Below are 57,671 nucleotides of genomic sequence, written 5' to 3' on the forward strand. Positions count from 1 at the left end.
GATCATTTTCTCAAGGTACATATCTTTAAGAGCTTGATCGCCATGTTTATCAATAGCCAGAGTCGCACCTTCAGTTAGACCAGAGTATATGCGCCATGACAAGTTAGCAGCCATGATCATTTCATGAATAGGTGTCGCTAATGAGTTAGGAAGATCCTGACCGCCGAATTCTGGGTTAGACGTCATTGATGCCCAACCGTTATCGCAATACTGCTGATAAGCTTCTTTAAAGCCTGTTGGCGTGGTTACTTCGCCATTTTCGAATGTAATACCTTCTTCATCGCCACTGCGATTGTATGGTGCTAGGGCTGTTTCAGCGAATTTAGCCCCTTCAGTAAGTACGGCATCGGTTAATTCTTTATTGATGTCCTGTAGATTTAGGCCTTCGTAGTGACCTTGTACATCTATTAATTCATTCAGTACAAATTCAATATCACGTAATGGGGCTTTAAAATCTGTCATTTTCTATGTGCTCGATTGATTCTAGTTAAACGGGGGCTAAAATAGCCATTTGCTACTTATTTGTGAAATTGATAGTTTGAATGGTACTATTCACACCATGAATATCAATAACTTCGATTTAAACCTGCTTCGCGCCTTTGATGCTCTCATGCTTGAACGTAATGTGAGCAAAGCAGCAGACCGCATGTCTCTTTCGCAACCTGCCATGAGTAATACACTAAATCGATTGCGCAAACTACTGGATGATCCAGTATTAGTGCGCACCAGTAAAGGTATGCAGCCGACGCCCAAGGCCACTAAGCTTGAGCACCCTATCCGTTCTGCATTAACAGCCATCGAACACAGTTTAGCGCCCATACCGGATTTTGATCCTTTAACTGATGCACGCACGTTCCACATTGCCACTACCGACTATGTTCAACTGTTATTGTTACAGCCTTTAATTGAACATGTGAATGCGGTGGCTCCTAACATCAAAATCGAAATACACGAGCTATCGCCCGATATTCCCGTTTCGCAATTAGAAGATGGCACCTATGATTTCGCCATTGGCCGATTTAATAGCCTACCCAGCCAATTACGAGGTAACCTTTGGCATACCGATGAGTTAGTGTGCGTCGTCAGCGCGCTTAGTAAGGATTACGGGGATACCATCGAGTTAGATCAGTTTTTATCATGCCGTCAGGTTTGGGTGTCCGGTGGTCAGCATTCTGGGATGGTAGATCAATGGCTAGCTCAGAATGATTTAGCCCGTAATGTGAGCCTTTCTTCCCCGAATTTTCTGATGGCCCCTATCTTAATATCACAAAGTGATTATCTATTAGTGACCCCTAAAAGCATTGCTCACATGTATGCTACCAAGTTACCCTTGAAGATATTGTCGCTACCCATGAAATTAGACACCTTCAACTTGCACATAATTTGGCATCCTTATCATGCCTCTACCCAAGCCCACGCTTGGTTAAAGCAGCAAATTGAAGATTTAGATATTGGCCACAACCGAGAACGTACTTTTGCGGTCGCCGATACCCTTTAATAAAAGAGAGCATCATGAAAGACGTGCTAAGAAAAGCCTTCGCCCCTATATTAGACGTATTCGAATCAGGGGATGACCCTGTGGTTTATAAAGCGTCCCACCGTACAATATTAATTGTCATGTCGTTTTTGTTTTCAGTGTTAGCAAGCAGCGTCTGCCTGTTATCTTGGGGCGCAGAAGATAAGGGATTTTTAATTCCTGTGGTGGTGTTTGGTCTAGTAGGGTTTGTTGGCTTTGTGGTGGGCACGTTAGGCACCGATCGTGCCGTGGCAAAAATTTGGGGCAATAAATCGTAATACCGCAGTTTAATCTAAGTAAACACGCAGCATAGGTCGGAGTCGATTTTTTATATCGACTCTACCTTAGCATCTGGTTCGCCAAATTTTTCTTTGATCTCTAAAATTTTTGGCAAACACCTTAAGAATATTTCGACTATGTGCGGATCAAAATGCTGGCCTGATGATTCTTTGATTAATGATAGTGCTTTTTCAACTGGCCAGGCTTCTTTATATGGACGTTTTGTGGTGAGCGCGTCAAACACATCGGCCACAGCAATGATTCTTCCTGATAGCGGAATATCCCCTTCTTTTAATCCATTTGGGTAACCTGAACCGTCCCATTTTTCATGGTGGGTTAAGGCTATCTCTCTTGCGGTTTGCAACAACTTGTCATCATGGTCACCGATAATATCCGCACCAATTTCAGGGTGGCTTTTCATTGTTTGCCATTCTTCATTATCCAAACCACCGGGTTTACATAATATGGCTTCAGGTATACCTATTTTCCCTACATCGTGCATGGGAGCAGCATGAAAGATTAGGTCAACCCATTCATCATCAAAGTCCATTTGTGAAGCGATGATTCTTGAGTAGTGACTCATGCGTATCACATGTAACCCTGTTTCATTATCTTTAAATTCAGCCGCGCGCCCTAAGCGCTCAATGATTTCTAAACGGGTGTGATGCAATTCTTCAGTGCGTTGGCGAACTTTATCTTCTAGTGCAAGATTTTGATTATACAGAGCCAAATGAGTTTTCACTCGCGCTAGCACAATAGCTGGGGTAATCGGTTTTGTAATGTAGTCAACGGCACCTAATTTTAAGCCTAATTCTTCATCTTTTTCTTCACTTTTCGCGGTTATAAAAATAACAGGGATATGACTAGTAAATGGATTGGCTTTTAATGCTTCGCAGACTTGGTAGCCGTCCATGTCTGGCATCATAATATCCAGTAAAATAAGATCTGGTTTAGGCTCTTGTGATGCGATTGATAAAGCTTTCATGCCATTTAAGGCCGCTTTTACTTTGTACTCTTTACGCAACACGCCGCTTAAAATATCAATATTTTCTGGCGTATCGTCTACCACGAGTAAATTGATTTTTTTTGCATTATCCATATTTTATCCTCAATTAGTTTGACTCAAACTGCTCGATCAGTTTGTTTAATTGATCCAATGCCTCATCAAAGTCATAACCTGATATAGCTTTTGATAATGCCCTAAAGGTTGCGGTGAAGGCCGCTATTTCTGGCAATGATTCTAAATCGTAAATTAAATCCGCCGCTTCTGTGTCATAGTCTTCAAGTAAAGTTTTTAATTTTTCAAGAGCCACATTTACATCAATTGCAGGACGGTGGATTTGCTCTGCGTTTTTCTCATTGATTAATGCGACAACCTTATTCAAGCTAAAAATTAATTTATCCAATTGTTTTATGGTAATTATGATAAGCTCATCAGTTGTGCCATTCAGTGTATTGTTCACACAAGCGTGTTCGAGTTTTTCAGCACTCTTCATTAATTCTAAAGCACCTAAATTACCCGCCACTCCTTTTAAAGTATGAGCCAAGCGTGTTGAGAGTTCGTTATCTTTAACTTCAATAGCCGAAGTAAACTCTTGATAAAAGTTTGATTGCCCTTCTATAAAGCGATGTATTAATTTATTGTATAACGCCTGATCGCCTTGCGTGGTTTGCAACCCCCTTTCAACATCAATTCCATCTATTACGATACTGGATAAATCAACCCCATTAATATCATCAACAGATGAAATGGGAATTTCAATCCCCTCAGCAATTGGATTTTCTGGTGTAATCCAAGTGGACATAGTTTGAAACATTTTATTAAAATTGATGGGTTTAGATATATAATCGTTCATCCCTGCTGATACGGCTTTTTCTTTATCCCCCACCATAGCATTGGCTGTCATGGCAATAATTGGTATGTTTTCAAGCCTTTTGATTTTTCTAATTTCTGCTGTAGCTGTGTAGCCATCCATAATGGGCATTTGGCAGTCCATCAACACACCATCAAAAGTTTCAACATCTAAAATTTCCAATGCTTCTTGCCCATGGTCCGCTACTACCACTGACATGCCGTATTTTTCAAGTACTTCTGTGGCTAAGTCTTGATTCATTTCGTTATCTTCAACTAATAAAATTTTAGCGCCACGTAGCATCGCAATGTACGAATCGACCATATCCATATCCAGAGAAGCCCGCGTATTTGTCACCTGCTCACCCATGGCCATCATGATGCTGTCCAATAAAGTTGAGGGGGTCACTGGCTTGGTTAAAAAACCAGTTACGTCTAAACCTTTTGCTGCATGACTCGCTTCTTCGCGACCATAAGCAGTTACCATTATGACCATTGGTACATTGGTGAGGGATGGACTGTTTTGAATTTCTCTTACAGTATCGACACCATCCATACCGGGCATTTGCCAATCCACCAAAACCAATTGATAAGGTGAGGTGTCATTAGCGGCTTCTAACAAGGCAATAGCAGACTCTCCAGAACCCGCTTGATCTACGCGAAAACCAAAAGATGCCAACATGCCCGAAAGTATCTCACGTGCGGTGGTATTATCATCTGTAATCAGAACTTTTAAGTCATTTAACTTTTCTGATACAGGTTTCACCCTTGGTGTCTGATCTTTTTGTATTTCCAATATCACGCTAAACGAAAATTCACTGCCGTGATCTTTTTCGCTGGTAACCGTAATATCCCCGCCCATTAGTTCGGATAAATTTTTACAAATCACCAAACCCAACCCCGTTCCACCGTATTTTCGGGTGGTAGAGGTATCCGCTTGACTGAACGATTTAAACAACTTTTTTTGCTGATCTTGAGTCATACCGATTCCGTTATCTTTAACGGAAAAATTAAGTTTAGTGGTATTACCTGATATCACGTTACTCCGTAATTTCACTACCACTTCCCCACCCGCTTGAGTAAACTTAACGGCATTATTACCTAAGTTCACTAATATTTGCCCTAACCTAAGCGCATCACCAATAAATGCTGCTGGGGTTTCAGGTTTTAAATCCAAATGCAGTTCAACGCCTTTCTCTTCAGCTTTCAAACCGACTAAATTAGTAAAGTTATCAAATACATCGTTCATGAAAAACGGCACTTTCTCAAGTGTCATCTTACCTGCTTCAATTTTTGAGAAATCCAAAATATCATTAATAATTCCCAACAATGAATCCGCACTGCGATGTACTTTTTCGATGTAACTTTGTTGCTTTCTATTAAGATCAGTTTGAAGTGCCAAATGGCTCATACCAATAATAGCATTCATAGGTGTGCGAATTTCATGGGACATATTGGCTAAAAAATCAGACTTTGCCTGCGTAGCTTGTTCTGCGGTTTCCTTGGCTTTTAGTAATGCTTGCTCAGCTTCTTTACGAATACTAATGTCCTCAAAAACAACAGCTACGCCACCTTCTGCGTTTACACCTAAAGGGGCGGCACTGGTACTGATCCAAACAAGATCACCTTGTGGGCGGTAAACCCCCATTACCACATTTTTAACCACTTTATTTGTTCTCAATGCAATACTTGCAGGATATTGTTCAATTGGTAGAATTTTCCCATCATCACCTATTATGCGCCATTCTTTTGAAGCGAGTTCTCTGGCCTTATGTTCATCTGCCGAAATCCCTAAAATTTCCTCACTAATGGCATTTGATTCTAAAATTGCACCTGTTGGTGATATTAATGTCACTCCAACAGGCAGGGCTTTAAAAAGTGCTTTTAATTGCTCTTTATGACGATAAGATTCAGTTAAATCTTGGATAACAGCTACATAAAATAAACCATCATTTCTTTTTAATGTGGACACCGCCAGTTCAATAGGAAACTCAGAGCCATCTGCTCGTAGTGCTTCAAATTCCACTCGACTACCCACGATCCTTGAACGACTAAAGTCAGTATCTATCGATCTGTTCAGTGCATCGTTTTGATGATTAACATGATATCGCTCAGGCATAATGCGATTAATATTGCCGCCAATCATGTCGTCTTTTTCAATACCAAAAATACTTGTAAAGGCCTGATTCACCTGAATAACTGAGCCTTTAGAATCCACCATGATCACAGCATCGACCACCGAATTTAGTATACTACTGGTTTGAGTTTGTAAATCTTTAATCCTATTTAGAGTTTGCTCACGTTCAGATAAGTCATACCAACTGGAAAGCAGTACATCTTTACCGCTTAAATTAATCTTGGATAGATGAACACTAAAAGGAACTATTTCACCCTTTATATTTATATGCTTCCAGTCAAACTCAATATCTCTTTTTTTCTCCATCTTTTTTAATATTTCTGCCGTCATCTCATCAGATCGTTTACCTTCAAATTGGAACTCTGGAGATATTTCGGCAATCGTTAACTTTAAAAACTCTTCTTTAGTTGAATACCCTAATGCTTTAGCCGTAGCTAAATTACAATCTAAAAATCTTCCCTCATCTATGATAATCATGGGTAGTGGAGAGTTATAAAATAAGACTTCAAATCGCTCTATTCCGGCTTTTAACTCTTTTGTAGACAACCTTACCTTTTCATTTATTTTTCTATTTTGACTCATTATTGCTGATACAATGAATGATATTAAGACTGAGATAACAATTCCCATTATGAAGAAAACATTTGCTAATTTTCGATTCACGCCACCATTATATTCATGAGAAAAATGCCAGCTTAGAGTTAAATCAACGCTACCACTTATGGTTCTATCAATGGTACTATACTCAGGAAAATCTTGACCTGATGCCAAAATTATTACTGGCTCTAATTCCCCTTCTGTTTCAATAAACCGCCCTGATAATTCTAAAGATACACCTTCAGGCAGGTGCATTGATTTAAGGCTTGTAAGAATATCCGAAAAGTTAAGATGGCCAACAATGGCTATATCAAACTGAGGCGCATGAACCATCAACACCGCATAGCTGATAATATCTTTTGTATCATTCATAAATGGTTGCGACACCACCACCTGACCAAAACGTTTTTTTGCATTAGTAATAGCTTTGTTAATTTTGCTATCTTCAACTCTTTGATTAAGTTGAATGTTACCAGAAGGATTAGACAGACCAATAACCGTATTAAAATTACTTTTTTCTGGATTGATTTTAGCGATCATCATTTCATCTAAAAAAAAGGCAAAAGATCTGGATTCAATAGAATCATAGGCGTGAAAAAATTCAGACTCGTTAACATTATTGGAGTTTTCATATAACACGCCCATACCAGATAACGCAGAGTAACTTTCAGAAACCCAATCTAAAGTGATACTTGAAAGCCAGGTGGCTCGATGACGAGCTTCATCTTGCCAACGAGCCTCCACTTGCTCCATTAGCGTATTTCGCAAGATAAGTGAAACAAAAAATCCAAATGAAAATAAGGCGATTGGAACTAGCCACTTATACTGAAATAATTTTGAATTTAATATAAGACCCATAATTATTTAACCCAATCCCTTAAACTAAAAACGGGTCTAAATCCTTTAGGAGGAATTGAAGTATTAGAATCAAACTCAGAAAATGAATCCTTATCTACCATTATGGCTCTTGCACCTGCATGTTTTATTTTAAGTTTTCCCTCTAAACTTCTTACCAGCATATCCACTGCTATTTTTGCTTGTGTAGCTTGCTGATCTGATCCCCCAGCAACTATATAACCTCTTGAAATGTTACGATGCACAGTAGGATCATAATAATACGACAATACTTCTATAGGTTTTTCTAGACTCATTTTTTTAATAATACCAACCGCTGCGTCACTGCTCACACTGGTACCGACTATGTAATCAATATTCTTATAGTATGATAAAGCCTGCAAAATCAACTCGCTTTGTTTCTCTTTTCCGGTATCCCCCCAAAGAGTCTCCACTACAGTTAGCGAACTGTTCATAATAGATTGTTTAAATCCATCATCCGCAGATCGAGACCAGCTTGGACCTTTTGGCCCTGGCAACCACAAAACATTTTTTTTTAGTCCTGCTACGCGCCTTTTTAAATAATTCCCCGTCAAATATGCGTTATCAAAATATTTAACTGCAGCCCTTGCTGTAATTTGCTTTGATGTCACACCATTAATTAAATCAATCACAGGGATACCCTTTTGGGTATATAGTTCGATCAAATCATTTAATCCACTAGCATCCGTTGCACTGAGTATTAAGCCATCAGCCCCAGATGCCATGCATTGCTTTACTTGCTCCCGTTGTATTTCAATATGATCGTATCCACCTGCTTCATTAATTCGCATACGTACCCCTAAACGCTTTGCCTCTTCAATTAATGCGAAATTTACAACCATCCAGTAAGCATCCTTTAAATGCGGAATGGAAACGCAAATCTTCCAAGGTTCTTTTGCTTTATTTAATGGCGTATACATTTGTATCGAGCGTTTATTAGACGTATTGAAGGGTGGATTCCAAACATCCACTTCTAGTGGAAACCAAGGTTTCGATAAAGCCAATTCCGCTACTAAAAGAAGCACTAATAAAAGACTATATTTATGAATGTGATTTACCATATATGACCTCATGAGTTGGGCCCTACAGGCTCACCAATAACCACGTCTATTTCAGTGCATTCACTTGATGATTTAAGCCTAATCTTTCCATTGTGTGCATGAGCCAAGAGCTTCGCCATATAAGTGCCTAAACCATTGCCTTCGCTTTTTCCAAAAGTTGAATACTTTTCAAAAAAATTTGATCGAATTTCTTTAGGGACTTCGGTTGGATTTTTTATAGTCCATGTATGGCTAGCAGGGTCATACCCTACATGTACAACATGACCTATATCACTAGCTTCGATGGCATTACGAATTAAATTCGATAATAGATTCTGTCCAAATAATGGGTCGATATTGATAATTTCACTTGCTAAAAAATCCACATCCCATCGGACTTTTACTTTATGGCTTTCGGCTAATAAATCCATGGGCTTTCTAAATTTTTCAATAAACGCATCCAATTTAATATCAATACGATTGATTGTTTGTTTACCGCGCTCAAGCCTCGCAATTGTTAGAGTTTGATCTACCTGATCTAATGCTTGATATGTACTTTCTCGAACACTTGATATCAGTTCTTTTGTATCTTTACTGATATTCGCTGTACTTTGATTTTCTGTAGCCAATAAAATCGCTTGCAGTGGATTACGCAAATCATGCTGCATCATTCGATCAGCGTCTTCTTTTTGTTTCACTGTTTTTTGCAATAACACATTTTGCTTACGCAAACGATCTGCTCTTAATTTTAGCTGTAAATGGGTCTTCACTCGTGCATTTAAAATAACCGGATGGACTGGTTTGGTAACATAATCGACAGCCCCCATCATCAACCCTTTTGCAATGTCATTCGGCTGATCTTTTGCTGTTAAGAATAATACAGGTATGTCTTTGAGTTTATCTTGATTTTTAATCCATTCACAAAATTGATAGCCATCTTCGTCTGGCATCATGATATCTAGAAGAATCAAATCGATTGAAAATTTTTCAAGTATTTTTCTGGCCACCGTGGCACTATTCGCAGGCTTAACCTGACACTTGCCTTTTAATGCGCCAACAATGATATCTAAATTATCTGAATTATCATCCACCACCATAATCGTGGCTTTTTCGAAGTGAACTTGCTCGTCTGCTAATCCTAAAACCTCACTATTCAATGGGGTATCTAACAATGCTTTAATTTCTTGCGCTGAAGCAAACTTGCCTTGCAATAAAAGCTCTAAGCGTTCCATTAATAATTGCATGGTAAATGGCTTCACTAAAAAGTCATTCACTTTATGTTGTATGGCTTCAGTAACCATTTCACGGTCGGTTTCCGCGGTTATCAACATAACCGGTAGATTGTAGTGTTCTTTATCGGCTCGGATGATTTTTAGCATCTCTATGCCGTTTTTCTTTGGCATATTCCAGTCAGACAAAATAGCATCGTATTTAATATCAGCTATTAGTTTAAGTGCCTCATCGCCATTCGAGGCTTCATCTACTTGCTGAGCACCTGATAAAAGCAGCTCTTTTTTGATGGTTTTACGGATAGAAACAAAGTCGTCTACCAACAGTATTTTGCGGCCTTTAAGATTCATAAATGCACTAAGCAACCCTATCAATCATGAGTAAAATCCACCTACCTTCCTTCAATTAGACTAGATCATAATTGAGCGTTATGCCTCATGAACGCACCAACTAATCAAGCCAAGCCATTCGCTTTTACACCCATTGTTGCTGATTTTTTAAAACCTTGAATTATCTAAAGCATTACTTTTATCCTTTTTAGCGATATATGGTGTTCTATCTCGCTTTGCCTCAAAAATGCAGGTATTAAAAAAGCGATGAACATTTAAGTGCATCGCTTTACTTTTTATACGAATAATCAGAGTCTTTAACGCCTAACTTCACACCATTGTTGAGTAGGCTAATTATCTCAATTTGATTTTCCCATCACTCATGGGTGGACACCAAAAAAACGCACCCGTTAATGGGCGGGTAAACGTAAACAAACTATCTACAATGCCGTCTTCTTTACCCACCATTTTTGCCATCATGCGGTTAAACGATTCAGTTGTCGCACCAAAGCCTAAAAACATGAGCCCTGCTTTTTCGCCATCCCCATACGCCATGGAACGACGCAGTAAAAAGGTTTCTGGAGCAAAGCCTTCTTGCTCGGTGCGCTTTACGTGAGCCGACTCTGGCGCATCACCTAGCTCTTTGTTATCACTTAAACGCCGCCCAAACGTATGATCTTGCTCTTGTTGAGGTTTCGACTTAAAAAACGCCAAATCGTGCTGCCATTGCTGAATGGCCAAATACGACCCGCCAGCGGGAGATTGTGAAAACGCCACGTCGAAAGCTTCCTCCCCTTGTGGGTTTTCAGTGCCGTCTTCATATCCGGTTAAGTCTCGGCCTTCTTTGTAGGTAAAGGCTTCTACATTGCTTTCTAATTCAAAGCACGCACTTAATTTGCTTAGCAGTGTCTGCGCTAAATGAAGCATGTCCCCTTGATCGTCTGCGCGCAGCCAAATCATCAATGCAGCAGGGGTTGAAGGCACTTGCACATCGCGGGTTTCGTAAGTTGGAAACTCTAACGACTCAAGCCCCTCTGCCTCAAGCTTAGCTAAACAGGCTTCGCCCAAACCCAGCACTGCGGACTGACCATCTATATCACTTGCTACATCATCCAAGCAGCGGCTTAGTGCGTCTGCCTTGGCGTAATGCTTGAGTTGAAAATACAAAAAACGCCCATGTTTTGGTACTGCTTCAAATATCCCACTTTGTACGATACCCAAATCCATCGTTAACCCTTAATCATCATTAAAATCGTAAAACCTAATATACCTACGACAATAATGTAAATTTAGCTCAATGCAACCAATAAACCCGACCTAAGAGCCCCTTCACCCTGCACATTAACCCAGATTCGAGAATGATAAAGCCCAGAATTGGCACTCACTAAATATCGCGCATTTCAGTATAATTACTATTTTTTGAGAAATTCGTGCCATGTCGCAACAATCTATCAGTACCCGCTCACTCATCGAGCGCTACCAATTTATACTAGAAGCCATGTCCGAAGGGGTTTATGGCCTAGATGCCAACGGCCTCGCCACCTTTGTTAACCCTGCTGCTGAGCGGCTCACTGGCTGGGAAGGTACAGATTTAATCGGCAAAAGCATTCATAGTTTTCACCACCATAGCCATAGCGATGGCCGTCACTACCCACAAATGGACTGCCCTATATATCAGTGCCTGCAAGATGGTATTACCCGCAGTAAAGAAAACGAGGTGTTTTGGCGCAAAGATGGCTCTAGTTTTTCAGTAGAGTACAGCGCCACTCCAATTATTTTAGAGGGCAGCATTCAAGGTGCGGTAGTGGTGTTTAAAAACATCAGTGAACGTAAACGTATGGAAGATAACCTTAAGCAGGCGCTCACTGAAAATCGGTTTTTAAAAGAAAAACTGCAAGCTGAAAACCATTATTTACAAGAAGAAATAGACGCTGGCTTTGTCGGTGAGATCATCGGCCAAAGCCCACCTATATCTCACCTTAAAGAACAAATTGCTCTGGCCGCCCCTACCCAAGCCAATATTTTAATCACAGGTGAAAGTGGCACAGGCAAGGAGTTAGTCGCCCGCGCCATTCACCAGCAAAGTGCATTTTCCCAGCAAGCAATGGTCAAACTTAATTGTGGTGCCATTCCAGAGGGGTTAGTAGATAGTGAACTTTTCGGCCATGAAAAAGGCGCATTTACTGGGGCCATACAACGACGTATAGGCCGCTTTGAATTAGCCAATAACGGCACGCTTTTCTTAGATGAGGTCAGCGAATTACCCTTGGATGCACAAGTAAAACTGCTGCGAGTATTACAAGAAGGTGAATTTGAACGGGTTGGCGGCACACAAACCATCAAGGTAAATGTACGTATTATTGCCGCCAGCAATAAAGATTTAAAACAAGCGGTCGATCAAAACACGTTCCGCATGGATTTATTTTATCGGCTTAATGTTTTTGCGATTCACGTACCCGCACTCAGAGAACGCAAATCAGACATCCCTTTATTGGTTCATGACTTTGCTCGGCGCGCCTGCAAAAATATGAATAAACCATATAAAGGTTTGCATACTCCTTCACTAAAATGGATGAGTCACCACAACTGGCCCGGCAATATCCGTGAATTACAAAACTGGGTTGAGCACAATGCCATTTTGCATCAATCCGGTTTATTTCAGTTGGTGCCAATGCACCATGGCACCACACAACAAACAGTGGTTAATCCATCTAATAAACCGGTCACTTTGGAGCAAGCGGAACGGGAGCATATACAACAAGCTCTGGCTTATTGTAATGGCAAGGTATCAGGCAAAGCCGGTGCCGCAGAATTGTTGGATTTACCCGCCAGCACCTTACGCTCACGTATGAAAAAATTACGCATATCTAACTAGTCGCGAAATATCGCCACCACATATCGTTGAATTTAATCATTTAACCACTCAAAGCCCCATGAACAGGGGCTTTTTACGTTGGAATACCCCTTGCTCTTAGAGAGTTAATTTTAAACCTTTAATCAGAGCGCAGTATGTCATCTCTCATTCCTACTACTCAGGTCGATGAACAAGACCGCCCCATTGTCGATGCGACCCGCCATAACGCCGCAGTTCGACTAGCAACAGGCAAGTTTCAAATCATTCGGCGACTCACCAGTGCCCCATTGATTTTACTGTTTTTACTGGCCCCATGGCTCACCATCAATGGGGCACCTATTTTATGGATGGACCTTGATCATCACGTCTTACACTTGTTTGGGATTGTGTTTTGGCCAGACGATTTACTCATATTGACATGGGTCGCCATGGCCAGCGCATTTGGCTTATTTGCCGCAGCCAATATTGCAGGGCGAGTTTGGTGTGGCTTTAGCTGCCCGCAAACCGTTTGGAGCATGATGTTCACGTGGGTGGAAGAAAAAACACAAGGCTCTCGTAACAAACGCCTAAAAGAAATGGGCAAACCGCTTCTAAACCGCAACTGGTTGCCACTTATTTTAAAACACAGCATTTGGCTGCTGCTTGCTTTTGTCACTGGGTTTACGTTTGTGGCCTACTTTAAAACAGGCTTTGGACTTTGGCAGCAAATTATCACTGCTAATGTTCAATCAGAGGTGATCTTTTGGCTGGGCTTTTTTTCAATACTCACCTACATCAATGCAGGCTGGCTAAGAGAACAGGTGTGTCTACACATGTGCCCTTATGCACGCTTTCAATCTGTCATGGTGGACAAGCAAACATTAAAAGTTAACTACAACAACACAAGAGGCGAACCCAGAAAACACAACAACACACATCCACTTTCAAACAAACAAGGAGACTGCATAGATTGCCAACTATGTGTGCAGGTGTGTCCCGTAGGCATAGATATTCGGCAAGGTTTGCAATATGCCTGCATTGACTGCGGTGCTTGTATTGATGCATGTGATGGCATTATGACAAGTATCAACAAACCCATTGAGTTAATTGATTTTAGTGATGGCAACACTGTGACGGCAAAACGCCCATTCAATTTACGCAACTGGCTTCCCAAGCAAAGACCCAGACTTTGGGGTTACTTGGCTGCATGTTTGGTGGCGATGGTTTTATTTACGGCACAGGTCATATTAAAAGACGGATTTGAATTTCATTTATCTCGTGATCGTGGGCCGTTATATTTTTATCATCAATTAAATATCAGTAACGCCTTTACGCTTAACATTCAAAATAGAACCACTGAGAAAAGCAGCTTCACTTTAGAGTCAACCCACCCTCATCTAGTTGTCGCCAATACAGATGCGCTAGCTGTATTGTCAGGACAAAAAAACAGTGTATCCATCCGTGTAGATTGCGATACAGACTGCCCAATTAAAGGGAAATCACCATTCCAGATCAACGTATTGCATCAAGGAAAAATCGAAGCCAAATTGGAGGGAACATTCTTCGCGCCTTAATTCAACTTCATATTTTAGGTATCCATTCGTATCTAATTATCGGCTCTGTTTCCGCCCATTTTGGGCGGCACAACACGCTCAAACCCAAGCAAACAATAGAGGTTCTCATTGCCAGCAAGCTAGGTACAACGGGACTATGGGTTAAAATTCCAGCACAGCTATGTGGCCACAAAGGGAAAAAGCACTAACTCGGTGCTATATTCCAGTGGCCCGATCAAAAAACACACTGTATAAGTTTGATGAATACCGGATATAAGTGGGATTATCTTCATTTATGGCTAATTCAGACTAGGCTTACCTTAATTTATAGGCCCATCTGACCTATAATTCGTACGCAAAATTTTAGGTTGTCCGCATTGCTTTTGGCGGGCACCTCCTGATGGCAAATGTCACAGGGAATTTAAAAGGATGGCCGGTATTAACCTGCCGTGTCTCGGCATTACATCACAGACCCTTTTGAATGAATGAACAACCCGCCAATGGGTTAAACCAACCCATTGGAAACTGCGCACCACGAGGCGCAGATGAAGTGGTTTTTAGATCGTCAAAACTATAACTTTGAGTGAGAGATTAGTATGAGCTTGTATACAGATTACCTAGAAGAAATTGAGGTTCGTAAAAAGGACCTAGGTCTGAACCCAAAACCAATCGATACTGCAGAACTAATATCTGAGATCATTGCCCAAATTAAAGATACAGGCAATGAGTACCGTAAAGACTCTCTAAACTTCTTCATCTACAACACTCTACCAGGTACAACACCAGCGGCTGTTGTTAAAGCCAAGTTCCTAAAAGAAATCGTTTTAGGACAAGAGAAAGTAGAAGAGATCTCTGCCGAGTTTGCACTTGAGCAACTGTCGCACATGAAAGGCGGCCCTTCTGTTGAAGCACTACTAGACATCGCCCTTTCTGACGACGCTAACGCAAAAGCGGCTGGCGAAGTACTTAAATCACAAGTATTCCTATACGAAGCCGATACGACTCGTATCGCCGACGCCTTTAAAGCGGGCAACGCCATCGCTAAAGAACTACTAGAAAGCTACTCAAAAGCAGAGTTCTTCACCAAGCTTCCTGACATCGCTGAGAAAATCGACGTTGTTACTTACATCGCAGCTGAAGGCGACATCTCGACTGACCTTCTTTCTCCGGGTAACCAATCTCACTCACGTGCTGACCGTGAACTTCACGGCCAATGCATGATTACCCCAGAAGCTCAGCAAGAAATCGTAGCGCTAGGTAAAAAACACCCGAACGCTAAAGTGATGCTAATCGCTGAAAAAGGCACCATGGGTGTAGGTTCTTCTCGTATGTCTGGTGTGAACAACGTAGCACTTTGGGCAGGCGAAAAGACATCTCCTTATATTCCATTCATCAACAATGCACCTGTAGTTGCTGGTACTAACGGTATTGCACCTATCTTCCTTACTACCGTTGGTGTAACAGGTGGTATTGGTCTTGACCTTAAAAACTGGGTTAAGAAAGTAGACGCAAACGGTAACCCTGTTAAAGATGCAAACGGCGACAACGTACTAGAAGAAGCTTACTCAGTTGCAACCGGTACAGTTTTAACCATCGACACTAAAGCTAAGAAGCTTTACAACGGCGACAAAGAACTAGTTGACGTTTCTGACGCGTTCACTCCACAAAAAGTTGAATTCATGAAAGCCGGCGGTTCTTACGCGGTGACTTTCGGTAAAAAACTACAAACATTTGCTGCTGAAACGTTAGGTGTATCTGCTCCTGTTGTTTACGCGGCTTCTAAAGAAATTTCTAACGAAGGCCAAGGCCTAACGGCTGTTGAAAAAATCTTCAACCGTAACGCTGTAGGTGTTGCTTCTTCTACACCTCTTCATACAGGTTCTGACGTTCGCGTTAAAGTGAACATCGTAGGTTCTCAAGATACAACTGGCCCTATGACATGTCAGGAACTAGAAGCCATGGCTGCTTCTACTATTTCTCCAAGTGTTGATGGTGCTTTCCAGTCTGGTTGTCACACCGCATCTGTATGGGACAACAAAGCTAAGGCCAACACGCCTAAGCTAATGGCATTCATGAACGCATTCGGCGTAATCACTGCACGTGACCCGAAAGGCGTTTACCATTCAATGACGGACGTAATCCACAAAGTATTGAACGACATCACTGTTGATGATCGCGCAATCATCATCGGTGGTGACTCTCATACTCGTATGTCTAAGGGTGTCGCCTTCGGTGCTGACTCTGGTACGGTTGCCATCGCACTGGCCACTGGTGAATGTGCCATGCCTATTCCTGAGTCTGTAAAAGTAACCTTTAAAGGTGCGATGAAGCCTCACATGGACTTCCGTGACATCGTACACGCCACTCAAGCGCAAATGCTTAAGCAATTTGGCGGCGAAAACGTGTTCCAAGGTCGTGTAATCGAAGTTCAAATTGGTACGCTTCTAGCTGACCAAGCGTTCACCTTCACGGACTGGACGGCAGAAATGAAGGCGAAAGCGTCTATCTGTATCTCTACTGATGAGACCCTAATCCAATCTCTAGAGCTGGCTAAGTCTCGCATCCAGATCATGATCAACAAAGGCATGGAAAACGAAGCAGGCATGCTACAAGGCCTTATCGACCTAGCTGACAAGCGTATCGCTGGAATCAAGTCTGGTGAAGAGCCAGCCCTTGCTCCGGATGACAACGCGAAATACTACGCAGAAGTCGTTGTTGACCTAGATGTGATCGACGAGCCAATGATCGCTGACCCAGACGTAAACAACGAAGACGTATCTAAGCGTTACACCCACGATGTAATCCGTACAGCCTCTTACTACGATGGTCGTAAAGTTGACCTAGGTTTTGTTGGTTCTTGTATGGTGCACAAAGGCGACATGCAAATCATCGCTGCCATGCTGCGTAACCTAGAGAAAAAAGGCCCTATCGTATTTAACGCACCTTTAGTTGTTGCGCCACCAACGTACAACATCGTTGACGAGCTAAAAGCAGAAGGCGATTGGGACGTACTATCTAAATACGCTGGTTTCACTTTTGATGACTCAAACCCTAAAGAAGCAGCCCGTACTAAGTACGAAAACATTCTTTATCTAGAGCGCCCTGGGTGTAACCTATGTATGGGTAACCAAGAAAAAGCCGAAGCCGGTGATACCGTTCTTGCTACTTCTACCCGTCTATTCCAAGGCCGTGTAGTAGAAGACAGCGCAGAGAAGAAAGGTGAATCACTACTAGGTTCAACGCCTATGGTTGTGCTTTCTACTATCCTAGGTCGTTTCCCGACTTTGGCTGAGTACAAAGAAGCAGTTGAAGGTATTAACCTAACTTCATTCGCGCCACCGTCTGAAGATCTAGCGCGTCCTGCGATTCCTTTGAAAGCGGTTTAATACAGGACGTATTTATGCCGCGTAGGACATGGATGTCCGAGAGCGGCGCAAGATTTTGAAGTCAGACGCTAAAAAGAAGCGCTCGCCCTGAGACGTTAGTCGAAGGGTGAAGCAACAAAAAGCCCAAGCAATGAAAATTGTTTGGGCTTTTTCTTTATGTAGAGAATCTTTAAATTATCTAAATTAATGGGCAACCTTGTGGCAAAGTCACGCTCAAGGTTGTCCAGCCTCAGGCGACATTGACGACCTAGTTATGCGCTGATACAATCTGTACATATTTTCGTACATGTACAGGAAGATAAACATGGAAAGCATAAGCTATACCTCAGCTCGAAGCAACCTTGCCAAAACCATGGAAAAGGTATGTGACGACCACGCCCCTATTGCCATTACCCGCAAGGGTGAAGGAGCTGTAGTGATGATTTCCATGGACGACTACCAAGCTCTGGAAGAAACAGCATATTTGTTGAGAAGCCCTAAAAATACACGACGCCTGATAGAATCTATTGCAGAACTTGAAGATGGAAAAGGGCAGGCACAGGAATTGATTGAGTGAAATTAATTTTTGCAGAGAAGGCATGGGAAGATTACCTATACTGGCAAAAAACTGATAAGCAGATACTTAAACGTATTAATACGCTTATTAACGATATTCAGAGAGAGCCATTCGACGGTATTGGTAAACCCGAGCCTTTGAAACATGCCCTTTCTGGTTATTGGTCTCGACGAATAAACGACGAACATAGAATTGTTTATAAATTTCACGAAGACTCCATTCTCATAGCACAGCTACGGTATCACTACTGAGCCAAACACATAACGTTCTATGTATGGGTAACCAAGAGAAAGCAGAAGACAGTGCAGAGAAGAAAGCTGAATCACTACTCTAGAAGAGTACAAAGAAGCGGGGGACGGTATTAACCTAACGTCTTTCGCGCCACCGGCTGAAGACCTAGCGCGTCCAGCGATTCGTTTAAAGGCGCTTAGCGCTTGACGGAAAACGTTAGACGCTAAAACGATAACACATTTACTACAATCAAAACCTAACTATTTCATTTACAATACAGCCTTTAATTTGAGAAGAATAATATGAAAGGACTTATTTTTTTATTTCTAGTTTCCCCTCTTACACTATTTGCCGAACCTTTAAAAGTAGAACTCAATATCGATTTTTCACAATATGAGTTTTTGAAACTAGAAAAAGGCATTCAAAGAAACATTGAATCACCACCTCAAGAAATTAATTTACCGATAGCCAAGATCAATGGTTATTTTTTTGAATTACCAACATACCAGACAGAGCACCATATTGAACTCACCTCTCTCATGCAAGAAGATCAATTCTTTTATCCTTTAATATTAATTCTAGACAAGGATAAAAACTTAAATCGAGCCATTTCTGATCCATTAAGAATAAAAAATATGGGTGGCTATAAAAAAGGCATGCGCCAACAGATTCTTATTTATCCCTTCGATCAATATTTAGTAATTACAACACCACCTCAGATTGTCGGTCAGAACATTCCTATGCTAAGTACATCACAAACTATGATCCCTATAGGAAACACGGGCCAATTCAGCACATACAGCAGCAATTTTGTTAGTACTGTCAATTTATCAAATGATGCCAATTTATATTTGCAAACCCCAACTGAAGGAAATATATACCCCATTCATAGGCTAAGCGGTTGGTATTGGGATCTCGGAATTTCTTTTGGCGGTGATAAAGTTGCAGACAATACTACCACAGACCCAAATGGTGGCACCGGCGATCCTTACAATGCAGGCCGGGGAGCCATCTTTGGTCTAGGATATCACCATGTAATCAGCCCTAAGTTTAACTTAGTTTCTAGAAGCTATGCAGGACTAAGGTATCAAGGTGGTGACGGTACAAATAAAGGTGTCATACTTCAGCAAGCACTTCTATATTCCAATAGTGACTGGGGCTTTGGTGTTGGAATATATATTGATACGGCCAATAGTGTTAAGCATCCTGATGGCAACCTAACTAAATTTGAAACCGCTGCAGGGCCTGCATTAATAGCAGAATATCGTGCAACCGAAAAGCTATGGTTTGGCTTGAGATTTGTTGATATTGATTATAAATCTACAGATGGCACTCAATTTAACGGCAGTCAAGGTGCTTTAAATATTGGATTGGCCTTTTAATAGTTAGACTTCAATAGCGTAAAAGATAAAGCCCAAACGATGAGAGTTGTTTGGGCTTTTTGGTTATTATCATACAAAAGATGAGAAATCTTTATTTGCTTAAAGTGGTGTTTCCTAAGCCTTACATAGAGAGTGATTAATACCCTTCTTAGAGCAAACCATCCTCACCATATCACGTTGTTCAGACCTAAAGGAATCACACCTTTCTAGATCAACATTAAAGTCCCTTTCAACAGTTTGGTCATACGCAGAGTGAAAATTCGCATAGGCATTTTCATACATCGAAACAACATCTACTCCTACTTCAGAGCTAACAGTCAAAAGACTCACAATTGATGCAAGATGTGACTCGTCTGCTCGCTCATCAATCAACCCCATGATACCAGATGGCTGAACTTTACCACCTGTTGTAACATTCGCTTTTAAAACACTATACACAACCACGCATAGCGCATGCTTATCAGAGTTAAATTTAAGGTTTGCATATAGGCCGTTATCTTTCTCGAGGATATTCTGCGTAGCCTCATCTACATCTGTACACCCCAAATACTCTTGCTTTAAAGATGGGTCAAAATTTGATAGGTCTGGTTTTATTTCATCGGTATTTAATAGTAAATTCCAAGTATTTTTCGCCTTTTCACTCTTCAACAGAAAGTCATCATAGGAATACGACATTGTTAAAGAAACTACTTTTTTCATATTCTCAGCAAAAATTATCCAGAAAAATTATCCAGAAGAAAAATTATCCAGACACCCATGATAAGAAAATATCACTAGCTGACGCAAGCCATCATTTCAAGGCTCGTGGATTCAAATATTGCGATAAGATGATGTTTAAACACTCTTAAAGAGGAAGCGCGTTTTGGGCTGTCCAAATCGAGCAAATCAATCAGCTACCAAACCCGTATCGATAACACAATGCGATTTCTGAACACCGCTACAACCAAAAGGTTTTGTTAATATACGAGGCGAGCGGTGTGAAGCATGAGCAAAGAGGGGGCTGGGGATACTTCCCCAGAAAAGAAAACCGTACTGGCTTTGATTATCCAGAATGCGAAAGCCATGATGCTCAATACCATCCAAATACCGCACTTGCGCTAAGTACCCTAACATATTTCGACAACCAATTATCCAGACACCCATAAGTTCGTATAGGCCGATATTTGATCAGTCATACAAACTTAGTATTCACAATCATCAACGGCTCCATCATATTTAAAATATCGGAGGAGTATTTATTGTGGGTGTTTGAATTATCCTTCTCTCCCTAAAAAAACAACCCCAACCTCTATTAGAGATTGGGGTTGAAGTATCATATTTTAATAAATTAAATTATGAGTAATTTTTTATTTCAACCAGCGAGCTGCGTAATCACGCATTTCATCACCTGGAGCACCACCGTCACCATAAGTGATAGTGAAGTGAGTACCAGACGTCGATTCCTCAGAATAACGAGTAGAGTTTGCACGGCAATTCAAAGAGTTAAACGGTAATGCCGGCGCTAAGGTGTCAGACCGACTAAAGATACAAACCACATCCACATTACTCGCTACTGGGCTGTAAATGCTTGTAGTGTAAACAGTATCAGGCTGAACTGCGATTACACAATCAGCACCAAGGCGATTTGCAGCATTGAAAGAGCCGCCGCCACCTTGAGAGTGACCAGAAGTACATACTTTAGGGTTAGAGCCTAAAATATTGCTGTAACGGCTTTTAGCATCGTTAACCGCATTTTCTACTTCACGGCCCGTACCTGAGTTTGCAGTATTTGCAGCTGCAACAAAGATACATTGTTCAGCGATAGACTCTAGAACGCCACTGTAAGTATACGAAGAACCACCAGTACCATTACCCCAACCTAGGATATTGTAAGTACCTGAACCACCACTAGGTACATAGAAAGTAGACGAAGCCCCAGATATACGAGTTACGCTACAACGATCGCCACCACCGGTAGAAGCGAAAGAAGGCATAGCAAAGGCTGCAGAAAGAGCCGCAACCGCAGCGCCTTTAACTAAAAGGTTGTTAAAACTTAACATAAGAGACTATCTCCAGTATTTGGATAAGTTATTATTTTTTGCATGAGTCGAGCAGTTGCTCAAGTCATGCAAAAAATAATATTCCCCTTGAGAATTAAAAGGTAGGCGTATTTTAGTCAATTAATACAACCTGTCTTAAAGTGTCCTATGTATTTTTATTACATGCATATTTAGTATTAGACGCTTTTCAAATTAATCCCTTGGGAGGAAAAACCGTACTGGCTTTGATTATCCAGAATGCAAAAGCTTTGATACTTAATACCATCCAAAAACCGCACTTGCGCTAAGCAACCTCACTCACCCTAACAACCATCTAAGCCGTAAATATCATCTTTTCGGCTCACAAAGATCCTAATTTTGAGCCGCAAATCTTAATTTAACGGCTCAAGTCCATTATTTAGCCAATTCAAGTAATGAAGGTGCTTCATAGGCTATACAAAAACTGGCTTATCGCTACGCGAAGACGGCGGCTTAGTTGTCCGGCAGGCTATCCCAGAGCAATCAGGATGACTCCATCATCGCCCTGCTGGATTTAATAGTGGATGAGGCCGTCAATACAAGCCTGATAGAAGGTGATAAGCGGGGGTTACCTATACTTAGGTAACAGAGCACCTCAGAAGCCGCACTGGGGTCTGGCGCTGAAACTAAAAAGCCTAAACAGTTCTAAATCTTCTTCTATACTGAGTAAAAGCTTAATCGACTTGGTCTAGTTTATGAACTTACTCAACAAACTCTCTCTCAAACCTAAACTACTACTGGGGTTCGGTTCTATAATTGGTTTAATGGTCATTGTGACCATTATTGTCTACACCTCAATTAAGTCTATGGTGGATTCATCAAAATGGGTCAACCATACCTACGAGGTCATCATTACCGCCAATGCTGTTGGTGCTGCCATGATTGATATGGAAACAGGCCAGAGGGGGTTCATGGTAACGGGTTTAGATGAGTACCTAGAGCCCTTTAATGCAGGTAAACAAAAATTCATTTCACTCATCAAAAAAGGCCGCACATTAACCAGTGATAACCCTAATCAGGATTCAAGGTGGCAAGCAATAGCAGACCTAAAATCTCAATGGCTCAGCCAAGCGGCTGAACCTGAGATAAAAGCCCGCCGAGAAGTGACAGCTGGGGCACAAGCCACTGCGTCTTTCAAACAAATTTCATCAAGAACGGTAGGCAAAGAAATTTTTGATAGTATTCGTGCTGCACTCGCTCAACTTGAAACGAAATTATCAAACAACCCCACCGCTTCACACCTAGTTACACAGGTAACTCTTGCGTTAGTTAACATGGAAACTGGTCAACGTGGCTTTTTACTAACAGGGAAAGAGGAATCCTTAGAGCCATATATCTCGGGTGAAGAAAATTTAACCAAGCATCTAGGTTCTTTATCTCAATTTGTTCAGCAAGGTAGTATCAGTCAGTCTGATTTAGATGTTGTGCAGCAAAGAGTTAATGCGTGGTTAGAAAAAGCTGCGAACCCAGAAATAGAAGCGCGCCGTAAGACCAACCAATTTAAAACTTCAATCGAAGATATTGCGACACTCATGAAAAATGGCCAAGGCAAATCCATAATGGACGCTTTGCGCGGAAAACTGAATGAAATAATAAAAGAAGAAAAAGCACTTATTGAATCACGTAGTGCCGCCCAAGAAGCCAGCTCTGCCATAGCAATTAACTCCAGCATACTTGGCACGGGCTTGGCTATTTTGGCAAGTTTATTCATTGCGTTTTCTATTATACGGGGAATCCTCAAACCTATTAACGCAACCAATGCTATTTTAAACGATATGGCTCAAGGTCAAGGGGATTTAACATTAAGGGTCGACATACATACCCAAGATGAAATTGGTCAAATGGCCCAAAATTTTAACGCTTTCATTGATAAGCAAAGCCAAATGATTAAATTAATTGCGAATGCCACTGATGAATTATCAGAAGAAGCCAAAAACACGGCTCTGGCGACTCAAAAAACTGAAAAAGCCATTCAAACTCAAAATGATGAAACCCATACTGTCGCATCGGCTATTACTCAAATGGCTGCCACTTCTCAAGATGTGGCTCAATCGGCTGAAAGTGCTTCAGACTCAACCAAGGGGGCTAATGCAGAAGCACAACAAGGTAGAAGTACGGTTGATCAGGCTATTCAAGGTATTCGAACCTTATCCGATGAAGTTGAAGAGTCCACCAATACAATTAATAAAGTAAAATCTGATAGTGAGAATATTGGTACTGTACTGGATGTAATAAAAGGGGTTGCTGAGCAAACCAACTTGCTTGCATTAAATGCGGCCATTGAAGCCGCCCGAGCTGGCGAACAAGGACGCGGGTTTGCAGTTGTAGCAGATGAAGTGCGTACACTTGCTCAGCGTACACAAGACTCAGCCACTGAGATAGAAAGCTTAATTGTGGCATTACAATCTGCGACGGATAAAGCCGTTACAACGATGGAAGAAAACCGTACCAGTGTGGGTAGCTCAGTTGATAATATCACCGAAGCTGGCAACTCATTAAGTAATATTGCCGAAATGATCGGCACTATTTCAGATATGAATATAAAAATAGCCGCCGCATCTGAGGAACAAACAGCCGTTGCTAATGAGATTAGCCAGAATATTGTCAATATTCAGGATACTTCTAACCAGTCAACCCAGAATATATCTGAGATTTCAGTGTCTAGCCAAAAACTTGAAAGCCTCAGTTATGAGTTAAAAAAACTCGTTAGTCAGTTTAAGGTCTCTTAGATTAAGCCCGAATAAAACGGCCGGTGTAAAATAAATAACGCTATTATTCAAACTAAATAGCAATTAAGTATTTGTGTTAATTATTTCACACCGCAGCCCCATTGAGCTATTTTCCTTCCTATCTTGTTAATCTACGCTATTTAATATCAAGGCTTGAACTGCATAAAGACACTTTGACTCACAGGCAAGATATAACCAATTACGTGATATATGTAGTATGCGTGATGGGGATATTTAAAGTGTTTTACGTTTCAATAATTTTAACTTCATTTAGTTCATTACCCACCGGCGGCTCAAAGAATTGTTCGGTATGCTCAAACATTGCTGGTGTCACTTCTAAAGAATATGTTTCACCTTGTTCTTTATTACGTTGGAAAACTCGTTTATGACGTACCTCCATTGAAGACGTAACATAATGCAATTTAAATTCAACATTTGAATCTTTAGCTTTTTGCCTAATTAAATCTCTCTGTTCTTTATTTGCGGCAGCACCATCCAGAACAATGTTAATATTATTTTCAAGAAGCTGCTGGCAAACCAACCAGATTTGGCCACGGCAACGTAGATATTTTTCTGCGGCCCATGCTCCAACTACCTGCATAGGCTGTTGTAGCAAACCTTCTGGCGCGTCAGGAACAAATAGCTTTGCAAGCCACTCATCCTCTGAAAAGCATATCGCATTTTGTTCTTTGGCAAGCTGCTTTGCATAGGTGGTTTTCCCTGCGCCCATTGGCCCACATACTAGATGAATCATTTTCTCTCCGTTGTGTGAATGATTTTTTCAACATTGAATTGTAAGCCTCTAATCAAATGACTAAAGCCAATCGCTTACACGCTACCCAAACCACCGCCATCAATCACAATATTTTGGCCGTTAATGTAATTGGCCTTTGGGCTGGCGATAAACGTGACGAGATTGGCCACGTCTTCCATGGTGGCGATGCGCTCACAGGGGTTGGGGAATTCCTGTTGCACAAACTGGCGCTGTATTTCAGCCCAATCGTCCCCCCAGTTGTGTTTTTTGGCTTTTGCGCGCAACCACGCTTCTAATTCTGGTGTATGAATTAACCCCGGTGAGATGGTATTCACGGTAATGCCTGTGCCTGTTAAGGCTTTACTGAGGCTAACCGTCATATTCACTTGCGCCCCTTTAGCGGCGTAATATTGCGGCATGATGTCATTGGGTTGTTTATTGCCCATGGTGCCCAGCTGAATAATGCGCCCCCAGCCTTTGCTTTTCATTTCGGGCAGAAACCCTTCAATTAAGCGCACACCACTGAGCACATTATGCTCGTAAGATTCTAACCATTGGGCGGAAGATAATGCCCCCCACTTGCCTTTTGCAGCGGTGCCATAGTTATTAATTAATATATCGGGGGCACCCATTAAATGCTGGCATTGCTCAATCACTTGTTGAGTGCCTTGCTCGTCACTTAAGTCCCCCCATACTGCGCCAAATGCTTGTAGTGATTCCCCTGCCTCTTGGGCGGTTTCCTGTGTGGGGCCATGCACCACCACTTGCGCCCCTTGTTCGATTAATGTTTGGGCCATGACTCGCCCTGTACCACGGTTGCTACCACTGACAAACACTGTTTTACCGCTTAGTTGTAAATCCATTAGCCATCAACTCGTTATGATTTGTTTTATTTTGAGGTACTATGGCGCAGCTTTTTAGATAAATAAAGGATTCTGATTATGAAGTTTTGTCCACAATGTGCTGAAGCGTTAATCGATGCGTTAATTGAAGATAAAATTCGTAAAGCTTGCCCTGATACTGCTTGTGGTTTTATTCATTTCAATAACCCTACCCCTGTGGTTGCCATGCTGGTTGAAACCGATGACGGCGTGATCATGGCTCATAATGTAAGCTGGCCTAAACGCTTTTATTCGATTATTACGGGCTTTCTAGAAGAAAATGAAGATCCAAAGGAATGTGCAGAACGTGAAACCATGGAAGAGCTAGGTTTGACCGCCATTGATACACAGTTTATTGGTTTATATGCTTTTCCACAGCAAAACCAGATCATCATGGCTTACTATATTAAAGCGGTAGGTACGGTTAAATTAAACCACGAATTAGATGACTATAAGTTTGTGGCACGTGAGAATCTTCGCGGTTGGAACATGGGGACAGGCCTTGCTATTACTGATTGGCTAAAATCAGTCGGCATTGAATCAGAACCTATGCATTTTGGTTAACCCTTAACATAAACAGGTGGGTGGAATCCGTAAACACAGTATTGATCTTTCAAAATAATTCTTAAAGAACTCAAGCAATGAACAGTCAAAGCCAATTATTTTCTCGTTACATTAAAAGTTTACCTGCTGGTGAACTTACTTGGGTTGGAGTACGTCCTGCTCGTAAAGAGCCGATGCAATCACTGCAACGTTGTCAGGCAATAGAAGGAAAAGGTCTGCAAGGGGATCATCGAATGGGGAAAACACCGGGGTCTGGCCGACAAGTCACTATCATTAGCGAAGAGTTTATTGCTCAGATCTCCCATTATTTAGGCGGCAAAATAGTGCCTCCTGAATTACTTAGGCGCAACATAGTGGTTAAGAATATTAATTTGAATGCACTGCGTTATCAAAATTTTCAAATTGGTGAGGCCATATTTCAAGCTGGTGCATTATGCCACCCTTGTACACGTATGGAGCAGGCATTAGGCAAAGGTGCTATCGCCGCAATGATGGGATACGGCGGCCTGTGCTGTAAAGTGATCAGAGGTGGTGACTTTACAGTCGGTGATCGTGTTGAGTTAATTTCGCCGCAGCAAGCGTTATTTTAATGGTCGCACTTGCGCATAACGTGTAGGTACAAGCGCGAAGAATACCCTTAAATATTAACGGAAGTATCCGTTGATGCCACTTGCGACATAAACGCTACAATTTTTTGAATAGTGTCTTTGTCGCGCATAATTTTTCTATGTCCTAACCCTTCTGGTGAAATAGACCTTACATTTTTAAGTTGATCTCTAATATGGGCCATTGAATGATAAGGAATTTCTAAATCATCTTTAGCGTGTATTAATAGTTTCTCTTGATTATGAAATTTAAGCATTCTTCCTACATCTAAATCTTTAGAGCGGCGGCCCACTATGCTTTCGATTTGCTCAATAAATTTTGATGTCACACCTGAAGATAACCCCATAAACCATGCAAATCCCTTTAAAACATCATGTACACACGCAGGGGATGCAACCAATGTATACCGACCAAGATTAGTTCCTCTTTCATAAGCCATAGCCAGTGCGCAGGCTCCCATTGAGTGTCCAATCGCACCATGAAAGGGTCCAAACGCTTTGTCCGCATCAATAATTGCATTGGCAAACTCCACCGGATTTGCCTTCTCACCTTTTGATTGACCATGTTTTGGGCCATCTATGGCGATCACTTCATACCCTTGTTCAACCAATGGGGCAGCCACGCTGTACATTTGTGTTGCTCGCCCCTCCCAACCATGCATGAGTAAAATACGTTTGTCCGAGCTCCCCCAACGAATAGCACTTAATTTTTTTGCAAACGACATTCGCGTACCTGATTTTTCAGCTAATTCTTCCCATTCTTTCATTAAAAATTTTCTTGGTGATAAAAATATACGAGCATTTTGTTGGGCCACAAAATTTGGTAATAATTTACCCAAGTAACGATTTTTAAGACGTAATAGTGTCATCATATTCATGTTTATCTCCTGTACAGCCATTTGATTGAATCAAAATGTCACTTGCCAACCTAGATTTACACGACTGGCCTGCTTAAATTGTCCAAACGGACCGTGCTCATCACCATAAAAATAATCTACTCCAGAAAAAACTGACCAGTTATCGCTAACTTTATAAGTAGTTTTAAACCGAGCTTGCCCATCGTTATAATCAGAGTTTAATAACATGAAAAGCTTAAGTTCTAGGGTTTCATTCCATGCATTTTTTCTGAATAGTAACGTATGCTTAGTACTATTTTTTTCACGCACCACGCTATTTTTATAATCTAAAATCGTACTATTGAAAAACTGATAGCTCACCATAAGATCAGAAAAACCGTGATAATCAAACGCAAAAACAGAAGCTAACTCATCACTTTTTTGTATACCTGAATTTGAAATATCATTTTGTAAAAAGTAATTGTCTTTAATAAAACCCATTTCAATTTTCCAGACCCAGTTCCCCATAGCTGTATTAGCAGAAAAACCTGCTAATTGACTTTTTTCATAGGTAGGGGTTACCCAAACCGTTGAACCGATTAAATCTCGGTATACAACTGGTGTATCTTGGTAATAATTGAAGTAGTTAGCCGTTACATCCCAGCCATCAATAAAAGCGGACCAGCGCAGTCCTATTTCTGCCTCATTACTAGGGCGTTGCGTATCCACCAATTGAACCGGTACGCTTGGTACAGGCTGAGGCACCATTTCTTTAGAAGTAATAGCAAACTGAGAGCCTGAATCAGCCAATTCGTTGAACGTTAAATCAGGAATAACCAGAAGCTGTAGCGTTGCATCTTCGCCAATGGCATGCTGCAAATTCAGCATCCATGTTGGAATTCTGGAGTCTTCAAAGTCTGGGAGGTTAAACTCACGATAATTTTGTGGATTAATAACATCCAATACTTTAAGTCCATCCGCTTGCCCCCACACCACTTGCTGCTTACCTAAACGAATTGAGGTATTGCCCAGCCATAAACCCCCATACGCCTCTAGCAGCTCTAGGCGATGATTTTTATCTTCGTAGGCTGGGCCATTTAAGCGAGCATAATTATCGGTTCTTTCGTAACGATTGAGTGAAGAGCCATCTAACTTAGAGTCATAATCAAATAAAAGCTGAGGTATCACTTTTATATTAATGCCATTTTCTAGGCTTTGACTCCACTCCATTTTTAGTTTTACATCTGATTTTGTCACACTTTTTTGGGGTTCACTGTAGGAAATCTCTGATTCGATATCGGTTAATAAATCACTATGAGATAAACCACTGTGTATGATCAAAACAACAGATAACAAGTTTATTTTAAAATTTGATAATTGTAACAACATGTTGTCAATTCCTGCTATTTCATATCTAACATAAAAAGATTAAAAGGTGGCCTGCCCACACGAGCCGGCCAAATTACCTTTAATTTAAATACCTTGTACTAAGGCACGCTTTGAAAATAGGCGGTCAGGAATTGTCTTTTTATAATCCACATTTGAAAATACAAACGTTGACTGGTGTCCCGTCAGATGGTTTTTTACTTGTCTTATATGTCTGGTCCAAATGCCATCTATTTTTCGAATATCAGAAGTTATGGCTGTTTTTAAGTGTTTGCCTTTTGGGTTCCAATAATCGGTTTTAACCACAACCCAGTTTTCAGGGTTCACGCGAATCAATAATTTCCCGTAACCAAGTTCTTTGGCTATATCCTTATTTTTTGGTGTGGCTTGTAATACATGGGTTTGAATAATTTGATTATCCACTTCAACAGGTTCTTTACCTTTCAGCTCAAAGTCATAATCTTGAATCTCTAAACGATCACTTTGTTTGATGTCTTCGTAAGTAAGATCCGTTCCCATAAAATAATCACCTCTGTCTGATGAAGATATACGGCGTACTTTACGTAACGCAGGTAAATACAGCCATTGATCATCGTCTACTTTTGGGTCTGGGTAATCGAACGTGAGGAAACCGGTTCCCTTCAAATTAGCTGGTAACGTATAAAAAAAGACAGTTTTCTTTTCATCACCAAAGTATTTTCGATAACTAATGGTTTCTCTATTTCGTTCTTTACCGCGTTTATCCACTAAAAGCATAGATAGATTACTTGTTACCTGTAATCCGTCATCAACGCTATTAATATGATTCACCACTTCTAATGCATCCGTTTTATCCATGGCTTGAACATCAGTTACCGTCAAACCTAAGGTTAATAACGCGCCCAGTGCCATGACTGGTAGTAACACACTAGCGGCCCTGCCACTGGTTATTTTTGGTGAAACGCCTTGCACTATTTCATGGGATTTATTTGTAAAAATAAACTTAGGTTTTAATAACATGACCAAGGCCGGTAGTAACGTCATCGCGGCGATAAAACTCATAGTGACAGATAACACCACAATGGTGCCAAAGTGTGTGAGTGGCACCACTTTAGAGGTCATCAGCACACCAAAACCAAATGCGATGGCTAGATAGTTAAACAATAAGGCTCGACCAGTTGAGCGGTATAATTCGGTGAACATTTCTTGAATATTCACCGTGCCATCTTCTACTAATGTTTTCATACGCTCTAGTGTATGAATCGCAAAATCAATCCCCAAGCCAATGGCAACACTGGCAAACATAGATGTACCAATACCCAAATCAATATTTAAAATAACCATGGCTGAATACACCACTAAAATAGAGCATACGACGGGTGCTGTTGCCATGAGGCCTGCCGACAAAGAGCGAAATAGAACGGCAGATACAAGGCATACACAAATCAATGAAATCAGTACGCCTATAAAGTGACTTGGCCCAAGGTCTTTAATCCAGTGATAATTTACATTAACTCGCCCACTCAAACTGGCTGTTGCTAGCTCAGAATCAAAAGACTGGTCAATGTACGTTTGCAGGGATTCGATAATGGGTTTGGTTTTAACAAATTCTGAGGTATCCAAATTTAAGCGAATATTTGCTAAGCGATAATCGTAGTCAACCTCTTCTTCAAAATCCGTTGGATTACCACTGGCACTGTAGAGTAAAAAATATTGAGCCACGAGCTCTTTATTTTGCGGAATAGAATAAAAAGAGGCGTTTCCTTCGTTCAAGGACTTATTCATCTGCATTAAATAATCAGCAACTGATGTGGAGCCGTTAACATACTCAAGTGATTCTGCGTATTTTTGTAAATCAGCCATTTTGGCTAACACGGCAGGCTCAAAAATACCCTCTTCTGATGGAGTGCTAATTACAATATCAATTATATTAGTTCCCTCTAGGTGTGCATTAATTGCTGTATCGGCTTTATAAATGGCTTCATCTTTATGAAATGTATTAATACGATTTTCATTTACTCTTAACTGAGTGGCAAGAATACTTCCCCCTACAAGGATGATCGCAAAAACTGACACAGTGACCTTAGGTTTCGACGTGGCCATATTACCGAATGCAGAAATAACATTAGAAAATAAATCACTCTTACTTTCACTTTCTAATTTAACCCAACGCTTGCTGACTTTTGGTTTCATTAAGGTGATTAATGCAGGCAATAAAAAAATGGAGTATACCCAAGCGACCATCACTCCAAACCCAGTGAATAGCCCAAAATATTGAAACGGAGGCATATAAGCAGAGACATACAAACCTAAAAAGCCTGCAATCGTGGTCAATGTTGTAAGAGTGACCGGACGAAACATGACGTTTACAGACTCACTAATACACTGCTTCAAAGACCAAGAGGGATGACGAGCCTGACACTCATAATAATGGCTCAAAATGTGAATAGAATCCGCCACAGCCATTCCTATTAAAATGACAGGCATGGCATTAGTAATAACAAAAAACGGTACACCGCTGTATGCCATGAATCCAACTGTCATCAATACTGAAGCCGCAATCACCACGTTTCCTAATAACGCTGGCAATAAACGACGAAACGCAACGATCAACATGATGGTGATAATAAGGCCTGCCAATGGATTTAATCTGCTGGCGTCGCGATCTATATAATGACCTAAGAAACCCAGTACGGCGCCTTCTCCTGCAACGTGAAATGTGACATCAACGGGCTTAGATACTTTTTTCGTAATATCTATGACGGCTTCATATGTGGCTTCGGCCATTGTGTCGTTATAAACTTCTAATACGATAACCGTCATGGCTCCATCTTTTGATACCAACATGCCATCATATAAAGGGAAGTCTTGAATCGCTTCACGGATATCACTGGGGCTGCCATCTTCAAGCAGTTCCATAAAGGGGGTGACTTCTAACCCACTAGAAGAGCCCACTATATTATTTTCAGTGGCCAGACTGATTGTGCGCTCTGCATTTACCCATTCTAAGTTATTAAATTGCTCAGTCAGGTTAGCAACTAAATTCAATGTAGTTGTGTTGTATACACCATCATTTGAAGCGTCTTTAATGGCAATGACCATGGGGTCACTTAACCCAAATATTTCTCGCACTTTATTTTTATACAACAAGGCGGGATTATCCGCAGATAAAAACGCATCTGAACTGGTATCTTTATAAATTTTCCCGATACCACTCATTAAAGCCGCCATCAATAGTAAGCCCATGAGTACCACAAGCCACGGCCGCCTCACACCAAGCAATTTCCAAGACTTATCTACATTGTCATTCATATTGGTATCCTCATCCAATTAATGTATATACATGTATTATTCAAAAAAAACATGCCGATTAAATTAATTACATGCCTATATTTACATGTAATTACATATAAATATCATCTAACAATATATTATGGCTGATTTCAACCATTTTATATTTAATCTAATGCTATGATCGCGTCAGCCACGGATATCAACTGTTCACTTAATTGGCTACCTAACTGATTTGAAAGGCTTTCTTGGGCTTTTTTCCATTTCTTTCGAGAGCTTTGGAACAGTGTTTTGCCCGTATCTGTTAACGATACTAGCTTAATTCGCCCATCCGCCGCTGAAGGGGTGATTTGAATATAACCATCTCTAAGTAATGGTTTTAAATTGCGTGTAAGGGTTGTTTGTTGAAGTACTAGCACTTCCTGTAAGTCTTTTTGCGAAGTACTTTTCAGGTACCACAAGGAGCGTAGTATCGAAAACTGGGTGACGGTTAGACCATCATCCCGCAAATAGGCATCATAATGGCTAGTTAAAACACGGCTTGCTTGTCGCAGCTTTAAGTTATAGCAATGGCTGATGCTCATTATTCCCCCCTAACACATGCTTTTTTAATAAGGTGTTTACTGTTGCATTACATGTACATGCATAATATTAAGTATAATAGATTAATAGAAATTTAATAGTGCATGTATTAACCATTCAAAAAAATTGATGGTACAGCCCTGATGCTACTTCGACTACTTGACCATGGCGTTGAGCTAACCGTTGATGATCCTTATCATAACCACCGCCAATTACGGTAACGACGGGGATATGTCGTGATAGGCACGCAGTTAAAACACGTTCATCCCTATTTTGCATACCTTGCAGTGTTATATCTAAGTGACCAAGCTCATCATGTTGCCAGATATCGACTCCAGCATCATATATAACAAGGTCAGGGCTAAGCTTATTTAGTAATGAATCCAGAGTGGACGATACTACCTGTAAATACAGATCATCTTCGGTGTGCTTATCTAAACCCACATCTAAATTACTTTTGTGTTTACGAAACGGAAAGTTTTTCTCACAATGAATTGAACAAGTGAATGCGCCGTCTATGTTTTTCAGCATTGCGGCTGTACCATCACCTTGGTGCACATCACAATCAAAAATTAAAACACTGCTCACTTCTTTATTATCTAGCAGTTTTACTGCTGTGTAAGCTAAATCATTAATTAAGCAAAAACCAGAACCAAAATCCTTGTGTGCATGGTGTGTTCCGCCCGCTAAATGACTGGACATACCAAATTTCAATGCTAAACGGGCCGCCAACAATGTGCCATTTGGCGCAGTAAATGTGCGTTCAATTAACCCCTCACTCCAAGGTAATCCAATACGTCGCCAAGCTCTAGGCTCCATAGTGTTATTTGCAAGTTCAGTTAAATATTGTTTGTCATGAACGAGCGATAGATCCTGAATACTGGCTTTTTCTGGCACAAATACATTTGAATTATCGTGTGAAACCAGCCCACTTGAAACCACATAATCATATAAGCGCACAAACTTGCTCATTACAAAACGGTGGTTTTCCGGAAAGTCGCAAGAGTAATTAGGGTGATAAATAAGAGGTAACATGAAATACCATTAATTAGAATAAAGCTTATCCGCTAAAAAAATGCCCACTTTATTAGCGGGCATTTTTAAACCTATATTTAAAATAGCTTTTTCAGTTTTTCTTTGGCTTTTCTCTCTAATTCTTTTTTCTCTTTGTCGGCCTTCGCTTTCGCTTTTGCTTTTTCAGCATCGGCTTTGGCTTTGGCCTTGGCTTTTTCTGCATCCGCCTTAGCTTTTGCTTTGGCTTTTTCTGCTTCTAATTTAGCTTTCGCTGCGGCTTTTTCTTTATCTGCTTTCGCTTTTGCTTCTGCTTTAAGCTGATCTTCATAGCTGGATATTTCAGACTTAGCTAAGCTTTCAAGTTTTTTACCTGCATCAGAAAGACTGCCCTCTGTGAGATCAAGCTCTTTCAGCTTGTCTTGGTAATCCCCTGCAAAACTAAGCAGTTTCTTTTCAAGCTTTCTTTTAAGTGATTCTTCCAGCTCTTTTTGTCTTTGTTTGATACGTGCATTAAAAGCATCACTTAATTGTCTATCTAAGTCACTGTTTATACTTACTTTGGGGCCGCTAAATTTACCTTTTGCTGTGGCGTTCACATCAAACGTATTTATCGTTTTTAATGCGCCAACTAATTCTTTAGCCAATACAGTACGATCTTTACTACTAAACTGAGAGCGATTAAACACAGCAGTACCTGTTATATCCATCTCACCTTTTATTAACTGCCCTTGAGCATTAACATCTAATAAACTTGAATCTAATACCAAGCCAGCTAGGCCTAGTTTGGCCTCTCGAACTTTCCAGTCATCCACCACTAACGTGAAGCTGTCTTTGCCCGGTTTTTTTCTATGATCAATCACGGCTTTAAATTCAATGGACTCAATGGTAGTTAAATTTACGCCATTAGCGTTGATTACCGTTGGACGTTTAATCACATTCTGCTGATGAGTAATATCCAATACTTCCACTGCCATTTGCCCTAAAGAGCCAGTTTGTTCATTTACCGCAGGCAGATCCATGGTGAAACGTAAGGTTTTAACCCAAAAGTCTGGTTGTGGACGGTCGGTTTCAAAGTGAATAAATCGTCCATCTAAGCGCTTTTCTTTTAGGGCTTGTTTTTCTGCTTTGGCTTCTTCATCTATTAGTAGTGGGCGTACTTTTTCATAATACTCTAATGTGGTTTCAGCATATCCTCCAGCATCTTCACCAAATAATAAGGCGGTTAAATTACTGGCTCCAGCACCATCTAATGTGTACTTCGATTTAATATTATTAAAGTCTTCACCCGGTGCACTTTTCAAACCTTTAAATTTGCTTTTTAGGTCGCTTTTGCCGTCACTTATCGCTTGTTTTGCGTCTTTTATTGCTTGTTTATCTTGTTTAAATTGGGCTTTTAAAGCATCTAACTCTTTTTTGCGCTGCTTAAAATCGTCTATGTCTTTAAACTTGCCTTTTAAAATGGCGTTTAATCGAGTCTCATAACTTTTTAAGGCTTTATCATCCGGTAGTTTTGCAACTGCATCTTCGATGGTTTTGCCATGATACTGATAAGCGTCTTCAAACGCTTTACCACGCTGTTCTGTAAGTAAAGTCTCTCTTGCAAGAATTTCATCGGCACTAGGTAAGGTATTTGAGGAAGGTGTTTCTACTGTTTTCTCTGATTGCTCATTGGGTTTACTCTCAGTGCTTGGTTGTTCTTGCTCATCATCTTTTGTCTGGGATTGCGCAATGGCTCCGGAAACATTACGTTGCGTACCGGTTGCCACACCATCCAGCGTTAGCTCAGGAATAATCGCTTTACCTAATAACAGTGGGAATGGTTCAATATTCGCAACCGCTGAATCAAAGCTCATAATGTTTTCCATCGGAGCGTCTTTATCCGTTAATTGAACACCTGTTATGGTAATAGTTAACGGATTTAGACCATACTTAACATCAGCCACGTCCACTTTTGCGCCCAGCGCATCTGTACCAAATTTTTCTATGGCAAGCTTAGTTAATGGGCCTGCTGCAAACAACCAAAAACAAGCAATCAGTGTCACAACAATTATAAAGCCAAACAGGCCTGACCAACGAATCCATTTTGTCATGTTAGGCTCCTAATCTTTCGTATGCTTGATAGAACTTACTGGCTTTTATAAATTTAACGATTTTTAGTTTTTCAAACCATGCCATAAGTTTTATGCGGTACATCCGAATCAATACGGTAAAAATAATAAATACGGGTAAAAATAAAATACTTGCAAGCACCACACTGCCTATTAATAACGTGTGATTAAATTTGAATCCGCGCCACATGTCGCTTTGATATAACTGTGTCCATGTGTCAATTAGTTCTGGGTGACTCAGTAATTGCTCGCCTATTTCAACGGACACTGGATCCAATAAATAAGCTAATAATGTAAATACTGCACTGGCTAAAAAGAACCCACCAAGGTTCACACGAATCACAAATACCAAAAATAAAATTAAAAAATTATGCAGACTGAAAAATGGGGTTAAACCGATAAACAAAGCAAAGGCAAACCCTAATGCAATTTGGGCTGGTGACGAGTCACTGTTTAAAATTTTAAACAGATTCGCAAGCATGGTGAGCATGTTGTTATCCTTAATGATGCTTTTGACTGAGTTAAAGTTTAACGGGTATTGGCTTGATAATAAACGTCATTAGATGATCCTGTTATCAGCCTAATCATTCAAATGTTGTAACCCTTGTATAAATGCTTTTACATCTTTAAATACAGGGTTGAGGAAACGACCAAATATCGATAAGCCACCCACCAAATAGCGGTGATTAGTGCCAGTATAGGTGATGTGTTCACATGGCACCTGTAATCGTTTAAGTACTTTACTGAACCGCTCTGAGTGGTATGGCCCAACGGTTTCGTCTGCTTCTCCATGAATCAAGCAAACTGGCGGCATATTGCCATGGGCAAGATTTATTGGGTTGGCTTCATGGGCATTATGTTCATGGCCAATATCAATGTGTGCTTCGCTAATGTCATGTAAATTTACGCCGTCAAACTTACCCACTACTAGCGGGTCATCTAAGGGTAAGTCATAAGGGCCTGCTAAACCGATTGTGGCTTTAATCGACACATTGGCGCCGGCTTGTTTTAAATATTGAGGGTCACTGGTTAACATAGCCGCCGTGTGCGCCCCTGCACTATGCCCCATTAAAATGATATTCAAAGGTTGATTTTGGCTAATTCCTTGTGCTGTAAAGTGTTTAGGTAAGCTGGCAATGGCAATAGCCACATCATCGATAAACTGGGGGAATCGTACTTCTGGATACAAACGATAATTAGGCACTACTGTGGTATAGCCCATTTCAGATAAAGCTAAACCTGCAAACTGGTATTCGTTTTTATGCCCTGTATCCCAAGCGCCGCCATGAATAAAAACGATGATGTCTTGGCTATTAGGCTGTTTGGGTACATAGATATCTAGATTATGCCGACTATCACGGGCGTATGGCAGGTCTTTAATACGCTTACAGTGCCCTCTTGGGGCTAAGTAGTTCATGATCCAAAGCGGTCTTAACACCACTATCACGGCCAAACTCACTAAAACTCCAAGGACTACCCATAACGTCATTAACTATTTCTCCCCTAATTGTTTTTGCTTGATCACGTTCAACATAATGCCCGCTAAAGCCGTAATTTTAATGTTACTTAATTGCCGATAATCAAAATAAGGACACACAATGACCCCCTCTTGTGTATAACACGCAAAATCACTGTGCTCATTGGATATGACATGAACAGGGTCTATTGGAAAGCCTAAAGCCTCGCCGTGGCCTTTTCCCATAATGATATGCAGAGTATGTTTGGCGCTAAGATTTGGAGGCGTAAACAACAGTGCAGTTTGCGAACCAATTTGTAGTAATGTTTCATCACGATAGGCCTGCCAACTAACTGCTTTTTGGATGGGTTTAACGGGCTCAAGATTGGTTAATTTAAGGCCAGTTGAACTCGTCGCTTGCTGAGTAAACTCATACATAAGTTTGGCATAGACATTAAAAATTTTACGCCAATGGTTCCCTGTAAAAGCGGCAATAGAGGCTATCTCTCCTGCACCCATAGGCGACATATGATCAAGAAGATCATAGGGTTCCATGGGCGGGCGATTAGCAATATACACACAAATATTAAACCCTTGTTTAGGTTCAATGTGCCCAAGCCCAATTGTTATTTCAGCATTTTGATTCATTTTGCAATTTATTCTTCAGCAAACACATACTCTTGTCGCTCATGTGTATGAAACCATCAAGCTAGACCTACTTCGCTCGGATGTCACATCATACAGGATGCCTTACCTATGAGCACCATTGCGCCTCTTTTAACCCGTTGTAGACCCACTATCTGTGTATCTGCTTAATCAAAAAAGGTATTGGGCACAACAGAGCATCGGTAATCATGATCACAAAAAGTAAATGCTCAGGGTCTGCCCTAACTTTGGTGCTCTGGTGTTATTTTTAAGGTGACGTATTGCGGATTGGTTTTGCGCTAAGAAAACTCCCTTGTTTTTGCAACATGCGCTAATATGTCATCTTTACTATCATAAAATTTGCTCATGGATAAAACGCAGTTAATCGCACAGATCATACAACAGCTAACCGAATCCTTAAGCCACGCCACGGCCGCCGCTGAAGAAGCCCATAAAGGGGCAACCCATGATCAAAGCAAAGCAGAAACACAGTATGATACTTTGGGACTTGAGCACGCTTACCTCGCTGAAGGACAAGCAAAGCGCATCGAGGAACTCCAAGATCAAATTAGCCAATTCCATCATATGAAGGTTAAAAGCTATTGTGAAGATGACCCTATCTATCTAGGGGCCGTCGTTGAGCTATTGAATACTCAGACTAATCAACCACTTTGCGTATTTTTAGCACCTTGTGGTGGTGGCAACCACATACAGCTAGGGGCACGTACGATTCAGGTTGTGTCCCCTATGAGTCCATTAACTCAAGCATTACTAGGGCTGTACGCCGAAGATAACTGTAAATTAGCGTCTGGCCTAAGTTATGAAATTCTAACAATTCACTAAAACACAATTAATGTTTACTTTTTAAGCATAAAATGGGTTGCAATTGGCCTTTAGTTAGTCAGTATTGTTGCTAAATTAAAATAACAACATTCTCATACTCGAGGTCTCTATGGGCACCCCTCAATACGACATCATTCTATTTGGTGCCACCAGCTTTGTTGGCAACATACTCACCGCTTATATGATGGAACAATACCCCGACAGCCAAGGTGTCACTTGGGCTATGGCTGGGCGCAGCGAAACCAAATTAAACGCCTTAAAAGATGCGCATCAGGCCCACAACATTCCACACATCATTGCCGATGCCGCCGACCCTCAGCAACTAGAAGCCATGGTAAAACAAACCAAGGTGATTATTTCTACCGTTGGCCCTTATGCTTTATACGGCGAACCCTTAGTAAAAGCCTGTGTCGAAAACGGTGTTGATTATTGTGACCTAACCGGTGAGGTACAATGGTACAAGCGCATGGTAGATAAATATGAAACCACCGCCAAACAAAAGGGAGCGCGTATTGTTCATTGCAGTGGCTTTGACTCCATCCCTTCTGACTTGGGTGTCTATTTTTTACAGCAACAGGCACAAGCCAAATTCGGCGAACCTTGTACTGAAGTTAAACTGGGTGTAGCTAAATTAAAAGGCGGTGCCAGTGGCGGCACCGTTGCTAGCATGGTGAATATCGTCAAAGAAGCCGCTAAAGACTCCGCCCTAAGAAAAGAACTAAAAAATCCTTATAGCGTTTGCCCTAGCGGCCATGGATTTACACGCCGCCAAGTTAACGTGAACGGTGCCATTTATGACGAAGACTTCCAGCAATGGCTAGGGCCGTTTGTAATGGCGGCCATTAATACACGGGTTGTGCACCGCTCAAACGCACTATCAGGCAATGCATACGGTGACGATTTTGCCTACAGCGAAGCCATGCTCATGGGCCGCGGCGGTAAAGGCAAAAGCCGTGCACGCAACATGGGGTGGGGGCTAGGTGTATTCATGGTGATGGCTGCAATTGGCCCTACTCGCTGGATATTAGAAAAATTCATCCTGCCAAAGCCCGGTGAAGGCCCAACCCCAGAAGAACAACTGAAAGGCGGTTTTGAATATCGCTTTGTGGGTAAAACTCAAAGCGGTAAAAAACTCAGTGTGAAAGTCACAGGGGATCGCGACCCGGGTTACGGCTGCACCGCCAAAATGTTAGGCCAAGCAGCCGTGTGTTTAGCGAATATTTCAAAACAGGATAAATCCGGCGGCTTTTGGACCCCTGCCACTATTTATCAAGATGACTTAATTCAAAGGCTAATTGATAAAAGCGGACTTACCTTCGAAATCATTAACGAATAAATACAATTAAGCCAAGACAACTTGGCTTTTTATCTTTCTCATTAAATCCAGTAAACTGAGGGATTTAAATTGCCCACAGGCCGACCATGAGCGACAACCAGTTACATCTACGTATTGAAGAAGCACTTAAAGCCATTATTCCGTTTGCTTTACAGGCCGATGAAATTCTAGAAGACCTAACCAAAACTAATATGGCTAAGTTCCAATCTATTTTCCCAGAGAATGCTCCATTTAAAGCCAAAGGTAATCGCTTTTTACCCTATGTTGAAGAACTCGACAAAGACTTTAAAACCCTTCCTGAAATGGACGATCAGACATTTGAGATTAAATTAACGGAATTAGTTAAGAAAATGGAAGCGATGCAAACGGTTTTGCAACGCTTTCATGAATTAAGAGATTACACCGAAGAAGAAAAGTAGCAAAACCTAATCTTAGGTTTCGCTAGGGGTCGGTTGAGCATATTGCTGGTGAAATTGTTCAACCGTAATCATACGACCACTGGCTTCATCCCATAAAATGTACTGAAAGGATTTAAACACATCTTTTAATCTAATCGTCGGTACGTCTTTAAATAAATCCACATACTCTTCATGACATTCCCTAAGCTTATAATTAGGAATTCGAGCTGATAAATGATGCACGTGGTGATAACCAATATCAGCGGTAAACCAATGCAAGATGCGCGGTAAATCAAAATAGCTGGTGCCTTCAATAGCGGCCGTATTGTAATCCCATACATCATCACCCACCGCATACGAATCTTCAAAGTTATGCTGAATAGTGAACAAAATAATGCCCAAACCACCAGAAACGGACAGGGCAATCAAATAAACTGTCATAAACGGAACAAAACCAAAATATACACAGCCCGCCACAATTAAACTTATTAGCACAATATTATTGGCCGCCATGTGGCGGTACTCTTTCCAATCAGCCCAATAATTGGTTTCGAATAATTCAGCGGATTGCTTCCAACTTTGTTTCGGGCTGACCAATAAATGCTTAACCGCGTAAATAACAAATTGAATGGTGCCTTTGATCCAAGTGAACCTTGGAGTAAAAATAAAATACATAAATCCAGCAAGTGGGGCCAATAGGATATTGCGACTATTTTGATAAGACTTTTGCTTTTTCTCTGATAGCTTAGAAAATTCTTCGCTTGAAAGTACCGCTAATGGGCCACGGTATTTGCTCCAATTACCGTTAGTGGCATGGTGATAAGCATGGTGCTTTGACCATACATATTCGGGTACACCACACAGTACCCCCATAATGAAACCCACGATGCTGTTTTGCCTTGGGGTGACAAACAAACAACCATGGCCTGCGTCGTGCATCATCATAAACACGCGCATGATGAACATAATCAGTAAAAAGATGCATAAACCACTTAACCAGTAAGATACCGATTGCAGCTCAATGGCCAAATAGAACAAGGCAAAATACGGAATAATGGTGGAAAGAGTTTGGTACAAAGCAAAGCCGTTATTACGATTTGCATACTTTTTAATGAGGGCTGATTTTTCAGCTTTTAAGCGTTCTGTTGCATTCATGAATACTGCCTAGGGTATTTTCTTATTTGATGGATAGAAGCATACACAAATTAAGCCTATTTGGCTGAACATGCTCAAAGAATGGCAATATTGTTCGTAATTGATCTGAAATCAAGAACAATCTATTAAAATCGCGAAGTTTATCCCACTATAAGAAGCTTAATCTTTAAGTACGGGGTAATAAATACTCCCCCAATCCTCAGATTCCGCATTCAGCATAATCTCAATCATGATGGGCACTAGACTGGATAGCAGCTGCGCACCATCTTGGACTTGTTCGCGGTTGATTTGGCTTTGGTAGGTAGCCCCTCCATGGATAAGCTGATTACGCAGGACAAATAGTCTATCTAATACAATCCCCAATAATTCAGGAACATTTTGACGGCTTAGATGATTTAACGCTTCGACACTTAACCGATTAAATCCTTCTCTCCATTTTTCGCTGTTTGGGTCTTCACGCTTAACTTGCCAAAAACCACCGTACACATAGGGGTTTTTAATCAGTGCTTTCACTGGGCCTGAGTAGGTTTCCCATAAACATGCATAAATCGCCTTAGATTCATCATGACTGACCAGTTTTTCGATAAACCCTTGAAACGCAAATCGCTCCGCTAAAGATTCACTGCCACCTTGGTCAACGGCATAACAGGCGTTAAGGGCAATCCACAAACTGATAAGCTGTAAGTCCAAGTCATCTTGCTGCTGGGCTGCACAATTTAGCCAAGAAATAGCACGGTGCAAACGGGTACTGTGAGTATCAGTGAGCTGGTCGCGTTTAGATTTTAACGCTTGTTTTAGTTGATCGTGAGTTGTTTGTAGGTCAGGCATACCGAACAAATTAATAGTAAATCGAAGCCAGTAGTAGATCAGATGATGAAATAGAAATAAAGGAATTGGTAAGGATCAGAAAGCGCCGAACTACCTACCCTCAAAATAAGTACCTAGTTCTCCCCCCCCTCGACTTCATCCTTTCTTAAATATGCCTCAAGTGCACCATGTTTCCTTAAACTAAGCCTATGAAATAACATATTCATTAGAAAATACACCATCCAAAGTATGATAAGTAAAAGTCCAAAAAGTCCAATTTTTTCACTTAATTCAAACTCACTATTGAAGTAGATCATCGGTACACCTATAGCGGTAACCAACAAAACCATATGAGAAAATGTAACTCTAGCAGCGTGCAATAATACTTTTTTCGAGTACACCATATTTTTCTTCAATCACTAGAAGTTAGTTAGAACAGTTATATTAGTCCCGTCATTAATGGGTCATTAGTAGATATACCAACGAGATACAGTTCAAAAATAATATGAAGCTAGGGGCGTTTGCGGCGACGTTATAACAAGGCAAAAAGGCCATTAAATTGAGGCGTTTATAATTTATAAATAACGATATTTAATGGCCTTTTTAACGCAGTTAGAACAAGTAAGCTAGACCCTAGTGGTGATGACCACCAACTCCGTGCACATGCACATGGGACAACTCTTCGGGCAATGCTTCACGCACTTCTTCAACATTTACATCAAATGTAATGGTTAAACCCGCTAATGGGTGGTTTGTATCTACGTCTACGTTGAATTTACCCACTTTTACAATGGTGACATCCCGCATGCCTTTATCCGTGTTCACCTTAACCGCTTGGCCTTTTTGTAGCTTGCCTTTTGTGGCCAAGTGTTTAATTGGGATGCGTTGCATGCCTTCTTCACTACGATGGCCATAGGCTTGATCTGGGGTTAAAGTTACTTGAAACTGATCCCCTTCTTTCTTGCCTTCAAATTCTGATTCTAGGGCGGGTAAAATATTACCGTGGCCAAACAAAAACGTCATAGGGTGACTATTTGTACTGGTTTCAAATGCTTTACCGTCTTCACCGGTTAATGTGTAGTGAAAATAAACCACTTTATCTTTTTCGATGTTCATTGTTTCTACCGATTGTTGTTACTTAAAAGTCTTATTGGTTTGAGTAATCAATATTTCCAAACCTTTTAAGCACCATGAGCGAAGCTAAGACAAGGAAAAGAAAAAATAATACGTAGAAGTTTATAAATTCATAAATTACTAAGTTTTATTTTTTCTTTAACGCCGTATTAGTATGCGCAATAGCTTAAAAGCTACCAAGGGAGGGATTGGCCGTTAGAATGCCAAAAACCACCGCTGTTCTCTATATTCAATTCCTCTGCACGTTTAATAATCCCAGCCGCTGATTCATCTGGTGTGAGGTCACCGTTAAAGCCTACCATGCGTGTTTGTACGAATCCTGGGTGCACCACAGCGACAGCAACACCTTTTGGTTTTAAATCCACAGCTAACGACTTGGTAAACGCATTTAATGCGGCTTTACTAGCACGGTATCCGTAATATGCACCACTGGTGTTGTCTTCAATGCTGCCCATGCGGCTGGTAATATTGATAACTTTTGAGCCTTCTTTGAATAAAGGTATTAATGCATGTGTCACTTTTAATGGCGCAAGGGTATTGACTTCAAACTGATCACGAATTTGATCGAAGCTCATACTATCAAGGCTTTCATTTTTAAATAAGCCAGCATTGTTAATCAACAGATCTAATGTAAATTCAGGTCCTTGAGCCAGCTCTAACACTTGTAACACACTGTCCATAGCGTCATCTTGTGATAGGTCGATGCCGCTGATGACCAAATCTGCAAGATCTTCTATCTCATCAGAGCTTTCACGACAAACCGCAATAACTTCCCATTCTTGTTCAACATATTGCTTAGCTAGGGATAATCCTATTCCTCGATTGGCGCCTGTAATTAATACCGTATGTGACATAATGTCCTCTCATTCGAAAAATTTGGATGGATTATAACCTTTTACCGCTTTTGATCATCCTATAAACCCGCCATAATTTAGCCCAAACTCACTTAAAACTCGAATATTAGATTCCAACTATGGTAAAACCCGAAAACCCAGCCTGCCTTAGAAACCAAGACCCTATTTTTCAGGCTATGAGTCCTTGGCTTAAACCCCAAGGCCACTTATTAGAACTGGCTTGTGGCACTGGCCAACATGGTGTTTATTTAGCAAGTAGACTGCCTCATATTCAGTGGCACTTAAGTGAGCACCCAAGTCAGATTCAGCTTTCTCAGCAATGGGTCTGTGAAGCCAAGCTCGCTAATTTGCATAAACCTATACCATTAGATGTGAGTGATTTGCTATGGAGTAAAGAGCTTACTCACTTTAATTATGGGTATTGCGCCAATTTATTGCATTTTGTCAATGAGCAAAGTGCTAAAAACGTATTTAACGGCTTTAGCCAAGTGTTAAATACAGAAGGTCTTTTATTTTGTTATGGACCTATTAATGAACACGGATTTACCAGTGAAGGCAATCAAGCATTAGATAATTGGCTCAAACAAGATATTAATCCGTTGGCAGGCATTAAAGAGTTAGATTGGTTAAAACAAATTGCAAAGGGTGCTGGCCTAATTTTTTTAGAACGTTTAAATCTTCCAGCGAATAATGTGATTTTAATTTTTAAGAAAGCTTAAAATACTGCGCCGAATCCACTTTAATAAATAAAGTGGATTCTACTTTCCCTGTGGGCGCTCTCCTGTTTTGCAGTGTCACTCAGAGTGACTACAAATATCCATTTGTAACTACGTTTAGGGAAACCCCTGAAATTTACACTTATTCCTTCAAGCTTATTAATAATAGCGGCGCGATTTAACAAAACTTTAGGCTTAATCTTGCTTCACTATTTGCATTAGAAATTTTAAATCAAGTGTATTCATCCACTGTAGACTTTCTTTGGTATTGCCTTGGCTGGGGCGATATTCAGCAGACACAAATCCATGATAATGGCTTTGTTCTATTACATTAAATATGCGCTGAAAATTTAAATTTCCGCTTAATGGCTCTGAGCGCCCGGGAACGTCCGCAAACTGTATGTGTCCGATTTTTTCGGCATGGTGTGTTAATGTCTCATCTACATTACCATCCATAATTTGCATATGATAAATATCATATTGCATCTTAATATTCGAGTGATTGAGTTCTGCCATTATGCTTAGCATTTGTTCAGTGTTGTGTATTAAAAAACTAGGCATGTCTTTTAAGTTAACCGCTTCAAATGTCACTAAAATATTATGTGGCTGCATGAAGTCAGCGGCTTTTTTCAAATTACGTTTGAACACGTCTAAATAAACAGCTTCTTGGCCTTCATATAGGCAACGCCCAGCCAGAACATTGACCCTTTTTACACCTAAAGCTTGAGCATAATGCAAAGTTTGCTGTAAGGCCTGTTCAAATTCGGCTTCTTTTCCGGGCACACACGCAAGTCCTTCCCCGCCGCTCATTAAATCTGCAGCTGGCACATTAATTAAACATACATTCACTCCCGATTGTTGTTTTGCTTCAACAAGGGCCTCCAGATTTTCTTCATAAGGAAACTGAATTTCGACGGTCTTAAAACCAGCATCTGCTGCCGCTTGAAACCTTTCAAGTAAAGGCACTTCTGTAAACAATAAGGTTAAATTGGCTCCTAAACGCATACAGGCCCCCTATTTAGGTGTGTTATTAATGGATTCATACATGGCAACAAAGGTGGCTGGGTCTTGTTCAGCGTAGCCTTTACTGGCGTGTTGGCGCATTAATTCAGCCCCTAGGCCTGCCATGGGGATGGCACTGCCCAGCTCTTTTGCCAGTAAATTAGCCATGTCTAAATCCTTAAGTAATGTTTTTACATGCCACTTAATTTCATCGAAATCCTGTACCGCCATGCGAGTACCTGTAAGCTGTAAAGGCGTACTATCTGCAAACCCTCCTTTTAGTGCTTGCGGAATTTTAGTCGCATCAACCCCTGCTCGTTTAGCCATGGCCATAACTTCTGCCAGCACCAATACATTACAACTGACAATCATTTGATTGCAGATTTTTGTGGTTTGCCCTGAACCACTTTCACCCATGTGTGTAAGTCTTTGTCCTAGATTCATTAGAACTGGCTCTAATTGCTGTATAACTTGCCCATTGCCGCCTGCCATCATGGCTAAGGTTCCCGCCTGTGCTCCGGCCACGCCACCGGATACAGGGCAATCCACCCAGTGGGCCCCTTTAGCATTGGCCTGCTGTGCAAGCTCCTGAGTGGCATCAGGGCTTATTGAGCTAAAATCCACAATAACTTGATCCGGTTTTAGTGCAGAAAAAATAGCCTGTGCCACCGCTTGCACCGCTTGAGTATCAGACACACAAAGCATAATGATATCCACAACTTGGCTTAGGGATTCTATTGAATCTGCTTGTTGGGCACCCAGTTCAACCAAAAGCTGACACTTAGCCTCATTGCGGTTATATACCCATAATGATTCACCAGCAGTAAGTAACCGCTTACACATAGGCAGACCCATTAGACCAATGCCAATAAAACCAATTTTTGCCATGGGATTTTCTCCGCTCTAACTATTTTGGACTATTCTAACAGGGTGGATAGCGATTTTTATCTAAATCTCACTCTGTATTCGCAAAGCAATCTGGGGTGACCTAAGCTTTAACATAAGACAGTAACGGATTGGACGTCATCATGAATTTAGCAGACCTTTTTGACCATGGTCAGAGCCTTCCCAATATTCCAAAGGTTGTACAAGAACTCATTGACACCTTTAATCAAGCCGATTTTGATATGGACGAAATCGCCAAAAAAATCAGCCTAGACCCAGTACTCACCGCTAAGGTATTACGACTGGCTAACTGCGCCCATTACGGTGTCAGCCGTACTATTTCAAGCACGACAGATGCCTCGGTTTTATTAGGGTTTTCTACTTTGCGCACGTTAGTGCTGGCATCAGGCATTACAGGTGCCATGCAAAGCCCTGAAGGATTTGATCGTAAAGCATTTTGGAGTGATAACTTTGCAATTGCAGCAACAGCTAAATGGCTTGCCCCTTATTGTAAAATTAACCCTGAAACCGCCTTCACTTGTGGCATGCTACACAGTATTGGCGAGCTACTAATTCGACTAGTAATTCCTGAGGAAAGTAAAAAAATCCAAGCGGCCGTTGAAGCCGGTGGCAAGCTAGTTGCAACTGAAAACGCCATGCTTGGCTACAACTATGCTGACGTAGGGGCTGAGCTAGCCAAACGCTGGAAATTTCCAGAAGAAATCGCTGATGGTATTCGTGGACACACTAAAACAGAATACTCCGACGATGATGAACCTTTAGCGGGTTTAACACATTTAGCTTTGTATATTCATACCAGCAACAAAGCTTCTCTTAGCGCTCAAGAAATCTTAGATGGCTTCCCTGTGGCCATTGCTAAAGCCATTAATATGGATATTGATAAAGTACTGTCTGACTTGGAATCCACTGACGGTATTGAATCCGGCATGGATACATTGCTGGATGATATCTAACAGATGAAAAGCGGTTTTTAAACCGCTTTTTTATTTTCTTGCTCAAATAAATACCAACGAGCTAGAGCCAAAAGTGCCAATAATAATAACGGAATCGCTAATAAGTTTAGTGCGTACCAACCAAAACTAAACACCATCCAGCCAGCACACAACGCCATAATAGCTTGTGTAGAAAATACGCATGCATCGTTCAAGGCTTGTGCGGAGAAACTTTCCTGTTGCGAGTACTGTTGTGACAACAACGTAGTTCCGCTGACGAACATAAAATTCCAACCTACGCCTAAACATACAAGTGCAGCCCAATAACCCCAATAGCTTTGATCTAAAATAGCAATACTAATCGCAGCAGTCATAACAATAATGCCTGCCAACAACATGGTTAGTAGTTTGAATAAGCGAAATAAAATCGGGGCAAATAAAGACGGTAAAAACATAGCCATAATATGGCTTTGAATCACAGTCTTGGTATCTTCTAATGGATAGCTTTGCACTTCACTCATATTAACCGGTGTTGCAGTCATAATTAAACTCATTACACCAAATGCCACAGCACTGGTTACAATGGCCGCTGTCATTCCCGGTTGTAGCAACAATGTTTGCCATGAACGACTTGCTTCAAAGCTTTGCGCTGCAGGCTTTACATCAGCAAACGGCGTGACACTTAATAAAACCAGTAATGCCACATGGCATAACGCTAATAGAACAAAACTACCACTAAAAGTATGCTGGAATAAATCCTTACCAATCATGGCTATTTCTGGGCCCAGCCAAGCGGCTAATAACCCACCTAACATCACCACACTGGCGGTCATCGCTACTTTATCAGGGCTTACCCACTCAATTGCAGCAAAACGGAACTGCTGCACAAAGGCCATATGCCCCCCTAAAATAAAAATACTGATACACAGGCCAAAAAAGTTTTCACTGCGTACGCTATATATAGCCAATATAGAACCTAATATTGCCATTAAGGTTGCGTATACAAACCCTTTACGACGCCCTATACGCTTCATAATCATGGCAGCAGGCATGGAAAAAACCGCACCACCAACCACTAACGCCGCCACTGGCAAGGTGGCTAAATCCGCAGAAGGCGCAAATGCTACACCTAAAAATCCACCAACAAAAATCACCATAGGAGCACTTAACATGCCTAAAGCTTGGGCCAACGTAATCAGCCAAACTGGAAAAGGTACTGTGAGCACAGCTTTGTCCTATAAAAATGCGAAAAAAAGAGAATATGTGCAGTATGCCTTCTTTAACAATGGCATCAAGCAACAAACCGTTTAAATATAATTTATTCATTTAGGTTGCCAGCTAAAGAAAAAGCCGTTTTAATTAGCCACAATTATTTACGGTTTGAATCATGTTTAGTTCAACTTTAAAAATCACTTCTTCAACTTCTCTCAAATGGTGGGTGTTAACCAGCTAACGCTAGGTGCCCCCGTACCTGGCTGTTAAACGCTAGGTATTATATCTCCCTTCGTATAACAGCCTTTTGATAACAGCAATAAATAGGAGCAGGCTGTGACATCACCCATTAAAATCGGACTAGGCTTGGCTTTATTAGCCAGTTTTATGTTTTCGTTAAAACCTATTCTTATTAAAGAGGCGTATGTACTTGGTGCTAATAGCGAGGGGTTAATGGTGCTAAGAATGTGGTTTGCCTTTCCATTTTATTTCGGTTTGTTGTTATGGCAATACCCTAGCTTGATGGCTAAAAAACGGTATATTGCTTCCGCCGTTGCCACTGGGTTTTTAGGTTACTTTCTTTCAAGTTATTTAGATTTATTAGCCCTTGAAAGTATTAGCGCACATGCTGAGCGGGTTATTCTTTATGCCTACCCAAGCTTAGTAGTGTTGTTTAAAGCTGGCTGGGATAGAAAGCTGCCGTCTAAAAATGTACTTTTAGCGGTTGCCGTTGTGTATGCCGGTTTACTTGTTTTGTTACCAGGTGAGTTCAACATTAATGGCTCGTTAATAGGTTTAGGATTGATGCTTAGCTGTGCAGTAACATTTGCCATTTATGTATTATTAAGCAAACCCCTTATTGAAAAATTAGGCGCTGGATTATTCACTTCAATCGCTATGGTGAGCTCCTGTTTATTTTCTCAATTAAATTTACTGCACACACCAATAGAGGTCGTATTGAATTATTCCACCGCAATTTATGGTTATGGTGTTGCGCTTGCATTTTTTAGTACGGTCATTCCTAGCTATGCAATGAGCGCAGCCATTGGCAGAATTGGCTCGGAGCGCACCGCTATAACAGGCACCACTGGTCCTTTATTTACCACCTTAATGGCGGTATGGATTTTAGGGGAAACATTAACCCTATATCACATTACAGGTTTGGTGCTGGTCATTATTGGTGTGTACTTAATCAGTAAAAAGTAACCGACATAAAAAAAGGGTTATGACTTAGTCATAACCCTTTTTCACACAAAGCAAATGTTTTATAAGCTTAACGTTTTCTCACCACGGGCAATACCAGAAACCCCTGTACGGACGGTTTCTAATACGCAGTTTGCACCAATGGCTTCAATAAACGCTTCTAGTTTATCAGTGGCTCCGGTTAATTGAATGGTGTATACGTTTGCAGTTACATCTACAATTTGACCGCGAAAAATATCTGCAGTGCGCTTAATCTCAGCACGCTGAGAGCCTGACGCTTTCACTTTGATCAACATCAGTTCACGCTCAAGGTGAGCACCTTCTGTTAAATCCACCAGCTTAACCACTTCAATTAATTTATTTAATTGCTTCGTGATTTGCTCGATTACACGATCAGGACCTGACGTGGTAATGGTCATGCGTGAAAGAGTTGGATCTTCCGTTGGCGCAACCGTTAAAGTTTCAATGTTATATGAACGCTGCGCAAACAAACCCACAACACGTGCCAAAGCACCCGGCTCGTTTTCTAACAAAATCGAAATAATGTGTCTCATTAGGTGCGCTCCGTTTTACTTAACCACATATCACGCATGGTTCCCATTGGCACCTGCATTGGGTAAACATGTTCTTCAGGGTCAACTGATACGTTAACAAATACTAAACGATCTTTGTATTTACCAAAGCAGTCATCCATAGCACCTTGCAGTTGGTCTTTGGTTTCTACGTTGATACCAACATGACCATAACTTTCAGCTAGCATAGTCCAGTCTGGTAGTGACTCCATATATGAACTTGAGTGACGACCTTCATAGTTCATATCTTGCCACTGACGAACCATACCTAAGTAGCCATTATTCAAGCAGAAAATTTTCACCGGAATGCCATACTGTAAACAGGTCGACAATTCTTGGATATTCATCTGAATAGAGCCTTCACCGGTTACACACACCACCATTTCATCTGGGAAGTTTAATTTAACCCCCATGGCAGCAGGAAAACCAAAGCCCATGGTGCCAAGACCACCAGAGTTGATCCAGCGATTTGGCTTATCAAATTTGTAGTATTGTGCTGCAAACATTTGGTGCTGACCTACGTCAGAACAAATATACGCATCGCCTTTTGTAGCCTTCCATAAACCTTCAATGGCTTCTTGAGGTTTTAGCAAACCATTATCATTCTTTTCGTATTCACCGCCGTGACGCTTACGCCATTCTTCAATTTGCTTCCACCATGACTCTATGGCTTTTGAATCAGGTTTCTTTTGATCCGGCTCACCAATAATTTCTAAGAAATCATCCAATACGCTGTCCACTGGACCTACAATCGGAATATCTACGGTTACTGTTTTTGAGATAGATGACGGATCAATATCAATGTGAACAATTTTCGCATCTGGACAGAATTTACTTACCGCATTGGTTACACGATCATCAAAACGCGCACCAATAGCCAGAATCACATCTGAGTGATGCATTGCCATATTCGCTTCGTAAGAGCCGTGCATGCCTAGCATACCTAACGACTGACGATCAGTAGCCGGATACGCCCCCAAGCCCATTAATGTTTGTGTGATAGGGAAATTCAACTCACGAACCAATTTACGTAGCTGTTCAGACGCCTGACCTAACACCACGCCGCCACCTGAATAAATCATTGGGCGCTTAGCTGCGAGTAATAACTCAACCGCTTTACGAATTTGACCACTATGTCCTTTTACAGGAGGCGCATATGAGCGAATTTTAACCTTTTTAGGATATGAAAACTCATGACGATCATTCGGAATGGTCATATCTTTAGGAATATCAATCACAACCGGACCGGGGCGCCCAGAGGTGGAAATGTAAAACGCTTTTTTAACCGTTTCAGCAATTTCACTTGGGTGTTTGATACTAAAGCTGTGCTTTACGATAGGACGAGAAATCCCCATCATATCAGTCTCTTGGAAAGCATCATCACCAATTAAGTGACTCATTACCTGACCAGTAATGACAATCATAGGAATTGAGTCAGTAAACGCCGTAGCAATACCGGTTATGGTATTCGTTGCACCTGGGCCAGAGGTCACCATGACCACACCCGGCTTACCCGTTGCACGAGCGTAACCATCGGCCATATGCGCAGCCGCTTGCTCGTGACGCACTAGCACGTGCTTCACTGAATCTTGTTTATAAAACGCATCATAGACGTGCAACAAGCTACCACCTGGGTAACCATAAACATACTCTACTCCCTCTTCATGTAGGGAGCGAACTAACATTTCTCCGCCGGAAAGCATTTCCACCGTTTTTTCCTCTCATCCGCTTGCTCGCACTAGGCGAGCGGGAAACTGATTGCAATAGGTTTGCTGACTTGTTAAACCATAGTCATAACTACCGCGCCGTACTGGTCTTACACCAGGATGTAACGGGTGATGAAGAACTTGTAGTTTTTCACCTAGATCGGCTGCATCTTAGGCAACCGATTCGAATTTGGCTGTGCTGAGGTCATCAGCTCAGAAAGATCTCCAAACGCCATAACGGGGGTGACCGTTGAGGGCTAAAATTTGGGGAGCTAATTTTGACAGCACAGTGGCCTAAGTCAAGCCAAATCAGGCTTATAGCCTTGATTTTGCTTGACATTTACCGCTTTCAGCAGCTCGTGCTTTGCTTTTGTGCAAAAACGGGTAGAGTAACTGGCCTAAAACTTAAAAAACGCCATAAGAAAGAAAAAAATGCGCTTAATAACCCTACTTTTTACCCTGATTTTTGTCGTATTTGCACATGCCGGTCAGGTTTATAAATGGACTGATGAAAGCGGTCAAACCCATTTCTCACAGTTCCCGCCTGCGCAAACTCAAGCTGACAAAGTTGAAGTTAATGCACCATCAAGTTCTAAAAATGCAGCTGCGGCCAATGAAAAACTGCAAAAAGTCCGACAGCAGTTGCAAGAACAAGCGGTAGATCGTGTCACTGAAAGTGAAGATGAAAAGCTTGCGGCTCTAGAGGAGCAGCGCATGGCTGAAAACTGCAAAAAAGCAAAACAAAGACTGCTCGACCTCAAAAACAATGGCCGTATATTTAAAACCCTAGAGAATGGCGAACGCGAATGGTATGACGAAAAAGGTCGAGCCAATCTCATCGCTAATGCACAAAAAGACGTGGATAAATACTGCTCTAAAAAATAAGTAACTACTGGTCTCTGGTTAACTTAGTCCGCTAACCAGATGCAACTGGCCATTCTTCCGGTAACCCCGTCACGGCGGTAACTGAAAAAACGCTGGGGTTCTGTGAAGGTACAAAACTCCCCGCCATAAATTTGTGTAACACCAACTAACGACAAGCGAAACCGAGCAAGACCATATAAATCGGCTAACCATTTACCGTCTCTGTGTGTCGGTTTGAAATACACTTGTGCCTCTGGTTGTTTATCACAAAACCCCTGTTTTACCTCTTCACCCACTTCAAATGCAGTGGGACCAATGGCTGGGCCAAGCCAAGCCATGACACTCGAAGCTTGCTCAAAACGGGCAACGGTTTGCTCTAAAATACCGTCTAACAAACCACGCCAACCGGCATGTGCAGCGGCTACTTGAGTACCCTGAGCATTGCAAAATAACACAGGTAAGCAATCGGCCGTCATGACAGTACACACTTGGTTTGGATTGTGTGCAAACGCACCATCAGCATCGCATACACCTTGATACTCACTGGCATCCACAAGATCCACACCATGAACTTGGTTCAACCAAAGTGGCTCAGAAGGTAGCTTAGAACGCAAATTCAGACGGTTTTGCTTAACTGAATGCTCATCATCCCCAACATGGGCCCCAAGATTATTTGAATCATAAGGAGCTACACTGACACCTTGCATGCGAGTGGTTGATAACGCTTTTACGTTTCTAGGTGCTGGCCAGTCTGGGGTAAACCAAGATTGGTTGGACATTAATAGTCTGCTCCGCCATGGGTTTGAGCGTCGTACCTTAGCTCATCCAGCAGCTCTTCAAAGTCTTCTGGTAATTCCACTTCCCAGCTCACTTCTTTATTAGTTTTAGGGTGAATCAGGGTTAGCTTTCTCGCGTGTAATGCTTGCCGTGGAAATTCCCGAAGCACGTCTCTTAATTCATGGCTCACCCCTTTTGGTAAACGTACTTTGCCACCGTAAGTGGGGTCGCCAACCAAAGGATGTTGAATATGAGCCATGTGCACGCGAATTTGGTGAGTCCGGCCGGTTTCAAGCTTTACTCTTACGTGGGTATGAGTTGGAAACTTTTCGATGACTCGGTAATGAGTGACGGCCTCTTTACCAGTTGGGTGAACCGCCATTTTTGTTCGATCCTTTAAGTGACGGGCAATCGGTTCTTTCACTGTGCCACCGCCAGTGATAGCCCCTTGTAGAACGGCCTCGTATTCACGGCCCATCTCACGGCTTTGCAATTGCTCTACTAGGTGGTTTTGCGCTTGTAACGTTTTCGCTACCACCATCAATCCAGTAGTGTCTTTATCTAAACGATGCACAATACCCGCACGTGGAATATTTTGTAGGTCAGGGCAATGATGCAATAATCCATTTAATAAGGTTCCAGTAAGGTTACCCGCTGCAGGGTGGACCACTAAATTCATGGGTTTATTGATGACCATTATATGGTCATCTTCATAGACGATTGGAAACTCAATAGGCTCTGGCAGCCATTCTCCCTCAGCTTGAGTCACAACATCTAGTTTGAGTAACTCTCCGCCCACCAGCTTTTCTTTGGCTTTACGAGCCTCGCCATCTACCAATAATTTACCGTCTTTGATCCAAGTTTGCAGACGAGCACGGCTGAAATCAGGAAATAAAGTGGCAGCGATATGATCAAAACGCTTATTTCCCAGTTCATCTGGGACAGTTAAGCTAAGCTGAATTTGTTCGGACATGTATTAACCTTTGAACTAACACAGGTATTGGGCATCTCACCATATTACTTACTCTAGACAAAAATCTTAGGTCTCATTGCGTAAGTAGCCTTGGTGAATGGCGCGCCCTGTGGTTAAATTGCGCGCTGACATTACAATAACAGACAACATTTTGAAGATTATATCAGATAGCCCTATGCGAATTCTCTTGATCCTTCTGGCCAGTTTCATTTTAGTGGCCTGCTCAAACAGTCAAAAACGCCCAAATGAATTAACTGAGCGTGAAATATACCAAAAAGCCATAGAAGCTATAGAGAGTGAAAACTACTTTTTAGCCGTTGAAACCCTACAAGAGCTAGAAAACCAATACCCTTTTGGTAACTACAGCGAACAAGCCCAGCTAGAAATGATCTTCGCTCAATACAGCGCACAAGAACTTGAAGGGGCCCGTGCCAGTGCTGAACGTTTTATTCGCCTACACCCTGAGAATTCTAACGTTGATTATGCTTACTATCTAAAAGCCTTAAGTACCTATGAGTTAGGGCTAAGTCTAGTTGAACGTTATTTTGCAGATGACGAATCACAAAGAGACCCTCAACCGGCCCGTGAATCTTTTCAAGAGTTTAGCGAGTTAATTCAAAAGTTTCCTGAAAGTGAATACGCCGCAGACGCTCGCCAGCGCATGATTTATTTGCGTGACCGTCTTGCTCAGAATGAAGTTCATGTGGCAAATTATTATTTGAAACGCCATGCCTACCTAGCAGCCGCTAATCGTGGCAAGGTCATCGTGGAAAGCTATCAAGGCACCTCTCACGTGGCCGATGGCTTGGCCATTATGGTGGAAGCCTATGAGCTACTTGATCAACAGGATCTTGCCAATAAGAGTTTAGCCGTATTAAAAGCCAACTTTCCACAGCATAAACAACTAAGCAATGGGACGTTTGAACACAGTGGCTGGGCACAAAAAGACCGCAAGAGCATTTGGAATGTCATTACACTAGGTTTGATTGATTAGAAATAACCTTTCACATGAACACAAAAAAAACGGCTTTTGCCGGTTTTTTTTGTGTTTTTAAGCAACATTAATGGCCAATTCTCCAACCATTAGTGATTGGGTATCGGCGATCCCGCCCAAAACCACGCTGAGTTAAGCGCACTCCAACAGGAGCCTGCCTGCGTTTGTACTCATTTACATCCACCAAACGTAGCACACGGCGAACGTCTTCTTCAGTAAAACCTTTACCTATGATGCTGGTGGCGCTTTGATCTTCCTCAATATACAAACGTAAAATTTCATCTAACACTGGATATGGCGGCAAGGAATCTTCATCCACTTGGTCGGGTGCTAGTTCAGCCGACGGGGGACGTGAAATCACCCTTGGTGGAATCACTTCTTCAATGGTATTTCGGTATTTAGATAGCTCAAATACCAAGGTTTTATACACATCTTTTAACACACCATAACCCCCTGCCATATCGCCATACAAGGTGGCATAACCCACGGCCATTTCACTTTTATTACCCGTAGTTAACACCATGTAGCCTTTTTTATTACTCATGGCCATCAACATCACACCACGACAACGGCTTTGCAGGTTTTCTTCTGTAGTATCGACTT

Annotated in this window: 51 protein-coding genes (2 of these 51 cut by a window edge); 20 read left to right on the forward strand and 31 right to left on the reverse strand. The window is 41.4% G+C overall.

What is annotated here, in order from left to right; translation table 11 throughout:
• Nucleotides 1–462, reverse strand: partial view of an acyl-CoA dehydrogenase C-terminal domain-containing protein gene (locus ABWV45_RS13230; RefSeq protein ID WP_353352190.1) — the start only. It extends 1,320 nt beyond the left edge of the window; 462 of the gene's 1,782 nt are visible here — the first part of the coding sequence; its start codon is at nucleotides 460–462; its stop codon lies beyond the left edge, outside the window.
• 97 nt (nucleotides 463–559) lie between these two features.
• Here ABWV45_RS13230 and ABWV45_RS13235 point away from each other — a divergent pair, with 97 nt between their 5' ends.
• Nucleotides 560–1,498 carry a LysR family transcriptional regulator gene (locus ABWV45_RS13235; protein WP_353352191.1) on the forward strand — a complete coding sequence of 313 codons (939 nt, stop codon included), beginning with the start codon at nucleotides 560–562 and terminating at the stop codon, nucleotides 1,496–1,498.
• A 14-nt stretch (nucleotides 1,499–1,512) separates the two neighbouring features.
• The gene (locus ABWV45_RS13240; protein WP_353352192.1) at nucleotides 1,513–1,794 is read left to right on the forward strand and encodes a hypothetical protein; all 282 of its coding nucleotides are present in this window, start codon (nucleotides 1,513–1,515) and stop codon (nucleotides 1,792–1,794) included.
• A 50-nt stretch (nucleotides 1,795–1,844) separates the two neighbouring features.
• Here the strand turns inward: ABWV45_RS13240 and ABWV45_RS13245 are convergent, their stop codons facing one another.
• From ABWV45_RS13245 to ABWV45_RS13265, 5 genes are all read right to left on the reverse strand, one after another.
• Complete coding sequence (locus ABWV45_RS13245; RefSeq protein WP_353352193.1) at nucleotides 1,845–2,894, reverse strand: HD domain-containing phosphohydrolase; 1,050 nt, start codon at nucleotides 2,892–2,894, stop codon at nucleotides 1,845–1,847.
• Nucleotides 2,895–2,907: 13 nt separating this feature from the next.
• Nucleotides 2,908–7,239, reverse strand: a complete 4,332-nt coding sequence (locus ABWV45_RS13250; RefSeq protein ID WP_353352194.1) for a response regulator — start codon at nucleotides 7,237–7,239, stop codon at nucleotides 2,908–2,910.
• 2 nt (nucleotides 7,240–7,241) lie between these two features.
• On the reverse strand, nucleotides 7,242–8,318 hold the full coding sequence (gene torT / locus ABWV45_RS13255) for a TMAO reductase system periplasmic protein TorT (RefSeq protein ID WP_353352195.1): 1,077 nt from the start codon (nucleotides 8,316–8,318) through the stop codon (nucleotides 7,242–7,244).
• Nucleotides 8,319–8,326: 8 nt separating this feature from the next.
• The gene (locus tag ABWV45_RS13260; protein ID WP_353352196.1) at nucleotides 8,327–9,877 is read right to left on the reverse strand and encodes a response regulator; all 1,551 of its coding nucleotides are present in this window, start codon (nucleotides 9,875–9,877) and stop codon (nucleotides 8,327–8,329) included.
• Between the two features lie 333 nt (nucleotides 9,878–10,210).
• The gene (locus ABWV45_RS13265) at nucleotides 10,211–11,083 is read right to left on the reverse strand and encodes a Dyp-type peroxidase (protein ID WP_353352197.1); all 873 of its coding nucleotides are present in this window, start codon (nucleotides 11,081–11,083) and stop codon (nucleotides 10,211–10,213) included.
• 208 nt (nucleotides 11,084–11,291) lie between these two features.
• On the opposite strand from ABWV45_RS13265, the gene ABWV45_RS13270 reads away from it, so the two are divergent.
• From ABWV45_RS13270 to ABWV45_RS13295, 6 genes are all read left to right on the forward strand, one after another.
• Nucleotides 11,292–12,731, forward strand: a complete 1,440-nt coding sequence (locus ABWV45_RS13270) for a sigma-54 interaction domain-containing protein (RefSeq protein ID WP_353352198.1) — start codon at nucleotides 11,292–11,294, stop codon at nucleotides 12,729–12,731.
• 134 nt (nucleotides 12,732–12,865) lie between these two features.
• Entirely contained in the window at nucleotides 12,866–14,263 is a 1,398-nt protein-coding gene (gene ccoG, locus ABWV45_RS13275; RefSeq protein ID WP_353352199.1) for a cytochrome c oxidase accessory protein CcoG, read from the forward strand.
• Nucleotides 14,264–14,838: 575 nt separating this feature from the next.
• Nucleotides 14,839–17,628, forward strand: a complete 2,790-nt coding sequence (locus tag ABWV45_RS13280; protein WP_353352200.1) for a bifunctional aconitate hydratase 2/2-methylisocitrate dehydratase — start codon at nucleotides 14,839–14,841, stop codon at nucleotides 17,626–17,628.
• Nucleotides 17,629–17,932: 304 nt separating this feature from the next.
• A complete protein-coding gene (locus ABWV45_RS13285) occupies nucleotides 17,933–18,184 on the forward strand; it encodes a type II toxin-antitoxin system Phd/YefM family antitoxin (protein WP_353352201.1) in 252 nt (83 codons plus the stop codon).
• Entirely contained in the window at nucleotides 18,181–18,435 is a 255-nt protein-coding gene (locus tag ABWV45_RS13290) for a Txe/YoeB family addiction module toxin (RefSeq protein ID WP_353352202.1), read from the forward strand. Before ABWV45_RS13285 ends, ABWV45_RS13290 begins: the two co-directional genes overlap by 4 nt.
• Nucleotides 18,436–18,717: 282 nt before the next feature.
• Nucleotides 18,718–19,797 (forward strand): MalM family protein, encoded by a 1,080-nt coding sequence (locus ABWV45_RS13295; RefSeq protein WP_353352203.1) that lies wholly within the window; start codon nucleotides 18,718–18,720, stop codon nucleotides 19,795–19,797.
• A gap of 114 nt (nucleotides 19,798–19,911) precedes the next feature.
• Here ABWV45_RS13295 and ABWV45_RS13300 read toward each other — a convergent pair whose 3' ends face one another.
• On the reverse strand, nucleotides 19,912–20,496 hold the full coding sequence (locus ABWV45_RS13300) for a hypothetical protein (RefSeq protein WP_353352204.1): 585 nt from the start codon (nucleotides 20,494–20,496) through the stop codon (nucleotides 19,912–19,914).
• A gap of 278 nt (nucleotides 20,497–20,774) precedes the next feature.
• Here ABWV45_RS13300 and ABWV45_RS13305 point away from each other — a divergent pair, with 278 nt between their 5' ends.
• On the forward strand, nucleotides 20,775–20,942 hold the full coding sequence (locus tag ABWV45_RS13305) for a hypothetical protein (protein WP_353352205.1): 168 nt from the start codon (nucleotides 20,775–20,777) through the stop codon (nucleotides 20,940–20,942).
• A gap of 201 nt (nucleotides 20,943–21,143) precedes the next feature.
• Here ABWV45_RS13305 and ABWV45_RS13310 read toward each other — a convergent pair whose 3' ends face one another.
• Entirely contained in the window at nucleotides 21,144–21,836 is a 693-nt protein-coding gene (locus ABWV45_RS13310) for a hypothetical protein (RefSeq protein ID WP_353352206.1), read from the reverse strand.
• A gap of 713 nt (nucleotides 21,837–22,549) precedes the next feature.
• On the opposite strand from ABWV45_RS13310, the gene ABWV45_RS13315 reads away from it, so the two are divergent.
• Entirely contained in the window at nucleotides 22,550–24,583 is a 2,034-nt protein-coding gene (locus ABWV45_RS13315; RefSeq protein WP_353352207.1) for a CHASE3 domain-containing protein, read from the forward strand.
• 244 nt (nucleotides 24,584–24,827) lie between these two features.
• Here the strand turns inward: ABWV45_RS13315 and ABWV45_RS13320 are convergent, their stop codons facing one another.
• Both ABWV45_RS13320 and ABWV45_RS13325 read right to left on the reverse strand, forming a co-directional pair.
• Nucleotides 24,828–25,337 (reverse strand): P-loop nucleotide/nucleoside kinase family protein, encoded by a 510-nt coding sequence (locus ABWV45_RS13320; protein WP_353352208.1) that lies wholly within the window; start codon nucleotides 25,335–25,337, stop codon nucleotides 24,828–24,830.
• 74 nt (nucleotides 25,338–25,411) lie between these two features.
• The gene (locus tag ABWV45_RS13325) at nucleotides 25,412–26,200 is read right to left on the reverse strand and encodes an SDR family NAD(P)-dependent oxidoreductase (protein ID WP_353352209.1); all 789 of its coding nucleotides are present in this window, start codon (nucleotides 26,198–26,200) and stop codon (nucleotides 25,412–25,414) included.
• 78 nt (nucleotides 26,201–26,278) lie between these two features.
• Here ABWV45_RS13325 and ABWV45_RS13330 point away from each other — a divergent pair, with 78 nt between their 5' ends.
• Both ABWV45_RS13330 and ABWV45_RS13335 read left to right on the forward strand, forming a co-directional pair.
• Nucleotides 26,279–26,782 carry an NUDIX domain-containing protein gene (locus tag ABWV45_RS13330; protein ID WP_353352210.1) on the forward strand — a complete coding sequence of 168 codons (504 nt, stop codon included), beginning with the start codon at nucleotides 26,279–26,281 and terminating at the stop codon, nucleotides 26,780–26,782.
• Between the two features lie 77 nt (nucleotides 26,783–26,859).
• Complete coding sequence (locus tag ABWV45_RS13335; RefSeq protein ID WP_353352211.1) at nucleotides 26,860–27,372, forward strand: MOSC domain-containing protein; 513 nt, start codon at nucleotides 26,860–26,862, stop codon at nucleotides 27,370–27,372.
• 47 nt (nucleotides 27,373–27,419) lie between these two features.
• Here the strand turns inward: ABWV45_RS13335 and ABWV45_RS13340 are convergent, their stop codons facing one another.
• The 9 genes from ABWV45_RS13340 to ABWV45_RS13380 form a co-directional block, all read right to left on the reverse strand.
• A complete protein-coding gene (locus tag ABWV45_RS13340) occupies nucleotides 27,420–28,265 on the reverse strand; it encodes an alpha/beta hydrolase (RefSeq protein WP_353352212.1) in 846 nt (281 codons plus the stop codon).
• A 30-nt stretch (nucleotides 28,266–28,295) separates the two neighbouring features.
• The gene (locus ABWV45_RS13345; protein ID WP_353352213.1) at nucleotides 28,296–29,612 is read right to left on the reverse strand and encodes a DUF1302 family protein; all 1,317 of its coding nucleotides are present in this window, start codon (nucleotides 29,610–29,612) and stop codon (nucleotides 28,296–28,298) included.
• 84 nt (nucleotides 29,613–29,696) lie between these two features.
• A complete protein-coding gene (locus ABWV45_RS13350) occupies nucleotides 29,697–32,900 on the reverse strand; it encodes an outer membrane lipoprotein-sorting protein (RefSeq protein WP_353352214.1) in 3,204 nt (1,067 codons plus the stop codon).
• A 146-nt stretch (nucleotides 32,901–33,046) separates the two neighbouring features.
• Complete coding sequence (locus ABWV45_RS13355) at nucleotides 33,047–33,463, reverse strand: MarR family winged helix-turn-helix transcriptional regulator (protein ID WP_353352215.1); 417 nt, start codon at nucleotides 33,461–33,463, stop codon at nucleotides 33,047–33,049.
• Between the two features lie 115 nt (nucleotides 33,464–33,578).
• Nucleotides 33,579–34,496: a histone deacetylase family protein gene (locus ABWV45_RS13360; protein ID WP_353352216.1), complete on the reverse strand. Its 918-nt coding sequence runs from the start codon at nucleotides 34,494–34,496 to the stop codon at nucleotides 33,579–33,581.
• 77 nt (nucleotides 34,497–34,573) lie between these two features.
• Nucleotides 34,574–36,565 (reverse strand): TIGR03545 family protein, encoded by a 1,992-nt coding sequence (locus ABWV45_RS13365; RefSeq protein WP_353352217.1) that lies wholly within the window; start codon nucleotides 36,563–36,565, stop codon nucleotides 34,574–34,576.
• 1 nt (nucleotide 36,566) lies between these two features.
• Nucleotides 36,567–37,073 (reverse strand): TIGR03546 family protein, encoded by a 507-nt coding sequence (locus ABWV45_RS13370; RefSeq protein WP_353352218.1) that lies wholly within the window; start codon nucleotides 37,071–37,073, stop codon nucleotides 36,567–36,569.
• Between the two features lie 90 nt (nucleotides 37,074–37,163).
• Nucleotides 37,164–38,072, reverse strand: coding sequence for an alpha/beta hydrolase (locus ABWV45_RS13375; protein WP_353352219.1), 909 nt, complete (start codon nucleotides 38,070–38,072; stop codon nucleotides 37,164–37,166).
• A gap of 3 nt (nucleotides 38,073–38,075) precedes the next feature.
• Complete coding sequence (locus ABWV45_RS13380) at nucleotides 38,076–38,687, reverse strand: DUF6942 family protein (RefSeq protein WP_353352220.1); 612 nt, start codon at nucleotides 38,685–38,687, stop codon at nucleotides 38,076–38,078.
• Nucleotides 38,688–39,050: 363 nt separating this feature from the next.
• Here ABWV45_RS13380 and ABWV45_RS13385 point away from each other — a divergent pair, with 363 nt between their 5' ends.
• From ABWV45_RS13385 to ABWV45_RS13395, 3 genes are all read left to right on the forward strand, one after another.
• Nucleotides 39,051–39,527: a hypothetical protein gene (locus ABWV45_RS13385; protein ID WP_353352221.1), complete on the forward strand. Its 477-nt coding sequence runs from the start codon at nucleotides 39,051–39,053 to the stop codon at nucleotides 39,525–39,527.
• A gap of 109 nt (nucleotides 39,528–39,636) precedes the next feature.
• Complete coding sequence (locus ABWV45_RS13390; RefSeq protein WP_353352222.1) at nucleotides 39,637–40,863, forward strand: saccharopine dehydrogenase family protein; 1,227 nt, start codon at nucleotides 39,637–39,639, stop codon at nucleotides 40,861–40,863.
• Nucleotides 40,864–40,949: 86 nt separating this feature from the next.
• On the forward strand, nucleotides 40,950–41,282 hold the full coding sequence (locus ABWV45_RS13395) for a hypothetical protein (protein WP_353352223.1): 333 nt from the start codon (nucleotides 40,950–40,952) through the stop codon (nucleotides 41,280–41,282).
• A gap of 12 nt (nucleotides 41,283–41,294) precedes the next feature.
• Here the strand turns inward: ABWV45_RS13395 and ABWV45_RS13400 are convergent, their stop codons facing one another.
• From ABWV45_RS13400 to ABWV45_RS13415, 4 genes are all read right to left on the reverse strand, one after another.
• On the reverse strand, nucleotides 41,295–42,416 hold the full coding sequence (locus ABWV45_RS13400; RefSeq protein WP_353352224.1) for a fatty acid desaturase family protein: 1,122 nt from the start codon (nucleotides 42,414–42,416) through the stop codon (nucleotides 41,295–41,297).
• A 159-nt stretch (nucleotides 42,417–42,575) separates the two neighbouring features.
• A complete protein-coding gene (locus ABWV45_RS13405; RefSeq protein ID WP_353352225.1) occupies nucleotides 42,576–43,244 on the reverse strand; it encodes a hypothetical protein in 669 nt (222 codons plus the stop codon).
• Between the two features lie 612 nt (nucleotides 43,245–43,856).
• On the reverse strand, nucleotides 43,857–44,339 hold the full coding sequence (locus tag ABWV45_RS13410) for an FKBP-type peptidyl-prolyl cis-trans isomerase (RefSeq protein ID WP_353352226.1): 483 nt from the start codon (nucleotides 44,337–44,339) through the stop codon (nucleotides 43,857–43,859).
• Nucleotides 44,340–44,530: 191 nt separating this feature from the next.
• Nucleotides 44,531–45,211 (reverse strand): SDR family oxidoreductase, encoded by a 681-nt coding sequence (locus tag ABWV45_RS13415; RefSeq protein ID WP_353352227.1) that lies wholly within the window; start codon nucleotides 45,209–45,211, stop codon nucleotides 44,531–44,533.
• Nucleotides 45,212–45,330: 119 nt separating this feature from the next.
• Between ABWV45_RS13415 and ABWV45_RS13420 the strand changes: the two genes are divergently transcribed.
• A complete protein-coding gene (locus ABWV45_RS13420) occupies nucleotides 45,331–45,930 on the forward strand; it encodes a DUF938 domain-containing protein (RefSeq protein ID WP_353352228.1) in 600 nt (199 codons plus the stop codon).
• 192 nt (nucleotides 45,931–46,122) lie between these two features.
• Here the strand turns inward: ABWV45_RS13420 and ABWV45_RS13425 are convergent, their stop codons facing one another.
• Together ABWV45_RS13425 and ABWV45_RS13430 are read right to left on the reverse strand one after the other, a co-directional pair.
• Nucleotides 46,123–46,932, reverse strand: coding sequence for a hydroxypyruvate isomerase family protein (locus tag ABWV45_RS13425; RefSeq protein ID WP_353352229.1), 810 nt, complete (start codon nucleotides 46,930–46,932; stop codon nucleotides 46,123–46,125).
• A 9-nt stretch (nucleotides 46,933–46,941) separates the two neighbouring features.
• Nucleotides 46,942–47,817, reverse strand: a complete 876-nt coding sequence (locus ABWV45_RS13430; protein ID WP_353352230.1) for an NAD(P)-dependent oxidoreductase — start codon at nucleotides 47,815–47,817, stop codon at nucleotides 46,942–46,944.
• 140 nt (nucleotides 47,818–47,957) lie between these two features.
• Between ABWV45_RS13430 and ABWV45_RS13435 the strand changes: the two genes are divergently transcribed.
• Nucleotides 47,958–48,788, forward strand: coding sequence for an HDOD domain-containing protein (locus ABWV45_RS13435; RefSeq protein ID WP_353352231.1), 831 nt, complete (start codon nucleotides 47,958–47,960; stop codon nucleotides 48,786–48,788).
• A gap of 17 nt (nucleotides 48,789–48,805) precedes the next feature.
• Here ABWV45_RS13435 and ABWV45_RS13440 read toward each other — a convergent pair whose 3' ends face one another.
• A complete protein-coding gene (locus ABWV45_RS13440; RefSeq protein ID WP_353352232.1) occupies nucleotides 48,806–49,993 on the reverse strand; it encodes an MFS transporter in 1,188 nt (395 codons plus the stop codon).
• Between the two features lie 322 nt (nucleotides 49,994–50,315).
• On the opposite strand from ABWV45_RS13440, the gene ABWV45_RS13445 reads away from it, so the two are divergent.
• Nucleotides 50,316–51,185, forward strand: a complete 870-nt coding sequence (locus tag ABWV45_RS13445) for a DMT family transporter (RefSeq protein WP_353352233.1) — start codon at nucleotides 50,316–50,318, stop codon at nucleotides 51,183–51,185.
• 59 nt (nucleotides 51,186–51,244) lie between these two features.
• Here the strand turns inward: ABWV45_RS13445 and ilvN are convergent, their stop codons facing one another.
• Nucleotides 51,245–51,736 (reverse strand): acetolactate synthase small subunit, encoded by a 492-nt coding sequence (gene ilvN / locus ABWV45_RS13450; RefSeq protein ID WP_353352234.1) that lies wholly within the window; start codon nucleotides 51,734–51,736, stop codon nucleotides 51,245–51,247.
• Nucleotides 51,736–53,463, reverse strand: a complete 1,728-nt coding sequence (locus tag ABWV45_RS13455; RefSeq protein WP_353352235.1) for an acetolactate synthase 3 large subunit — start codon at nucleotides 53,461–53,463, stop codon at nucleotides 51,736–51,738. Before ABWV45_RS13455 ends, ilvN begins: the two co-directional genes overlap by 1 nt.
• Nucleotides 53,464–53,892: 429 nt before the next feature.
• On the opposite strand from ABWV45_RS13455, the gene ABWV45_RS13460 reads away from it, so the two are divergent.
• Entirely contained in the window at nucleotides 53,893–54,345 is a 453-nt protein-coding gene (locus ABWV45_RS13460; protein WP_353352236.1) for a DUF4124 domain-containing protein, read from the forward strand.
• A 23-nt stretch (nucleotides 54,346–54,368) separates the two neighbouring features.
• Here the strand turns inward: ABWV45_RS13460 and pgeF are convergent, their stop codons facing one another.
• Together pgeF and rluD are read right to left on the reverse strand one after the other, a co-directional pair.
• Complete coding sequence (gene pgeF, locus ABWV45_RS13465) at nucleotides 54,369–55,103, reverse strand: peptidoglycan editing factor PgeF (RefSeq protein WP_353352237.1); 735 nt, start codon at nucleotides 55,101–55,103, stop codon at nucleotides 54,369–54,371.
• The gene (rluD, locus tag ABWV45_RS13470; RefSeq protein ID WP_353352238.1) at nucleotides 55,103–56,074 is read right to left on the reverse strand and encodes a 23S rRNA pseudouridine(1911/1915/1917) synthase RluD; all 972 of its coding nucleotides are present in this window, start codon (nucleotides 56,072–56,074) and stop codon (nucleotides 55,103–55,105) included. Before rluD ends, pgeF begins: the two co-directional genes overlap by 1 nt.
• Before the next feature lie 175 nt (nucleotides 56,075–56,249).
• Between rluD and ABWV45_RS13475 the strand changes: the two genes are divergently transcribed.
• Nucleotides 56,250–57,068 (forward strand): outer membrane protein assembly factor BamD, encoded by an 819-nt coding sequence (locus ABWV45_RS13475; RefSeq protein WP_353352239.1) that lies wholly within the window; start codon nucleotides 56,250–56,252, stop codon nucleotides 57,066–57,068.
• A 67-nt stretch (nucleotides 57,069–57,135) separates the two neighbouring features.
• Here the strand turns inward: ABWV45_RS13475 and ABWV45_RS13480 are convergent, their stop codons facing one another.
• On the reverse strand, nucleotides 57,136–57,671 hold the final stretch of the coding sequence (locus ABWV45_RS13480) for an NAD+ synthase (protein WP_353352240.1). It continues 1,099 nt past the right edge of the window; 536 of the gene's 1,635 nt are visible here — the last part of the coding sequence; its start codon lies beyond the right edge, outside the window — the gene reads right to left on this strand; it ends in the stop codon at nucleotides 57,136–57,138.

This window comes from Oceaniserpentilla sp. 4NH20-0058 (assembly GCF_040371755.1).
Taxonomy (GTDB): domain Bacteria; phylum Pseudomonadota; class Gammaproteobacteria; order Pseudomonadales; family Oceanobacteraceae; genus Bermanella.

Coding starts and splice junctions, on each gene's coding strand:
- ABWV45_RS13235 (WP_353352191.1), top strand. CDS start 560: ATGAATATCAATAACTTCGATTTAAACCTGCTTCGCGCCTTTGATGCT.
- ABWV45_RS13240 (WP_353352192.1), top strand. CDS start 1,513: ATGAAAGACGTGCTAAGAAAAGCCTTCGCCCCTATATTAGACGTATTC.
- ABWV45_RS13245 (WP_353352193.1), bottom strand. CDS start 2,894: ATGGATAATGCAAAAAAAATCAATTTACTCGTGGTAGACGATACGCCA.
- ABWV45_RS13250 (WP_353352194.1), bottom strand. CDS start 7,239: ATGGGTCTTATATTAAATTCAAAATTATTTCAGTATAAGTGGCTAGTT.
- torT (WP_353352195.1), bottom strand. CDS start 8,318: ATGGTAAATCACATTCATAAATATAGTCTTTTATTAGTGCTTCTTTTA.
- ABWV45_RS13260 (WP_353352196.1), bottom strand. CDS start 9,877: ATGAATCTTAAAGGCCGCAAAATACTGTTGGTAGACGACTTTGTTTCT.
- ABWV45_RS13265 (WP_353352197.1), bottom strand. CDS start 11,083: ATGGATTTGGGTATCGTACAAAGTGGGATATTTGAAGCAGTACCAAAA.
- ABWV45_RS13270 (WP_353352198.1), top strand. CDS start 11,292: ATGTCGCAACAATCTATCAGTACCCGCTCACTCATCGAGCGCTACCAA.
- ccoG (WP_353352199.1), top strand. CDS start 12,866: ATGTCATCTCTCATTCCTACTACTCAGGTCGATGAACAAGACCGCCCC.
- ABWV45_RS13280 (WP_353352200.1), top strand. CDS start 14,839: ATGAGCTTGTATACAGATTACCTAGAAGAAATTGAGGTTCGTAAAAAG.
- ABWV45_RS13285 (WP_353352201.1), top strand. CDS start 17,933: ATGGAAAGCATAAGCTATACCTCAGCTCGAAGCAACCTTGCCAAAACC.
- ABWV45_RS13295 (WP_353352203.1), top strand. CDS start 18,718: ATGAAAGGACTTATTTTTTTATTTCTAGTTTCCCCTCTTACACTATTT.
- ABWV45_RS13300 (WP_353352204.1), bottom strand. CDS start 20,496: ATGAAAAAAGTAGTTTCTTTAACAATGTCGTATTCCTATGATGACTTT.
- ABWV45_RS13310 (WP_353352206.1), bottom strand. CDS start 21,836: ATGTTAAGTTTTAACAACCTTTTAGTTAAAGGCGCTGCGGTTGCGGCT.
- ABWV45_RS13315 (WP_353352207.1), top strand. CDS start 22,550: ATGAACTTACTCAACAAACTCTCTCTCAAACCTAAACTACTACTGGGG.
- ABWV45_RS13320 (WP_353352208.1), bottom strand. CDS start 25,337: ATGATTCATCTAGTATGTGGGCCAATGGGCGCAGGGAAAACCACCTAT.
- ABWV45_RS13325 (WP_353352209.1), bottom strand. CDS start 26,200: ATGGATTTACAACTAAGCGGTAAAACAGTGTTTGTCAGTGGTAGCAAC.
- ABWV45_RS13330 (WP_353352210.1), top strand. CDS start 26,279: ATGAAGTTTTGTCCACAATGTGCTGAAGCGTTAATCGATGCGTTAATT.
- ABWV45_RS13335 (WP_353352211.1), top strand. CDS start 26,860: ATGAACAGTCAAAGCCAATTATTTTCTCGTTACATTAAAAGTTTACCT.
- ABWV45_RS13340 (WP_353352212.1), bottom strand. CDS start 28,265: ATGAATATGATGACACTATTACGTCTTAAAAATCGTTACTTGGGTAAA.
- ABWV45_RS13345 (WP_353352213.1), bottom strand. CDS start 29,612: ATGTTGTTACAATTATCAAATTTTAAAATAAACTTGTTATCTGTTGTT.
- ABWV45_RS13350 (WP_353352214.1), bottom strand. CDS start 32,900: ATGAATGACAATGTAGATAAGTCTTGGAAATTGCTTGGTGTGAGGCGG.
- ABWV45_RS13355 (WP_353352215.1), bottom strand. CDS start 33,463: ATGAGCATCAGCCATTGCTATAACTTAAAGCTGCGACAAGCAAGCCGT.
- ABWV45_RS13360 (WP_353352216.1), bottom strand. CDS start 34,496: ATGTTACCTCTTATTTATCACCCTAATTACTCTTGCGACTTTCCGGAA.
- ABWV45_RS13365 (WP_353352217.1), bottom strand. CDS start 36,565: ATGACAAAATGGATTCGTTGGTCAGGCCTGTTTGGCTTTATAATTGTT.
- ABWV45_RS13370 (WP_353352218.1), bottom strand. CDS start 37,073: ATGCTCACCATGCTTGCGAATCTGTTTAAAATTTTAAACAGTGACTCG.
- ABWV45_RS13375 (WP_353352219.1), bottom strand. CDS start 38,072: ATGACGTTATGGGTAGTCCTTGGAGTTTTAGTGAGTTTGGCCGTGATA.
- ABWV45_RS13380 (WP_353352220.1), bottom strand. CDS start 38,687: ATGAATCAAAATGCTGAAATAACAATTGGGCTTGGGCACATTGAACCT.
- ABWV45_RS13385 (WP_353352221.1), top strand. CDS start 39,051: ATGGATAAAACGCAGTTAATCGCACAGATCATACAACAGCTAACCGAA.
- ABWV45_RS13390 (WP_353352222.1), top strand. CDS start 39,637: ATGGGCACCCCTCAATACGACATCATTCTATTTGGTGCCACCAGCTTT.
- ABWV45_RS13395 (WP_353352223.1), top strand. CDS start 40,950: ATGAGCGACAACCAGTTACATCTACGTATTGAAGAAGCACTTAAAGCC.
- ABWV45_RS13400 (WP_353352224.1), bottom strand. CDS start 42,416: ATGAATGCAACAGAACGCTTAAAAGCTGAAAAATCAGCCCTCATTAAA.
- ABWV45_RS13405 (WP_353352225.1), bottom strand. CDS start 43,244: ATGCCTGACCTACAAACAACTCACGATCAACTAAAACAAGCGTTAAAA.
- ABWV45_RS13410 (WP_353352226.1), bottom strand. CDS start 44,339: ATGAACATCGAAAAAGATAAAGTGGTTTATTTTCACTACACATTAACC.
- ABWV45_RS13415 (WP_353352227.1), bottom strand. CDS start 45,211: ATGTCACATACGGTATTAATTACAGGCGCCAATCGAGGAATAGGATTA.
- ABWV45_RS13420 (WP_353352228.1), top strand. CDS start 45,331: ATGGTAAAACCCGAAAACCCAGCCTGCCTTAGAAACCAAGACCCTATT.
- ABWV45_RS13425 (WP_353352229.1), bottom strand. CDS start 46,932: ATGCGTTTAGGAGCCAATTTAACCTTATTGTTTACAGAAGTGCCTTTA.
- ABWV45_RS13430 (WP_353352230.1), bottom strand. CDS start 47,817: ATGGCAAAAATTGGTTTTATTGGCATTGGTCTAATGGGTCTGCCTATG.
- ABWV45_RS13435 (WP_353352231.1), top strand. CDS start 47,958: ATGAATTTAGCAGACCTTTTTGACCATGGTCAGAGCCTTCCCAATATT.
- ilvN (WP_353352234.1), bottom strand. CDS start 51,736: ATGAGACACATTATTTCGATTTTGTTAGAAAACGAGCCGGGTGCTTTG.
- ABWV45_RS13460 (WP_353352236.1), top strand. CDS start 53,893: ATGCGCTTAATAACCCTACTTTTTACCCTGATTTTTGTCGTATTTGCA.
- pgeF (WP_353352237.1), bottom strand. CDS start 55,103: ATGTCCAACCAATCTTGGTTTACCCCAGACTGGCCAGCACCTAGAAAC.
- rluD (WP_353352238.1), bottom strand. CDS start 56,074: ATGTCCGAACAAATTCAGCTTAGCTTAACTGTCCCAGATGAACTGGGA.
- ABWV45_RS13475 (WP_353352239.1), top strand. CDS start 56,250: ATGCGAATTCTCTTGATCCTTCTGGCCAGTTTCATTTTAGTGGCCTGC.